This is a genomic window from Streptomyces sp. AC550_RSS872 (assembly GCF_019049285.1).
In the GTDB taxonomy this organism is placed as follows: domain Bacteria; phylum Actinomycetota; class Actinomycetes; order Streptomycetales; family Streptomycetaceae; genus Streptomyces.
In genome coordinates this window covers 1-57671 of record NZ_JAGMUL010000196.1, presented here as the reverse complement: position 1 = coordinate 57671, position 57671 = coordinate 1, and the positions used below count along the sequence as shown (strand labels likewise).

Sequence of the window (57671 nt, the reverse complement as noted above, 5' to 3'; positions counted from 1 at the left end):
TCGGCATGAGCCTCGAACGCCTGCACTGTGGCTTCGGCGAGATCATCGGCACTTGTGCACGCGGCCTCCAGCTGCCGAAGCAGCGCGAGCGCCTGCCGTCCCATGGCCTCCTCGACCAAGGGGAGATGCCGCATCTGCGGCACGCGGAGCGCGGTGTGCAGACGCTCGACCTCCCTGTCGATGGTGTTCTTGCGGCCGGCCTTCTTCAGCAGGGCTCGCAGCTGGGCTCGGGTGAGCTTGGCCGCCTGGCGAGGGGTGGGGGCGGAGGCCAGGAGAGCGCGGGCTATGGGGTGAAAGATGCCCTCACGTCGGTGACCGACGGCGGCCAGATAGCTGGGGAAGTGCTCGCGCAGGTGGGAGGTCAGCTTGTTGCCGGCCTGGGTTCGGTCCCAGACGGCGTCCTGCTGGGCGCGGGCGAGTACCCCGACGGCCTGGGCCAGTTCGGAGTCGGCGGGAAGTTTGCGCTGGGACTGCGGCATCGGTTCGGAGGATGTTCGCCAGCACCATGGCGTCCAGGTGGTCGGACTTCTTGCGGGAGACGGTGTGCCGGTCCCGGTAGCGGGCCGCAGCCATCGGATTAATGGCGTAGACGGGGCGGCCGGTTGCTCGCAGACAGGCGACCAGAAGGCCGCGGGAGGTCTCGATGGCTACCGGGAGGGGATCCTGCGGGGTATCGCCGTGCTCGGCGAGCATCCGAAGCAGCTGGTCGAGCCCTTCCGTGGTGTCATCGATACGAGCCCGGGCCAGCAGCGAGCCTGTCTCGTCGACGACGGCTATGTCGTGATGATCGCTGGCCCAGTCGATGCCGCAGAATGCTCTCACTCGCCTCACGCTTCCTCATCAGACCTGTGTTCTTCCTGGTCACAGCCGTGCAGGGCATGCGTCTCCCTAATGGAAGGGCTCGGCGGCCCGACATCCGATTAGCCGTTCATGACCCCAGCGACCTGCGGGGCCCTCGGTCTGGACTGGAGCTGGTGGCTCCCGAGCACGTGGGAGGTGATCCCCGCAGGGGGCTTGGACCACGATCATCATCGGTGATCAAGAATTGGCTCTCGTCGCCGACGGCGAGCGTCAGCACACGTCAGTCTTCTTTGAGGGCTCAAGGCCCGGATCAACGGAGGACGTTGTGCTGACGCCGGCGGCCGACAACGAGGAAGTGCCTTCAGTGGCTCCCGCTACTGCCCATTAGATCAAAGGGCGCAAACGCCATCTGATCACCGACACCCTCGGCCTGGTCCTGGCCGTCCTGGTGACCGCCGCGAACGTCCACGACACCGTCGGCGGAAAGTATCTGCTCGACGACCTGGCGGCGCGTCATCCCAGCGTGGTCAAGGTCTGGGCCGACGGCGGCTACCAGAGCAGCATCTTCAAGACCTTGCGCTCGCTTGAGTGGGCAGCGGGCAACACGCCCGGCCCCGATCCGGGCAGGCGCATACGGCGACCGGCCGGCCCGCGCCCGGGAATATGCCGTGTGACCTGGTGGCTGTACCGTAGGAGAACGACCGTTTTCGAGAATGGGTGAGCGAAGTGGAACCCGAGACGACTGAGCAGCGGATCCTTGACGCTGCTGAGGAGCTGTTCTACGGCCGAGGCATTCAGTCGGTGGGAATGGATGCGATCCGCACCGCCTCCGGCGTGCCCCTCAAGCGCCTGTACCAGACCTTCACTTCCAAGGACACCCTCGTCGAGGCGTACCTGAGGCGGCGGGACGCGAGGTGGCTCCGCGATCTTGCCCAGCACGTGGATACCTACGACTCACCCGAGCAGCGGATTCTGGCGGTCTTCGACTGGCTGTTCCTCTGGTTCAGCGAGCAGGGGTTCCGCGGCTGCGGCTTCATCAACTCCTTCGGGGAGCTGGGGGGGACGTCCCAGACCGTGGCCGACATCGCGAAGGCCCACAAGGATGCCTTCCGGCGATATCTTGCCGATCTCGTGGCCGCCGCGGACGCGCCCGCGTGGCTGACCGACCAGCTCGTCCTCCTCGCCGAGGGCGCGATGACCACAGCGGCCATCTCCGGGTCTCCAGAGCCCGCCCGTCACGCCAAGGACGCCGCCCGCACCCTGCTGCGGGCCGCTCACGCAGACGTGGTCACCGCTGCCTGAGCACGCCGTCGCCTTCACTCACAGCCCCGCTTCCGTTCCCTCCGGGGTGCCACCCAGTGAGCAGGGCGCACGTGAGGCTGGTCCTCGGTAGGGGCTTCTGGTCCTGCCCGCGCCGGTCGTCCACCGAGCAGGACCCGCAGCTACCGGCCGGCGCGCGGATGACCATGCGACTGCGGGTCGCGGCCGAACGCCGGATACGCGACGCAGGGTTCCACCGTCGTCCAGGCCGCCCGGGATCTGCGCCTGTCCTGGCCGACCGGACGCATGCCTTCCGCGACCCGGCCCGTGAGGTCGTCGACGCACCTTTGCCCGAGGTCGACGTGCTGGGCATCGGTGAGACCCGCCGGGGCAAGCCGCGCTGGGAACAAGACCCTGACACCGGCAGACGGGCGGGGCACGCGATCGGTGGCACACCGGCTTCATCGACGCCCTCGGGGCGGGTGGGCTGCTGGGCCAGGTCGAGGACCGCAGCGTCGCCGACGTGCTGGCCTGGCTCGCCACCGCCCCGCTGACCTGGAGAAAGAGCATCACACACGTCGCCATCGACGTGTCCGCCACCTACCGCGCCGCGATCCGCACCGGCCTGCCGCACACCAGGGTCGTGATCGACCGCTTCCACGTGGTGCAGCTGGCGAACAAGATGCTCTCGGCGGCCCGGCGCCGCACCACTGCCGAGGTCCGCGGCCGACGCGGACGAGCCACCGATGGGGAGTGGTCGGCCCGCCGGCGCCTGCTGCGCAGCCGTGAGGACCTCACCGACGAGCAGTTCGCGACGATGTGGAACGCGCTCCGCGAGGGGCAATCGGGTAGACCCTGCTGAGGACGTGGATCGCCAAGGAGAACCTGCGCAGCCTCCTCGCTCTGGCCAGAACTGGCGCCGACCGGAACCAAGTCGGCCAACCCCGCTGGAAGTTCCTCACATGGTGCGCGGATTCCGTCCCCGAGTTGCGGCCGCTCGCCGTCACCGTCGACCGCTGATGGCCCGAGACCGCCGCATTCGTCGACACCGGACAGCAAACGCCAGGGGCGAAGGCATCAACCGTGTGATCAAGCGTGTGCCCGCGCGGCGTTCGGCTTTCGCAATGCCGACCAACGGCTACGGACACGCTGCGTCACCGCTCGCCGGGCCCGCGGACACCTCCGCACCGCTCAACTCTGAGGAGCCGGTATGGGACCCCTCGTAGCAGTCGCCGATCGTGCCCGTCCAGGCAACCAGGGCCGAGGCCCGGGCCTGTTCAGTGCAGGCCCAGGACGAGAACTGGGCTGGACATCGTGCGGATCGGAATCACGCAATCGAATTCAGCAGCTTGCGCGAGAACCAACGTTCTACTATCGTGGAGGGCACGGAGAACGCTCGTTCTCTGCCTGGTCGGTCGACTGCCGCGATGCGGTTGCCGTCGAGGGCGCCCACCTCCTTGCGTGGGCCCGAGTACAACCGAAGGAAGCGACATGAGTCACGACCCGCGCCCCCCGTTCCCGCCGTTCACCCGGGAGACCGCCATCCAGAAAGTCCGCCTGGCGGAAGACGGCTGGAACTCCCGCAACCCGGAAAAGGTCGCCCTCGCCTACACGGTGGACTCCTACTGGCGCAACCGCGCGGAGTTCGCCACCGGCTACGACGAGATCGTCGCCTTCCTCACCCGCAAGTGGAACCGGGAGCTGGACTACCGGCTCATCAAGGAACTGTGGGCCTTCGACGGCAACCGCATCGGCGTGCGCTTCGCCTACGAGTACCACGACGATTCGGGCAACTGGTTCCGCGCCTACGGCAACGAGAACTGGGAGTTCGACGACAACGGCCTGATGCACCACCGCTACGCCTGCATCAACGAACTTCCCATCAAGGAATCGGAGCGCAAGTTCCACTGGCCCCTCGGGCGCCGCCCCGACGACCACCCCGGCCTGAGCGACCTGGGCCTGTGACCCTCGCCGCTGCGACAGGTCCCAGGCCGGCCACCCGGTTGAGAGCCTGCCGGGTGGCTGTCGATCGGAGAGCGGACGCGGCGTGGTGCGTGCGCCCGACAGGGGACAGGCCTGAGGGAGTGGGGCGAGACCGTCCCCGTCCCTTCAGGCCCGCTCTCTGGCTCTCGCGGCGAAGCCTGTGGCCTCGGCCAACAGCGGGCCGTCGAGGCACGACGGCCCGGGCGGGCCAGTCGGTCGAAGCGCCTGAACCGCGCGGCCACTGAGCGCGTTGTTGCAGGGCTGCACGAGCAGGCAGCGGGAACCGAACCCACGATCAACCTCCGGGGCCCAAGTAACCGACCCTCGAGCGGCGAGAGCTGCTGTCTGCGTGCAGCGCCAGGAGCATCTGCCGCGCTGCTGCGACTAGCCTGCCCTGTGCGGCGCTTCGGAGGCCGGCGCGGACTCAGTACTCGCCGTGAGGCTCGAACGGCGACGGCGTCATGAGCGCCATCGACTTCCGCCTCCCTTTTTTGCACTCATACTGCTGCGGGCCGCTCGCACGCAGGCCGATATCCCGGCCTGATGAGCGCCACCCAGGCAGGCCCGGAGACACCGCAACGGTGGCGGCATCTTGTTCGGCCCGCCCCGCACCCGCCGCAGGCCATCACCTTCAACGGCCTGGTCGTCCCGGCCGCCACCGGCCGGTTCCACCCGGCCTGGGCAATGGCCGCCGTGGCCCTGTCGGTCACCACCGTCTTCGCCAACTTCATCGGCGCCCGCCCCACACCCTGCTGTTCGCCGCCGTCGGCAGCTACGCCGTCGCCCGCGGTCACGGCCGTGTCGACGACGGCGCCCTTGCAGGCCGAGCGCGACGCGGGTGCCTCGGACGCCGAGATCGGCGAGGTCGTCGGCCACCTGGCCCTGAACGTCCTGACGAACCGCTTCAACCTCGCCAAGGTCGACAACGACTGGCCCGTGGTCACGCCGCGCTCCGCGGTCTGACCCGCACCCGCCCCGCCGGCCCGGCCCCACCCCCCGACCGGGGCCAGGCCGGCGGCCCCCTCGCCCGCCGGTCGGCGGCATCCCCGACCGCCCGTGGAAGGAAGGACGATGACAGACCCGGCGCGTAGCACCCCGGTGGGCTTCCACGAGGGCGAGCTGGCCGTCCAGCGTCAGGCAGGGGTAACCAGGGACGCGGCACGGCTCTCCGGCATGCTGGCCCCCGCCCAGCTGCGCGGCGGCGTGGCCCGATTCCTGGCCGAGCGGACCTTCGCCGCGATCACCGCCCGCGCCATGGACGGCACGCTGTGGGTCTCCCCGCTCACCGGCCCGCCCGGGTTCCTCCACGTCGCCTCGTCGGCAGCTCTCGCCGTGCGGGCACTGCCCGCCGAAGGCGACCCACTGCATCACCTACCGGCGGCCCAGCAGGTCGGGCTGATCGTGGTCGAGTTCGCCACCCGCAGACGCCTGCGGATCAACGGCACCCTCTCAGCCACCGGGAGCGACGGCCTGCGCATCGACGTGGAGCAGGCATACGGCAACTGCCCCCAGTACATCCAGAGCCGGCAACTCCACGCCACGCCCGCGGGTATCCCTCGCGGGGAGCCGGTCCGGAGCGCCGACACCCTCGCCGCCAGCGACATCGGCCTGATCCGCCGGTCCGACACCTTCCTGATCGGCACCACCCACCCCGCCCGCGGCAACGACGCCTCACACCGCGGCGGTCCTCCCGGATTCGTCCGCGTCGAGGACGGACGACTGTGGTGGCCCGACTATTGGGGCAACAACATGTTCAACACCCTCGGTAATCTTCAGGCCGACCCCACCGCCGCCCTGCTCTTCTGCGACTTCACCACCGGCCGCACCCTGCACCTGTCCGGTCGGGCCGCCCTGGAATGGACCCGCACGGGCATCCCCGGCGACGACGACCGCACCGGCCGCCGCGTCCACTTCACCCCCCGCCATCTCGTGGCCGGCCGCCTGCTGCCGCTCCAGGCCGACACAGTTACCGCAGCCCCCGACAACCCGCCGCTGACCGACCAGCCCACCGCACAATGAAGGACCGCCCCGCCATGACCGACAGCCGCCCGCTCTTCCCTCCGTTCGACATCGACAGCGCCCTCGCCCAGGTCCAAGCCGCCGAAGACGCCTGGAACACCCGCGACCCGCGTCAGGTCGCCCTCGCCTGCACCGAGGACTCCGCCTGGCGTAGCCGCGATGCCCTCGTCACCGGCCGCGAAGAGATCACCGAGTTCCTCACCGCCAAGTGGGAACACGAACTCGACTACGTCCTGCGCAAGAGCCTGTGGGGCTTCCGTGGCAACCGGATGGCCGTCCGCTTCCAGTACGAATGGCACAACGCCGAAGGCCAGTGGTTCCGTTCCTACGGCAACGAACTGTGGGAGTTCGCCGACAACGGTCTGATGCGCCGCCGCGAGGCCAGCATCAACGACCTGCCCATCAACGAGGAAGACCGCCGCTACTTCGGCCCCCGACCCGACAGCGAGCGCGGCCCCGGGCACGACCTCCCCCTCGCCTGAAACCACCGCACGTCCCAAGATGTCCATGGCGGCGCCTGAGCAGGGCACAGCAATGAGTGAATGGCCATGCCCCTCAGCTTTCGCACCATCGACGTAACTGGATACCCGGTGTCCTACCGGGAAACCGGTGAGCTTGGCGCACCGAAGCTGGCCCTCCTGGGCGGTTTCCCGTCCTCGTCGCACCAGTGACCAGGGATAAGCCCACCTCACCCCGCTTCGCTTCAGCGATCAGCCCCTCCATCTGGCTTCTAGGACGTCGGCGTCTCTCCATTGCCGGAATCGGTTGTGGACGGTCGGCCAGGCACCGAACTCGCCCGGCATCTCCCGCCTGCCGCCCCACCGCCGGACCAACCCCTCGAACCGCCGCGGTGACCGCTTGAGGTACGGGGGCGAACCTGCCGATCGGCAGGCAGCGCTCGATGAACTCCCATTTCAGATCCGTACGGCGGCGACGGGAAGCCCGGCGTGGTGCCGCTTGTGCCACAACGTACCCACCTCGGCGACGAGTTCGGCGATCCCATCGGCCAGGCGAACAGGGACACCCCGCCTGCCCAGGCGGTCCGCGAGCACGCCACCGACGACCGCGCCACGGCGCCGCCGACGCCGCAGACCGTTGTGACGAAACCGGCGAAAGATGCCGAACAGCCCCGTTCCAGCGTCAGATAGAGCGACAGGAGGACCGCTACGAAGCCGCCGAGTCGGTTTGACGAGCATGGTGGTCCACAGCCACCAGAGCGCAGGCAGCGCCGGCCTCGCATCGGCCACCTCGCGCGCCATGCTCTAGGCGCCGGTGATCACGGTGTGACGGACTTGGAGTGCCCCCGGCCAGCCGACGCGGTCCCCCAGGCGACTGCGGTGGGTCCGGCCCCGGAGGGAGGCGTAGCTTGGATGTGGACCCCGGCAAGGAAGGCGTGCCATGACCGGGCCCAGCGAATTCTCGGACCGAGATCGGCACAGCGCAGCGAAACTGCTGGTCCGCTGCCTGGAGAACGAAGGTGTCCGCGTCGTCTTCGGTCTTCCCGGCGAGGAGAACCTTCACTGACCTTAGCCCTGGCGCGCTCCGGCATCCGATACATCCTGACGCGCCACGAACAGGCCGCCTCGTTCATGGCCGAGATGTACGGCCGGGTCACCGGTACGGCCGGGGTCGTCTCGGCCACGCTCGGCCCGGGAGCCATCAACCTTCAGCTCGGTGTCGCCGACGCCATGACTAACAGCACCCCCTTGGTTGCCCTGTCAGCGCAGGTCGGCCACAACCGCAACTACAAGGAAACCCACCAGTTCGTTGACCTGGTCAACATGTTCGCTCCGATCACCAAGTGGTCGGCCAGCGTCCCCAGCGCCGGGGCGATCCCCGAAATGCTGCGCCGCGCGTTCAAGACCGCCGAAACCGAGCGGCCTGGCGCGGTGTACCTGGCGGTACCCGAGGACGTCGACGCCGCGCCCGCCGCCGTCGAGCTGCAACCTCTGCCTCGCTACGTGGTGCGCGCGGAGGCGCCGTCGCCGGGGCAGATCGCCCGCGCCGCAGCACTCCTGCGCAACGCTCGCCACCCCATCGTGCTGGCCGGCCACGGCGCCGCCCGCAACGCCGCGGCCACATCGCTCACCGCTTTCGCCGGCTCCCTCGGACTGCCGGTGGCAACCACCTTCCATGGCAAGGGAGTCATTGCCGACGACCTCATCAACTCCATGGGCTCGATCGGCTTCATGCGCCGCGACTACACCAACTTCGGTTTCGACGCGGCCGACCTGATCATCGCCGTCGGCTATGAACTGCAGGAGTTCGACCCCGCCCGGATCAACCCCCAACGCGACAAGAAAATCATCCACGTGCACCGCTTCCCCGCTGAGGTCGACGCGCACTACTCGATCGACCTTGGCATCATCGGCGACATCTCGCAGTCCCTGGACGCGCTGTCGGCCGCCGTCTCCGACCGCTTCCGCGGGCCGGCCCCGGCCAGGTGCCGCGAAATGGTGCAAGCCGAGCTGGATCGCGGACGTGCCGACGGCCGGTACCCGCTCGCACCGCAGCGCATCGTTGCCGACACGCGCGCTGCTCTGGGTCGCGACGATGTCGTACTCGTCGACACCGGCGCCCTGAAGATGTGGATGGCGCGGCTGTACCCCACATACGCGCCCAACACTTGCCTGATCTCCAACGGCCTGTCCGCCATGGGCTTCGCACTGCCCGGAGCGCTCGCCGTGGCTCTGGCCGAACCGGACGTCAAGGTGCTGGCCGCGGTCGGCGACGGTTCGTTCCTCATGCATTCCCAGGAGATCGAAACTGCCGTCCGCGAAGCCATCCCGCTTACCGTGCTGATCTGGGAGGACAACGGCTACGGGCTCATCGAGTGGAAGATGGACCTGACGCTCGGCGAACACGACGCCACCGCCTTCGGCAATCCCGACATCGTCCGCTACGCGGAGAGCTTCGGAGCCACGGGATATCGGATTGCCGACGCGGAGGAACTGCTGCCCACGCTGCGAACAGCACTGGACGACCCCGGAGTCTCCGTCATCGCCTGCCCCGTCGACTACAGCGAGAACCTCAGGCTCACCGCCCGCCTCGGCCAACTGGACGCCGCACTCTGACGTCGTTCTGACTGATCCCGTGGCCCAAGTGAGCGCAAGGCCCCGCCGCCTCACCGCGACCCCATGTCGTGCTGGGGGCGCGGGAAGCGGCGGGGGAGCCCTGTAATGGTGGCCCTGGTCGCCCGAAGCGAATCGGCGTGCCGGCCCAGGCGCCTTATCGGCAGCGGTCGCCGGCACGGCGGACGGCTGGGTCAGAAGGGCTTGGTGGGCAGGTACTTGCCGTCCAGGGTGATCACCGCGCGCTCGCCGCCCTCGGGGTCGGCGACCTTCTTGACGTCGAGCTTGAAGTTGATCGCGCTGATGATGCCGTCGCCGAACTGCTCGTGGACCAGGGCCTTGAGCGTGGTGCCGTAGATCTGGACGATCTCGTAGAAGCGATAGATCGTCGGGTCGGTCGGGACGCCGCCGGGAATGGATCCCCGGGTCGGGATGGCCTGAAGCAGTACGGCCGCCTCATCGTCCAGTTCCAGCAGTTCGGCGACCGCCCTGGCGGCGGCCTCCGGCAGGGGATGCTGACCCAGAAGCGCGGCGGTGGTGAAGGCGACCGACAGGCCGCTGGCGTCGGCGAGCTGCTGCCAGGTCAGGTCCTTGCGCGTCTTGGCCTCGACAACCACAGCGGCCAGGGCCTGCCGGGCGGCAGGGTCGAACTGAGCGTGCACCATGAGGGTGTTCCTTTCCAACATGCCGGCCCGCCCTACAGCGAGCTCAGCGGAGTCATACGGTCAGGGGATCAGGCCGCCGGACGGCGGCCTGGACGAAAGAGCCAGGGCAGCTCAGGCCGCGAGGGCGGCGGAGCAACCCGTGACCGGGTCGAGCTGGTCGACCGCGCCGGTGGGGATGTCGTAGACCCAGCCGCGCAGCGTGACGGTCTTCGCCGCCAGTGCCCGGACGACGCTGGGGTGCGTTGCCAGGTTCGCCAGCTGAGCGATCACGTTGTTCCGTACCAGGACGCTCACCTTGTCCTCGCCGGGCTCGGCACAGGCCGTGCGGACCCGGGAGGCCTCCGCGTGCCGCAGCCAGTGGGCGACGGCCGGCAGGGCGGCGAGGTCGTGCTCGTCCGCCAGGGCGGTCATCGCGCCACAGGCGGAATGCCCGCAGACGACGATGTCGGACACGCCCAGGACGGCGACGGCGTACTCGATGCTCGCCGCGATCCCATCAGCGTTCGGGGTGTAGGCGGGCACCAGGTTTCCGGCCGTTCGGATGACGAACAGCTCGCCCGGCTCGCTCTGTGTGATCAGCTCCGGTATGACGCGGGCGTCGGAGCAGCTGATGAACAGGGTGCTGGGCCGGTGCGTGGTGGCCAGGTGCTGAAAGTGCGCCGCCTGGGCGGGGAAGACGCCCCGCTGGAAATGTGCGACTCCCTCGGCGAGGTCTTGCATGATCACTCCTTTCGGCCAGTGCCCGACTGGTGCGGGTTGACGAAATCAACCATGCATGAACTGTGCTTATAGAGTCCAAGACGCCCTGAATATAAGATCTATTGGTCTCATCTATAGTGATGTCATGGGCTTCGAACTACGTCATCTGCGCTATCTGCTCGCCGTCGCTGAACATGGCAGCTTCACCCGCGCCGCCGAAGTCCTGCACATCTCCCAGCCGACCCTGTCCCAGCAGATCAGACAGATGGAACGCCTGATGGGCACGCAGTTGCTTGACCGTACGGGTCGTGCCGTGCGCCTCACCGACGCCGGTGAGACCTACGTCCACTACGCCCGTCGCGCCCTGCAGGAACTCGCCGCTGCTGAACGCGCCGTTCACGACGTGGCCGACCTCTCCCGCGGCAGTCTGCGCCTGGCGGTCACCCCCACCTTCACCGCCTACCTCGTCGGCCCCCTCACCGGACAGTTCCACGTCCGTCATCCCGACATCTCCCTGAGCATCAGGGAGATGACGCAGGACCGCATCGAGTCCGCCCTCCTAGCCGATGACCTCGACCTCGGGATCGCCTTTCGCGGTGCCCACCTGCCCGGCATCACCACGGACGACTTGTTCACCGAAGCCCTCAGCCTCGTCGTCGGCACCCACCACCCCTACGCCGACCGGACCGACCCGCTACCCGTGCGAGAACTGGAAGGCCGCCCCCTGGCCCTGCTCAGCAGCGACTTCGCCACCCGCAGGCACATCGACACCTACTTCGCTCAGCACCGCACCACACCGCGCATCGCGATGGAAGCCAACTCGGTCAATGCCGTCGCCGAAATGATCCAGCGCACCCCTCTGGCATCTGTGCTGCCCGAGACCATCGCCCGGGATCACCCGCATCTGCGTGCCGTACCCCTCGACCCGCCCCTGCCCGAGCGCATTGTCACTCTGCTCTGCCGCTCGGGCTCCTACCAAAGCGCTGCCGCCCGGGCTTTCACCCACCTCACCCGACAATGGGTCGCCTCCAGCGGATACTCCTCCTCCCCGTGAGGTCGCGGAGGCAGCGGGCGATGGCCCATGGCGCAGGGACGCCGTCTGTCGAGCGGACAGGTCGAGCCGTGGAACTCTCCCTTCGTACGGCACGCCCTCTGATCGACTGGCAAGGCCCGCACGGCTCGCTCAGCTCTCGCGGTCGGTCACGGACGCCGCTGTCACCGTCGCGGGCAGCAGCCGGCAGGACACAGGCCTGGAGTTCGGGAGTACCGGCTCCGGAGCGATTTGTTGCGGCTTGAGGGCGGGCCGTGGATACGTGTGGCCACCGGGACATCTGATAGGCGAATGCCGCCGCGCCCTTCCCTGATCCGCTAAGTAGCGGGTCCGGGAAGGGCGCGGCGGCATCTCTGATGCTTCTCTGGGTCTTTGGGCCCGCGGGCGGGCTGCGGACCACGTTCCACTGGCTCTGCAGTCCGGCTGCGGCTGGGCGAAGGCCGCGTCCGTGGCGGCGCCGTCCCGTGCGCCGGCGGGGGTCGGGCTGGTCCTCACGTTCCCCGCGGGGCCGGGCTCGGCGGCGCTGCCGGAGCCGGTCCGCTCTGGAGCGGGGGTCAGGAGCCGCTGTGAAGGCCGGTGTAGAGGAAGTGGTTGGCCTGGTCGACGGCTGTCTTGGCGGCGTTGGTGTGGGCGAGGGCGTTGAGCATGGCGAAGTCGTGGATGGTGCCCTGGTAGCGGACGGTGGTGATGTCGTTGCCGGCGGCGCGGAGCTTGGCGGCGTACGCCTCGCCCTCGTCGCGCAGGACGTCGGCCTCGTCGGTGATGACCAGGGCCTTGGGCAGGCCTTCGAGCTGGTTGAGGCTCGCACGCAGTGGCGAGGCGAGGATCTGCTTGCGGTCCTTGGCGTTGGGGGCGTAGGCGTCCCAGAACCACTTCATGGCCTTGCGGGTCAGCCAGGGTCCGTCGGCGAACTCCCGGTAGGAGGCCGTGTTGAAGTTGGCATCGGTGACCGGGTAGAAGAGCACCTGCTCGCGCAGGGCAGGGCCGCGGCGCTGCTTGGCCATGAGGGTGACGGCGGCGGTCATGTTGCCGCCGACACTGTCGCCGGCGACGGCGATCCGGGAGCCGTCGACGTTGATCTCGTCATCGTGCTCGGCGACCCACTTGGTGGCCGCGTACGCCTGCTCGATGGCGATGGGGTAGCGCGCCTCGGGCGAGGGCGTGTAGTCGACGAAGACGACCGCAGCGCGGGCGCCGTTGGCGATCTGCCGCACCAGCCGGTCGTGGGTGTTCTCGTTGCCGAGGACCCAGCCGCCGCCGTGGAAGTACATGACGGCCGGGAGCTTGCCGCTCACTCCGGCGGGGCGGACGATCCGGATGGTCACCTCGCCGGTGGGTCCCACCTTGAGGGTGCGGTGGCTGATGTCCGCCGGGAGCTTGTCCACGGGGCCGGCCTGTGCGCTGTCGAGTGCCTTGCGGGCGTCGCCGTAGGACAGGGTGTAGATGGGCGGGTTCTTCGCGGCCGCGTCGGCGAACGCCTGGGCGTCCTTTTCCAGCACCGGGACGGTTGTGGCGGCGGACGGTGCAGTGGGTGAGGCCGACGCGTGGGCGGTGATGGTCACCCCGGCGATGAGGGCGGCTGCTGCGGCGACGGCGATCTTGCGGTTGATTCGGACAGGTGCGGTGCGCATGGGGAACTCCTGGTGCGTGGCGCAGGACGCACGCCACGTGGGGACGGAGGCGGGACCCGGGCGGTCCGGCCGGGTGTAGTGCGGGGGTGTTACGGGCGCCGGATGTGGCTGAGCGCGCTCAGGCGGTGCCGAGTGCGGTGCGCAGTGTGTCGATGGCCTGGTTGATGGCGGCTTCGGCGGCGTGGGTCTCGCGCAGGGCGTTGAGCATGACGAAGTCGTGGATGACGCCCTGGTAGCGGGCGGCCGTGACGGGGACGCCGGCCTGGCGGAGCTTGTTGGCGTACGCCTCACCCTCGTCGCGCAGCACGTCGGCCTCGCCGGTGATGACCAGGGCCGGGGGCAGACCGGTGAGTTGCTCGGTCGTGGCGCGCAGCGGGGACGCGGTGATCTGGGCGCGCTCGGCCTCGTCGGTCGTGTACTGGTCCCAGAACCACTGCATGGCGTCGCGGCGCAGGAAGTAGCCCTCGGCGAACTGGTGGTAGGAGCCGGTGTCGAACGCGGCGTCGGTGACGGGGTAGAACAGCACCTGCTGGACGAGCGGCACGTCCCCGCGCTCCTTGGCCATCAGGGTCAGTGCGGCGGCCATGTTGCCGCCGACCGAGTCACCGGCCACCGCGATCCGGGTGGCGTCCAGGCCCTTTGAAGCGCCGTCAGTGACGACCCAGCGGGCGACGGCGTAATTCTGCTCGATCGCGACGGGGTAGCGGGCCTCGGGCGAGAGGTCGTACTCGGGGAAGACGACGGCGGCGTTCGCGCCGACGGCGAGTTCGCGGACCAGGCGGTCGTGGGTGTGGGCGTTGCCGAAGACCCAGCCCGCACCGTGGATGTAGATGACAACGGGCAGCGGACCGGCGGCACCGACGGGACGGACGATGCGCGCCCGGACGGTGCCGGTGGGCCCGCCCTGCACGGTCACCCACTCCTCGGCGATCTCGGGCTTGGCGATCTCGCCGGACTGGACCTCATCGACCACCTTGCGGCCCTCGACCGGACCGAGGTCGAACAGATACGGCGGGTTGGCGGTGGCCTCGGCGAATGCGGCGGCGGCCGGTTCCAGTTCGGGGCCGGTGATGTTCTCGGGCATGGGGACTCCTTGGACTGATGCCGGGGCGGCGGCCTCGGCGAGGGATGTGTCCGGCCGTTCGGCGGTCACGAGAACACCGTAGCGCTCGATTCAGTCGTGTACAACTTAATCGAGCTAGACATAGTCGAGGGCGCTTGGAATGGGTAGGATGTACCTGGCCGATCATCAGAGGTAAGGACGGCGCTCATGGGCCAGAACACGCGCGACGACGCCGCAGTGGGTTCGCTGCTGCTTCAGGACCAGCTCTGCTTCGCCCTGTACGCGGCCTCGCGGTCGGTCACGACCCGCTACCGTCCACTGCTGGACGAGCTGGGGCTGACCTACCCGCAGTACCTCGTCATGCTGGTGCTGTGGGAGCAGGGCTCGGTCTCCGTACGGGAGCTGGGCACGGCGCTCCAGCTGGAATCCAGCACCCTTTCGCCGCTCCTCAAGCGCCTTGAGACCGGCGGCCTGATTCGCCGCGAACGACGCGCCGAGGACGAACGCTCCGTCGCCGTACGCCTCACCCCGGCCGGCTCGGACCTTCAGGAGAAGGCCCGCGCCGTCCCGCTGGCCATCGGCGAGGCCATGGGTCTGACCCCCGAGCAGGACGCCACCGCGAAGCACTTGCTCCGCCTGCTCACCGAGAACGTCACCCACGACTGAGGCACCGGGCGCGGCGCGCGCACTCCGGTTCACGAATTGCTCGTGCCAGACGCTCGCGCGACACCTCGACGGGGGGATGGCGGAACACCCTCGCCGAGACGGATGGCCTTCCGCCAGTTCTGCGCGGCGAACGAGATGTCGATGCCGTCCGCGTCGCGGTCGGGGATGTAGTTGGCCACAGACCGGTAGCTCGGCTGACTCGGCGTCCGTGTCCCGAACCTTGCTGCGGCAGTTTCCTCGTCGGCCATTCGTCCGTTGAACGGAATGTCGGATGTTGCGGCTGCTCTCGGGGGTCTTGTGCGGTTGTTCTTCGCGGACCAGCGCCGAGTCTGGAAGGTGGGTGCGGTCGCGGGGCGGAGCTATGCAGAGCTGAGCGAGCTCTTCGAGCGAGCTGGCGCTGCTGACGGGCATGCGCCTTCAGCCCGGTCCATCTGCACGTGCAGGACCTCCAGCCGGGCGGGGTCGAGGACCAGGGGCATGGACCGAAGAGACCTTCCATGTTTGAGGGGCGGCCTATCACCCGGATCAGTGGACTGTGCCCGCATCTGTAGCAATCCGCACGGGGTTGTTCCTAGCGTTCCCGATGGTCACGGTGCGCTGATCAAGCGTGTCGGCCACGTACAGAGGGAACACAGATGACCAGTGCTGTGAAGAACCAGAAGTTCAACGTCCTCTTCGACTGGTTCGACCAGGGCAAGGACGGCCAGCTCACGCAGGATGATCTTCAGGGCATGGCCGGGCTGTTCGCGAAGCTGGCCAAGGACGACCGCGCGAACGCGACGGCGATGCGGAACGCGTTCGACCAGTGGTGGCAGCTGCTCCTCAAGCACGGTGACAGCAACAACGACGGGCAGGTCTCCCGCGACGAGTTCATCACCGTCATGGAGGCCAACATCACCTCCCCCGAGCACTTCCAGAGCGCGATCCTCGCGATCGCCGACGCGCTGATGCAGGCTCTGGACACCGACGGCGACGGGGTGCTGAACCGCGCCGAGTACGTGCGCCTGTACGACGAGCTGGGCGTCCCGCCGGTGCACTCGGAGGCGGCGTTCGAGCGACTCGACCGGGACGGGAACGGCGTGATCACCCACGACGAGTGGCGCACCGCGATCTCCGAGTTCTACCTCAGCACCGACCCGGACGCCCCCGGCAACTGGCTGCTCGGCCCGGTCGACGCAGCCGGCTGACGCGCGTGCCGACAGCGGGCGGTATGAAGGCGCTGCTGCGGGCGCCGGGCGGAGGTCCGGGGCTGGAGCTGGGCAGGGTCCCGGTCCCGGTACCGGCGGCGGGTGAGGTCCTCGTCCGTGTGCTGCGTACCGGGATCTGCGCCACCGACCTGCTGACCGAGGCTGGGGAGCCGTTCGGGTATCCGGTATACCGACGGCGAGTCGCGGGGCACGAGTTCGCCGGGATCGTCGAGGCAACCCCGCCGGGGGGCCCCGCAGTCGGGACACTCGTCAGTGGTGACGGGTACGTGGCCTGCGCGGCCTGCCGTCCGTGCCGGGCGGGCGACTGGCCGCTTTGTGCGCGCGCCGGCCGGCTCGGGTGGGAGCGGGACGGGGCCTTCGCCGAGTACGTGTCCCTGCCCGTACGGAACGTGTGGGCGCACCCGCCCGGCTCGGATGCGGACACGATCGTCCTCTTCGACCTGATGGGCAGCGCCGTGCGCGCCCTGACGGCCTCGCCGGTGGTGGCGCAGGACGTGCTGGTCACCGGCGCCGGGCCGACCGGGCTCCTGACGGTCGCGGTGGCCCGCCGCATCGGTGCCCGCCGGGTCGTGGTCATCGATCCTGATCCCGGCCGGCGAAAGCTCGCGGATCTCCTCGGCGCCCACTACGCCGTCGCTCCGTGCGACCGTCTGCCCGCCGATGCGCTCGCCTCGCATGGTGTCAGGGAGGGCTTCGCGTGCGTCGTGGAGACCTCCGGCGACCCCGCGATGATCCGGCTCGGCCTGGAGCAGGTGCGGCCGGGCGGCCGCGTCGCCGCCATCGGCATCGCTACCGGCCCGGTCGACATCGACTGGAACAGGGCCCTGCGACGCCCGGTCACGCTCCACAGTGTCGGCGGCCCTCGGACCGTCGACACATGGCGCATCGTTTCGTCACTGCTCGACGGCGGGCTGGACCCCACCCCCGCCATCACCCACCACTTCGGATACGAGGACTACGAGGCCGCGCTCGAAACCGCCCGCATGGGCGGGGCGGGCAAGGTCGTCCTGGAATGGAGCACCCCGTGCGCATCGCGGTCGTAGGAGCCGGCATCGCCGGGCTCACCACCGCCTGGCTGCTGGAACCCTCGCACGACGTCACGCTCTACGAGGCGGCCGAGCGGGTGGGCGGGCACGCGGACACCGTCACCGTGCCCACGGGCCACGGCGAGGTGCGGGTCGACCTCGGGGCGCAGTATGTGTCTCCGGCCGGGTTCCCCGTCCACGGCAGGCTGCTGGCCGCACTGGGAGTGGGGCCGGCGGACCTGGCCGATGCACCGGTGACGTTCACGATGTCGTCCTCCGGGGCGGCGGCTGCGACGCGCCGCAAAAGAATGCCTCTGATCGTCTCCCCGCACGCGCCCGACGAACTCGGGGGCAGCCGCACCCCGGTCACCGGACCTGCCTGGGACTCCCTGGGTACCTTCCTGGCCGCCGCAGCCGACTTCGCGGCGGCCGATGGCGACTGGACTGTCCCACTCGCCGACTTCCTCGACCCCCTGGCCCTGCCCGAGGAACACGTGCGGCAGATCATCTACCCGCTGATGGCCTACATCTCCAGTTGCGCGGACGCCCAGGCACCCGGGCTGTCGGTGCGCGCCGCGACGGCGTTCTTCCTCGCGCTCGCCCCGCAGGCCCCCGGCCATGCCCCGGTCTGGGCCAATGCCACCCGCGGCCTGGGCGAGACCGCCTCGCTGATCGCCGGGCAGTTGCGGCGCACGGAGATCCGGACCGGCTCCGGCGTCACCGCCCTCCGCCGCCTCGAAGGCGGTTACGAGGTCACCGACGCCGTCGGCGATGCGCGGACGGTGGACCGAGTGGTCCTCGCCCTGCCCGCATACGCCGCCTCACACCTGTTGGAACCGCTGGCCGGCCACGACGACGTCCGGCGGGCGATGAACGCCTTCCCCTACGCCCCTGTCACCGTTGCCGTGCACCGCGACGCCGCGTACATGCCCGCCGACCGGGCCCACTGGTCGACGGTCAACCTCGACAGCCACGACGGCCACACCGAGGCGTCCAACTGGTACGGCCCGGCCCTTGGACCGCCCGGCCAGCAGGTCTTCAAGAGCTGGACCACTCACCGCGGCCGACCCGAGGAGACGATCGCCGCCAGGGACTTCCTCCACCTCGTCCTGACCACCGATGCCGTCCGCGCCCGCGCCGTCCTGGACCTCCGTCAAGGGGAGGACGGCCTCTACTTCGCCGGCAGCCACCTCACCTACATCGACAGCCAGGAAGGCGCGGTCCGCTCCGCCGTGACCGTCGCGGAGCACCTCGGCTGCGACAGCCCGCGCCTCGCCGCACTCGCCACCCCCGTCGGAGACCTTGCTGCTGCCCCGGCAGGAACCCTGTGAAGGAAGCCATGACCAGCCAGTTCGACACCCTCCCCAGTACCTACGAGGACTTCACAGGCACCGCCTTCCGCACCCACCTGGAAACCCCGAGCGTCCTGACCGCCCTCGGCGACCTCCACGGCATGCGGGTCCTGGACCTGGGCTGCGGCTCCGGTGTCTACACCCGCCTGCTCAAACAGCATGGCGCCGCGCAGGCCACCGGACTGGACATCTCCGCCGGCATGATCAGCCACGCCCGCGCGCAGGAAGCCGCCGACTCAATCGGCGTCGACTACCTCGACGGCCCCCTCCCCGACCACCTGGCCGGCACCTTCGACCTCGTACTGGGCGTCTACGTCCTGCCCTACGCCACCACCCCCACCGAGCTCCGCGAACTGTGCGGCACCGTGGCCACGGCCCTGCGCCCCGGCGGCCGCTTCGTCACGCTGCCCGTCCACCCCGGCTTCCGCCCCGACGCCGTCTCCTACGCCCGCTACGGCTTCACCCTCGCCGCCGCCGAACCCCTCGCCGACGCGTCACCCGTCACCCTGCACCTACGCTTCGACGGCCACGACGACACCGTCACCGCCCGCTACTGGACCCGCGCCACGCTGGACGCCACGCTGCGCCGGACGGGCTTCGCCCCTCCCCGGTGGAGCGACCCCACCGTCACAGGCCAAGGCATCACGGCACACGGGGCGGACTACTGGCACGACTACCTCAGCCACCCCCACACCGCGATCATCGACTGCACCAAGGAAGGCGGTGACCTGTAGATGCTTCCCGCGCTCCAGACCCTCCAGTCCATCGCCGCCCCCGTCGACGTCCCCCTCACGATCGACGCCGTCACCGGCTGGGACGAGGCCGTGGCGGCGGCCCCCGTCTTCTACCAACGCCCCTTCCTCAAAGCCTTCGAGGACACCCCGCTGCATCCAGTCCTGCGCCACGCCTACCTCCACACCCCGCGGACGCACATCGCGGTGCCCGTCACCCTCCAGCACGGCATCGACCCCATGGGAGTCCTGGCCACCCACTTTCCCTCGGCCCGCGAGCAGCCCGTCCTGCTCAGCCATGTCTGGCACTGCTACGAAACCGTCCTGCCGGGAGCCGAGGCCCACCCCGAGGCCGCCGCGGCTGTACTCCGGAGCATGCGCGAGCTCGCCGACCACTGGGGCGCAGGCCACTTCGGCTTCGTCAACGTCCCCGCCGACAGCCCCACCGCCGCCGCCCTCGAACGACTCGGCATGACCCCCGTCCCGGCCGAGAACGGCCACGGCCTCACCCTCGCCCCGTTCCACGGACTGGACGACTACCTCGCCACCCTGGCGAGCAAGCCCCGCCGCAATCTCACCCACGACCTGCGCCGCGCTCAGGAAGCCGGGGTCGAGACCGAGATCCTGCCGCCGGCCAAGGCCGACCTCGACGGGTTCGTCGCACTCGCCCGCGCCACGGCAGCCAAGTACGGAAACGCGGACTACTACCGCCCAGGCATCTTCCAGGACTTCGTCCTGGCCCTGGGCGAGTGCGCCCGCATCATCGAGCTCCGCCGCGCGGGCCACCTGATCGCCTCGGCCATCACCCTCCTCGACCAGCACCGCTACCACTTCTGGTGCGTGGGCGTGGACTACGCGGCGGCACCAGGCTTCAGCCCCTTCTACACCGTGTTCGCCGACGTCATGCGGGACGCCATCGCCTCCGGACGGGGCCGCCTCGAACTGGGGCGGCGCAATCCCGACTTCAAACGCCGCTACGGCTTCCAGGCCACACCCCTCTGCGCGTACATCGCAGCTGTCTGACCCGACCTGAGCACGCCGAAGCCGGGGCATGCGCCGTTCGCCCTGGTCACGACGTTGCTGAGGTGCTTGTCGGTCGGGGTGGACTTACGGGCTGCCACGCGATTGATCTTGGTCACGTCTGGCGACATACGGAAGGCCGCGCGAGTTGTCTGGGTTGTGAAGATCAAATTGGATCCGACGATTCCGGCCAGTAGCGCCGTGAGTGGGAGTGCGATGTCGACCCAAGGGTCGCGGATCGGCTTGTAGATGGCGACGCCGTCCTTGATCTCAATGAAGCCGAGGGGCCTGGCCTCGGCTCCGCCACCTCCGCCTTCGCCCGTTGGGGCAGGTGTTAGACGCGGCCGAGGGGATGGTCCGAGCCGCCTTCCAGGAGGAGGCTGGGGGCCTGGGCTCCATCCGCCCTAGACTTCGCCGCTGCGGCGTTCATGGTGCTCCGCCCCTGCACCGCGCCCGATACACAGACTCCCGAACCGGCAGTGGAGGGTGTGGCCGGGTCGGCAACCAGAAGACCCGTACCCGACGTCGCTGGTGGGCGGCTGGGTCGTTGATCTCAGGTGAGGTGCCGGGCCGGGAGGGATCTGGCCCGACGGCAGCGCGAAGATCGGTTCGCGGGCCGATGGGGAGCGGTGCGCGGGTCACCGGCGGTTGGCCTGGTTTCCAGGGCATCCGCAACCAGGCCAACCGCCAACGCCATCTCCACGGCGGCCGGTGGTCGATAGCAACGCCGACGAGTCCCTCGTTCTGGTGGCGTTGCGCGTTTCCTGCTGCCGGATCACAGCACCGGACGTTCGCCATGGTGCGATGAAAGATATGGCCGCGCCGATGGCGCAACAGACTGCTGCTCCTTTCGAAGGGCGCACTCGCCGGTGGCGCTTCCTGGCCGCTGCGGCTCCGACTGCTGCGGCCGCGGTGGCATTGGTGATGAGCGGTGGCTCGGGGGCGATCGCGGTCGCCTTCGCGGGCAGGCTGCCCCTGGCGATCAGTGTGGAAAAGGCCGAGCTGGCGGGCGTGTCGGCCAGCCCTGGTGCCACGGAGGGCGCGGGGGTCGAGCCCGCGCTGCTCACCGATGCGGGACATGCGGTGCTCAAGCATGCCTGCGCCAAGTCCACCGTGTCGCTGCCGGTGCTCGGAGAGATGACGTTGACCATCGGCATCCGGCGAGTCACCGCCTCCTCCCTGAAAGTGCAAGCGGGCGCTGTGACCGTGGACAAGCTGTCCATCGACAAGGCCAGGCTGCGGGTGCCGGTGTCTGCTGGTGAAGGCGGCCTGTTCCAGTTGGCCATCGACAAGGCTTCCGGGGAGCGGCTCGTGGTACGCCCGCGGGCGTTCGCCGTGGGCACGATCATCACCGAAGGCGTCGTCGTCGACGCCAGGCGCGGTGAGCACGACTGCACCTTCCCTGGCTCCTCGTCATGAGGATCCCGTACCCCCGCTGCGCCCACGTCAGGGGCCGGTGGCGCCGGTGGCGTCGTACGCGGCCGTTCTACGCCGGGCTGCTGATGCTGGCGGGGAGCATCACGCTGGTTGCCTTGTCCTGGTCCGGTATCGGCTTGCTGCCGTTCACCGGCCCGTCCGGGGCCGCGGCCTGGATCATCAGCTCCATGCTCGCCGTGGCGGGCCTGACAACCTGGGCCGATGGCGCGCGCCGCTACTTCACCGGAACCCTGGCCATCGTGCTGGCACTGTGCAGCCTGGTCGCCGTCAACCTGGGCGGACTGCTGTTGGGCTTTCTCCTTGCTGCCACGGGTGGCTGCCTCGCGCTCTCCTGGGCCCCGCACAGGCGCTGACAGCGCCCGTGCACGACCCCAGCCGCGCCCCGGAACACCGTTTCAGCGCATCCGGTGGTTTGAAGTGCAGCGGCCGTGCCTGGGCCTCTTTGGGCATTTAGCGTTTCCGTTCTGCATAGCGGGACGTCGAACAACCTCACTCGGTCCAACCTCACTCGGTCGCAGGGAGTTGTCAGTGTCAGTGGCTGTCACAGGTGCCACAGGCTTTCTCGGGCTCCACCTAGTGCGGGAGTTGCTCCGGCACCACAACCGAGTTCTGCTGCTGTCCCGCAGAAACACCGTCCCCGCGGAAGAGCGAGTGACCCGGTTCCTCCAGGCGTCAGGAGTGACGGACACGCGGCTCCTAGAGCTGACCCCGCGCTTGACGTCCGTCGACATCGATGTGCGGGTGCCGCAACTCGGGCTCGGCGATGCGGCGTTCCAGCAGCTTGCCGACCGTATCGACGTGCTGTGGCACTGCGCCGGGAACATCTCCTTCTCCGACTGTGACGAGGATGTATGGCGCACCAACGTCGACGGCATGCGGCATGTCCTCGCCCTCGTCTCTGCCGGAAGGCGCGAACCCCTGGTGTGCCATGTGAGCACCGTCGCTGTCGCGGGCGGACGCCGCCACGGCACGGTCCGCGAAGAGGAGCTGGACGCGTCGCACGGCTTTCAGACGCTGTACGAACGCTCCAAGTACGAGGCCGAGGTCCTGCTGCGCCGCTGGGTGCGCTTGCACGGCGGCCGGGCCGCGGTCTTCCGGCCCAGTGGATTGATCACTCATCATCCCACTTATCCGGGACGGCCCCGGCACCTGCTGCAGATGGCTGCGGAAGCATGCGCCGCCGGACTGCGGATGTTCCCGGAGCTGGCCGCTCCAGACGGCAGTCTGCGTGTCCCGGCCGCTGAGGGGGCGCAGACCAACATGCTGCCGGTGGAGCACGCGGCGTTCGCCATGGTGGAGGCCGTGCGTCGCCGTCCTCCCCGGGACATCGACACCTATCACGTGGTCAACTCCCGCAACACACCGATGACCGAGGTGGCGGCTGCGATCGCCGGGCATCTCGATACCCCCGAGGTGCATCTGGACCCGCGGCCCGGACCACCTGTATCGCCCGCCGTCCAAGCCGTCAGCCGGGAGTTCGGCATGTACACGCGCTGGCTCCAGGTGACGCGACGGTACGACGACACCAACCTGGCCGCTCTGGGCCTTTCCTACCCCGGGCGCCCGACAGTCGACAGGGATTACCTCCGGGACTGTCTGCGCTAGTCCCCCCGCACGCCACGCCCACGCCCCCACCTGTCCGATGCAAGGAGCACCGCTATGTCCGAGCGCCCTTCCGCGTCCCACGACATGCCCATCGCTCTCATCGGTGCGGCCTGTCGCCTGCCCGGCGGGATCTCCTCTCCGGCCGCGCTGTGGACCGCGCTGGCCGAGCAGCGGGATCTCGTCACCGAGATCCCACCCGACCGTTTCGACAGCTCCCGATACGTCGAGCCCGGCCGTGAACGAGCGGGCAGGTCCTACACCGCTGCCGGTGCCTTCCTCACCGACTTCAGCGGCTTCGACGCCGACTACTTCGGTATCGCGCCACGGGAGGCGAGCCGGATGGATCCTCAGCAGCGCCTGCTGCTGGAGATGGCCGTCGAGGCGCTCGACGACGCCGGTGTGGCCCCGTCCACGCTCGCCGGCTCGGACGCGGCGGTCTACGTCGGCTGTGCGGGCTCGCCGTACACCGGCCTCGTGACGAAGCTCCCGCTCCGCGAGATCGACGCCTACACCATGTCCGGCTTGGCAGCGGGCAACACCGCCAACCGGCTGTCCCACTTCTTCGACCTGCGCGGCCCCAGCGCCATGATCGATACGGCCTGTTCCTCCGCCCTGGTCGCGCTGCACCATGCCTGCGAGACCTTGCGGAGCGGCCGCAGCCGACTGGCGATGGCCGCGGGCATCAGCCTCCTGCTCAACCCCGAGCCGTACGTCGGCTTCTCCAAGGCGTCGATGCTCTCTCCCACCGGCCGCTGCCGGGCCTTCTCCGCCGAGGCGGACGGCTTCGTACGGGCTGAAGGCGGCGGGCTGGTGGTACTCAAGCCTCTGGTGGACGCGGTGGCGGACGGAGACCGCGTCCACGCGGTGATCCTCGCCAGCGCCACCAACACCGACGGCCGCACCGCCGGACTGGCGCTGCCCAGCGCCCAGGCCCAGGAGGCTCTGCTGCGCCAGGTGTACGCGGACGCGGGTATCAGGGCCGAGGAGCTGGCCTACTTCGAGGCTCACGGCACCGGCACGCCCGTGGGCGACCCCACGGAATGCGAGGCCATCGGCCGGGCCCTGACCGCGTCCCGCCCGCACACGCCCCTGGCCATCGGATCCGTCAAGAGCAACCTGGGACACCTGGAGGCGGCCTCGGGCATCGCGGGCCTGCTGAAGGCATGCCTGGTGCTGCGGCACCGGAGGATCCCCGCCACCTTGCACGCGGAGCCGCTCAACACACGGATCGACTTCGCCGGCCTGGGCCTGGAGCCATCGGTGCGCCCCCGGCCGCTGCCGCGGACCGGCGGCCGGGACGTGGTGGGGGTCAACTGCTTCGGCTTCGGCGGTGTCAACGCCCACGTGATCCTCGGCCCGCCGCCGGCTCCCCCCGCACCCCCGCAACGCGCCACCAGGACGCTGCCGCTGATGGTCTCGGCACGCTCGGAGGAGGCACTGAGCGCCGCGGTCCGGCGCACGGCGGACCATCTCGACACCGTCGACGCCGAAGACTTCTACGACACCGCCTACACGTCGTGCCTGCGCCGCGGCCACCACCCGCACCGCGTCGCCGTACTCGCCGAGACGCCCGCCAACGCCGCCGCAGAACTCCGTCAGTGGTCGCCGGCCCCGGTACCCGAGCCCACCACACCGTCGCCGTCCACGAACGGCAGGGCGGTATTCGCGTTCTCCGGCAACGGCTCGCCGTGGCCTGGCATGGGCGCCGACCTGCTGGAGTCCGAGCCCGTCTTCCGGGAGGCCGTCGAGGAGGCCGACGCCGCGCTTGCCCCGCAGCTCGGCTGGTCGGTCACCGGAGAACTGGCCACGCCGGGCGGGCCCGGACGGTGGTCGCTGACGGAGGTGGCGCAGCCGGTTCTCTTCGCCGTGCAGGTGGCACTGGTCGCGCTGCTGGCCGACCGGGGAGTGCGTCCGGCCGCGGTACTGGGACACAGCGTCGGCGAGATCGCCGCCGCCCATGCGGCCGGCGCACTCGACCTGGCCTCCGCCGCCCGGATCGTGGTCGCCCGCAGCCGGGTTCAAGCCACGACGGCCGGCACCGGTGCCATGGCGGCAGTGGGCCTGCCGGAGGCCGACGTCCGCGAGGCCCTGACTCCGTACGGAGATCTCCTTGAGATCGCGGCCGTCAACAGCGCACGGGACGTCACGGTCAGTGGCGACCGCACCGCTCTGGAAAAGCTGGGCCGCGAACTGGAAGCCCGCGACGTCTTCTTCCGTCTGCTCGACATCGACTATCCCTTCCACAGCCGGGCCATGGATCCGCTCGCCGCACCCCTGCACGAGGCCCTGACCGGCCTGCGGACCGCCATGCCACGCCTGCCCTTCGCCTCCACGGTCACCGGACAGCTGCTGGGACCCGCCCAAGTCCGCGAAACGGAAGCAGCCCTGGACGCCGCGTACTGGTGGCGCAACGTCCGCGAGCCGGTTCTCTTCTCCAGGGCGGCCGAACTCCTCCTGGCCGACGGCTACGACGCGGTGGTGGAGATCGGACCGCACCCGGTCCTGCGCGGCTATCTCCGGCAGCTGGCCAAAGCGGCGAAGAAGCCGGCGTCCGTCATCCCCACCCTCATCCGCGACCGCCCCGGTACCGCCGCCGTGAACACCGCGGTCACGGCCGTGATCGCCGCCGGCGCCTGGGACCCAGCCGTCTTCTTCCCCGCCCCGGGCCAGGTGACCGACCTCCCGGCCTACCCGTGGCAGCGCGAGCCCTACACCTTGGGCTCCTCCCACACCTGGTCGCGCACCTGCGGTGACGGCACTCTCGAGCACCCGCTGCTCGGCGAGCGCGCCGCCGCCCTCGAGCCGAGCTGGCACCACCAGCTGGACCCGGCACGCCTGCCCTGGCTCGCCGACCACAAGGTGGACGGCACTGTCCTCATGCCCGCCGCCGGTTACACCGAAATGGCCCTGGCCGCCGGGCGATGCGTCTTCAACGCACCGGTGGAGGTCACCGCGCTGTCCTTCCAGGCACTCGCGCTGCCCTGGGAGGACAAGGACATGAACATCTGGCTGCAGACGTCCCTGTCGGACGAGGACGGTGTGCTGCGCGTCGCCGCCCGTACCGGCGACACCAGGCCATGGCAGGCCCACGCCCGCGCTCAGGTCCGCCGCCTGCTGCGCCGCCGCCCGGAACCGCTCGACATCGACGGGCTACGTGCGGGCCGGCCCAAGCGCATCGAGGCACGCGAGCTGTACACGGGCGCGGCGCGGCAGGGACTGGCCTATGGTCCGGCCTTCCGGGTGCTGGACCACATCCTTGCCGGCGACGGAGAGGCGGTTGCCCGCTACTGCGCCGAGGGTCTGGCCCTCGACGGCTATCAGGCGCATCCCGTTCTTCTGGACGCCGCCCTTCAGGCGGGAGCACCATTGATCGCCTCGGCCGCCGGCAGCCGCCGGTTCCTGCCCGCCGGTATCGACACCGTGCGCTCCTGGGGCCCCCTGACGGCCACCGGCCATGTGCATGTACGCACACGCGAGGCCGATGCCCATGAAGTCGTCTGGGACATCACGATGACCGACGACGCGGGCGTGGTCACCATGGAGCTCACCGGATGCCGTCTACGGCCGTTCGATGCCGCCAACCGTCCTGCCCTGTCCACGCACGTGACGGAGTTGCGGGCCGCCCTCCGCTCCGGCTCGGTTACCGGGCACTTCACCCCACCCAGCCCGGCTGAGCTGCCCGCCCCCGACTTCCGCCTGTCCGAACAGGAGGCCGAGCGCCTGGCCTTGAGCTCCAGGAACATCGGCGAGCTGACGGCCCACTTCGCGGCCAAGGCCATCGCCGACATCACTGCGCCGGATGAGCCATACACCGTCGAGAGCCTGCGGGCGGCAGGCGTCCGTCCCGTCTACGGCAGACTCCTCGCTCACCTGCTTGTCCTGGCCGAGGAATACGGGCTTGCCCGGGGCGAGGGCGACTTCCTCACCGGCAGCCCATGGATGCTGACGGGGCAGGCCCGCCCGGAGGACGTGTTCCGGCGCCTGGCGGAGGCGGAGCCGCGGAGCGCCACGGACCTTGCCGCCTACGGCATGTGCGGGCGCCATTTGGCCGATGTACTCCGAGGGCGCCACGATCCGCAGGAGCTGCTCTTCTCCGAATCGGGCCGCCACATCACCGAGGAGATGTACGCCAACGCGCCCGTCACCCGCGCCTCCAACCGGGCCACCGGCACCTGGGTGCGCGCCCTGTGCGACGCGTGGCCCGCCGACCGTCCGCTGCGTGTTCTGGAAGTGGGCGCCGGCACCGGCGGGACGACCAGGTCCGTCCTGCCCGTGCTGCCACGTGAGCGCACCCAGTACGTGTTCACCGACGTCTCACCCGCGTTCTTCCCCCGGGCCCAGGCACGCTTCGCCGACCACAACTTCGTCGAGTACCGGACACTGGACCTGAACCGCTCACCGGAGGAACAAGGACTGTGCGAGGCGTCCTTCGACCTCGTCATCGCGGCCAACGTCCTGCACGCGACCGAGGACGTGCGGCAGTCCCTGGAGCGGATCGCGTATCTGCTCGCGGACGGTGGACACCTCCTGGCCCAGGAGGCGCACGACATCAATGCCACGGCACTGGTCTTCGGTCTGCTGGACAGCTTCTGGAAGAACACGGACACACAGGAGCGTCCCATGGGACCGTTCCTGACACCCGGGCGCTGGGACGCATTGCTGGGGCGATGCGGACTGTCCCGTACGGCATGGCACGTCCTCGACGGCGACCGCGGACCCGGAATCTCCGTCTTCGCCGCGCAGCGCGAGGCCAGGACCCAGGCGATCCCCGGACCGCCCGAACCGTCCGCCGGCCACGGCCGCTCATGGATCATCGTCGCGGAGCCCTCCTGCCGCCTCGCGCCCGCCCTGGGCGACTCCCTCACCAAGGCCGGCGCCTCAAGCGTGCGCACCACCGGACTGGACGTCACCCCCGACACCTGGACCCACCTGCTGTCCGACGCTCCGGCCGGGATCGTCCTCCTCGCCGACACCCTCACCACCGGCACGGAGCACCAAGCACCAAGGCCAAGCGCCCGGTCGGTCATGGCGCGCACCATGCGGTACGGGGCGGTACTGCGCTCCCTTGACACTGCCTGCGCCCAGCTCCCCACCACGGCAGCCCCCTCCCTGTGGGTCGTCGCCCCCGGCAACGGCACCCCGGAGCCCGCCACCCTGCCGGCCGCGGCGGTGTGGGGCATGACGCGCTCACTCGCCAACGACCGGCCTCAACTGTCGGTGCGCCGCCTGGCAGCGGACTGGGCGGAGGGCGCGTACGGCAGCACTGCCGACTGCCTCGTACGCGAACTGCTCGACCCGTGCGACGAGGACGAGATCGTCCTCACCCGCAGCGGCCGCTTCGTCCCCCGTGTCATGGAACGACGGCCGGTGACCAAGGACCCCGGACAGTCCCCCTACGCCTTGCGCGTCAGCACGCCCGGCCCCGCCTACCGCCTGGCATGGCGACCGGTTCCCCCAGCACCCGCCCCGGGGCCCGACGAGGTGACCATCGAGGTACGCGCCGGCGCGCTCAACTACCGCGATGTCATGCAGGCACAGGCCCTGCTGCCGCCCCAGCCGTCCCTCGACGGCGAGGACGAGCACCCCTCCGGCTACGAGTGCGCCGGCGTCGTGACCGCTGTCGGCGACGGCGTCACCTCGGTCGCGCCGGGCGATCACGTGTACGCCGTCGCCCCTGGGGCGTTCGGATCCCACACGACTACGCACCAAGCACTCGTCGGCCCGATGCCTGCCGACATGGACTTCGCCCAGGCGGCGACGCTGCCCATCGCCTTCCTGACCGTCCACCACAGCCTCGGCCACCTCGCTCGGCTGGCGCCCGGAGAGACGCTGCTGGTGCACGGCGCGGCCGGCGGCGTCGGCCTGGCAGCCCTGCGGTACGCCCGCCTCCGCGGCGCCGAGGTCATCGCCACAGCCGGCACCGAGCACAAGCGCAACCTGCTGCGCCTGCTGGGGGTCCGGCACGTCGCGGACTCGCGCAGCCTCCACTTCGCCGAGGAGGTCCTCGACGCCACCTCGGGCCGCGGCGTCGATGTCGTGCTCAACTCCCTGAGTGGAGAGGCCATGGCCCGCAGCATGGAAGTGCTGCGCACCGGCGGACGCTTCGTCGAGCTGGGCAAGCGCGACTTCCACGCCAATGAACGCCTGCTGCTACGCCCCTTCCTGCGCGGCTTGAGTCTTTTCGCCGTCGACATCAAAGAGACCTTCATGGCCAACCCCCAGGAGGCGGCCGAGCGATTCCGCGAAGTGACAGAACTCATCTCCGCCGGCGACTTCCGCCCGCTGCTCCACCAGGTCCGGCCTGCCGAGGAGGCCGAAGAGGCCTTCCACTCGATGCGGCACTCACGCCACATCGGCAAGATCATCCTTGCCTTCGGCGAACGCCCCAGGGTCGAACCGCACCCCGAAGTTGCCCCGCTCAGCCCGGACGGCACCTACCTCGTCACCGGAGGGCTCAGCGGCCTGGGCGCGGCTACCGCCTGCCGGCTCGTCGACCACGGAGCCCGCCGCCTCGCTCTGGTCGGCCGCCGTGGCGTGAACACCCCAGGAGCTCCGGAACTGCTGGAGGGCCTCCGCGCGACCGGTGCCGAGGTCACCGTCCACGCGGCCGACGTCAGCGACGCCGGCGCCATGCGCGCCGTGTTCGACGCCGCGGACGCCGCCGGACACCCGGTGCGCGGCGTCGTGCACGCCGCCATGCACCTGGACGACGCCGCGCTGGCCGACCTCGACGAGGCCCGGATCAGGGCCGTCCTGGCTCCCAAGGTGCAGGGCGCCCTGAATCTGGACGCACTGACCCGCGATCGTCCGCTGGACCTGTTCGTGCTCTGCTCCTCTGCGTCCGCACTCGTCGGGAACGCGCTCCAAGCCCCGTACGCAGCCGCCAACCTGGCCCTCGAGTCATTGGCCCGTACGCGACGACAGCAAGGTGTTCGTGCCCTTGCGGTCGCGTGGTCCGCCATCGGTGACACCGGATACGTCGCGCGTCTACAGGCACAGGAGGTCATGGAACGCCGGGGCTTGGCCACCATGACCGTGAGGGAGGCATGCAGCCTCCTGGACAGCCTCCTCATGGCCGACGTGCCGGTCGCCGTGGCCGGCCGCACCGACTGGGACCGGCTGGTCACCACGCTGCCGGCCGCCCGGAAGCCGCGCTTCACATTCCTGCTGCACCCGTCCGAGGACGTCGCCGGCTACGGCGCGGAGGAGTTCCGCCGCCTGCTGGCCGCCGCGTCACCGGAGGAGGCCCATGCACTCACCGTCCAGGCACTGACCGAGCTGATCGCGACCGTCCTGCAGACCGCACCCGACCGGATTTCCGCCGAACGGGGCCTCGACGAACTGGGCATGGACTCCCTCATGGCCACCGAGCTGATGGTGGCCGTGCGCAAGCACTTCGGCTGCGACATCTCCGCCGTGGAGGTGTCCTCCAGGCCCACGATCACCGACCTGGCGGATCTGATCCTCACCCGGGCCGACCGCCGACAGGAGCCGGCGCCCTCCCGGCCCGAGGCCCTCCCTCCGGTGGTGTCGCCATGACGGACCCGCACAGCCTGGCGGCACGGGCGGTCACCGCCCTGGAACGCACCACCGGAGTCCTCCCGGAATTCGGCCTGTGTCTGTGGGACGGCAGCTCGGCCGGGCCCCGAACCCCGGCGGTGGTCCTGCCCTCTCCACGAGCCTGGCGCCGGCTCCTGCACCGCCCCGGACGCCTGGCAGCCGCACGGGCGTTCATCGCCGGAGAGATGGCCATCGAAGGAGACCTGACAGAACTCCTGCACAGCGCCGTCCCCTTGGCACTCGCCGCGACACCTGGCGCTTTGGCCCGCCGGCTTCCGCGTGCCGTCGCCGGAGCAGCGGAGCTCCTGAGCCTGGCCGTGCGCGCGGGTGCCTTGGGCCGGACCCCGCCCCGCCCTCGTCGCGAGGTACGCCGCCACCTGCGTGGACTCGACGCCGTACGCCACCACTACGACGCCGGTAACGGCCTCTATGAGGTGATCCTCGGCCCGACCATGGCCTACTCGTGCGCCTACTGGCCCGTATCCACAGGAGGGACGGCGACTCTGGACCGGGCTCAGCGGGAGAAACTCGACCTGATCTGCCGCAGACTGCGACTGCGGCCGGGTATGCGCCTGCTGGACATCGGCTGCGGCTGGGGCGCCCTGCTCTCACACGCCACAGAGCACTACGGAGTCCGCGCGGTCGGCGTGACCCCGGCTCGCGAACAGGCTGCCTACGTGGCTGCCCGCCTCACCCGCGAGGGCCTGTCCGACCGAGCCGAAGTACGGTGCTGCGGCTACCAGGACGTAGCCGACGGTCCCTACGACGCGATTGCCAGTGTGGAGGTGACTCAGCACCTGGGCCGCCGGGAGTTCAGCGCATACGGCAGCCGTCTGCATCACCTCCTGGCCCCCGGCGGCAGGGTGCTGGCCCACGACGTCCATGTCACCCCCGAGGGCCTGCCCTGGCGGCGCGACCCGGTGATCCTGCGTTATGTCTTCCCCGAGCTCAACCTCCGGCTCCTCAGCGAGAACGTCCGGTGCCTGGAGACCGCCGGCCTGGAAGTGGAGCAAGTCCACGACCTGCGTCCGCACTTCGCCCATACCTTTCGCGCCTGGCTGGCCAACCTCGAAGCCGGCTGGGACAACGCGGTGGAACACGTCGGCGAAGAACGCGCTCGCTCCTGGCGCCTGTTTCTGGCACTGGGCGCCGTTGGATGGGAAAGAGGCTGGATTGGGGCGACCCACACCGTGGCCACTCGTCGCGACCACCCTCAAAAACGATGACAAGGAACGGCCACAGCCATCCGGCCAGCGGAACCTATGGCTGAACTCCTTTCGTGTCGTCTCGACCTCGGCGTTCGCGCGCGCAGCCTTAACCGATCATGTCACTTGGGGTATTCGATAGCTTGCCGTAGTGGAGCGTTGCACGGCTAGTGCCGGATGAGCTGGGGGTTGTTCCAGCGGGTGGTGCCGAAGGCGTCGACCGCCCTCAGAGGGCGGAATGAGAGTGCATGGGGGTTTTGTCGTCACCTGAACGTGTGGCGGTGCGGCACCCTGGCCGGTCGGCGGCCATGGGCATGTTGGGCTGGCCGTCGTGAGCGAGCGCAAACCTACAAGACCGACGTGAGCGACGAGCAGTGGGCGCTGGTGGAGCCGGTGATCACCGCATGGAAGGCCGGGCACCCCTCGGTCAGCGGCCATCAGGGCCGGTACGCGATGCGGGAGATCGTCAATGCGCTGCTCTACCAGGGCCGCACCGGCTGCCAGTGGAACCTGCTCCCGCACGACTTTCCGCCGCCCGGCGCGGTGAAGTACTACTTCTACACCTGGCGTGACGACGGCATCGACCAGACCATTCACGACCTGCTGCGCTGGCAGGTGCGGGAAATGGCGCGTCGGAAGGCGGACCCGAGCCTGGTGGTGCTCGACGCCCAGAGCGTGCACGCGGCGGCCGGAGTGCCCGCTGAGTCGACGGGGTGCGATGCGGCAAAAAAGTACCGGGCCGCAAGCGCGGCCTGGCCGTTGACGTTTTGGGGTTGGTGATCGCGGTAGTCGTGGCGGCCGCGTCTGCGCAGGAGAACACCGTCGGCATCGCGCTGCTGGACAAGGTCGCCGCCGACACCGACACCGTGCAGAAGGCCCTGGTCGACCCGGGCTTCAAGAACGCCGTCGTCGCGCACGGGGAGAAGGTGGGCATCGAGGTGGAGGTCGTGGAGCGCGATCCCGCGCAGACCGGGTTCGTTCCCCAGGCCAAGCGGTGGGTCGTCGAACGCGCCTATGGGATCTTGATGCTGCACCGCAGGCTGGCGCGCGACTACGAGCATCTGCCCCGCAGTTCGGAGTCGCGGGTGTACTGGGCGATGACCGCGGTGATACTGCGCCGGCTGATCGGAGCCACCGCTGCGGCCCGGTGCAGCACCTGACCGGCGGGGAGCTGACCCTCGGGGCGGTGCTGGCGCGGCTGGAGGAGCGGGAACGGGAGATCGGCCGAGACGACGAGGGAGCAGATCGCGCAGCTGACCGCACGGCTGGACGAACTCGGCCGGGCCGCGGAGGAGGTCCGGATCACCCGCAAGACGCTGCTGGAGCTGCCCGATCCGCAGCCGCCCGCGCCGCCGGCCCCGAAGCTGCCGGACCATCCGGCCTACCAGCAGATCATGGCGGTGTTCGCCACGGCCGACGCCCCGCTACGGGCGCGGCAGGTGTGCGAGGCGATGGACCTGGAGATCGCGCCCAACAACATCAACAACACCCGCCTGAAACTCAAGCGGCTGACCGAGCGAGGCATCCTGGTCGAGACCGAGCAGGGCTTGTTCACCCAGCCGCGGCCGTAGCCTCCCGGCGGCCCCCGACCAGCCTGCCTACCCCAGTCGACAAGGCAATACGGGCATCAACTCACGTACCACCCCTGAGGACTGGTCGCTTCGGGAGGGGTCCCGAAGCCTGAACGCTAGCCTCCGGTGCATGGGAAGCATCAGTACCTGGTGGATCTACGTGGCCTTCGGAGCTGGCCTGCTGTGGCCGATGCACACATGGAAGGGAGTGTCATCGTTCATAGTCATGGTGACCGCCGTGTCCCACTGGTCGTGGCCGGGGGTGACGAATCCGATTCTTCCATTTGGACTCCTATTTGCGGCCCTCTTTTTCACCTTTTGGTCGCATTCCCTTGCGTGGAACGCGCCGTGGAGTGTTTGGGAGCATCAGCAGCACGACTACCGCGCCATCGTTTTGGGGTTGTTCAGCTTTCTTCTTTTTGGCAATCTCGGCTCGCCACATTGAGGCACTCGGTGGCTACGGCGACTTCTTCCGCGCCCAGCAACGTCAACAACGTCCGGCTGAAGTTAAAGCCTCTGGTCGAGCGCGGGATCCTGGTCGAGACCGAGCAGGGGTTGTTCACCCAGCCGCGGCCGTAACCGCCAGGCGACGTCGCGGTCGGCCCGCACGCTCCTCCCGCAAGCGCGAAACGGACATCAATTCACGTACCGCCCTCTGAAGCAGTGCGGGCTCAGCCCGGTGAACGGGGCTATCCAGGACGGCTTCGATGCCGTGATCATTCCAGTCACGGCGTGATCATTTCACCTGGTCATGGGTGTGCCGGGTGCGGAGGTTCTCGGCCTGCGCACCCGGATTCCCTGGGCCGTTTCACGGAGCCGCGAGACACGGGCCGAGCCCGGCGATCCGGCCGACACCGGCAGCACGTCGGCCAAGGGTCTTGATCCATTCGGTGATGACGTCGACGTACTGCTGCGCCATCGGTTCAGGGCGGGAGAGCTCGGATCGTCCTCCGCAACGTAGTTCATGCGGATCTCGCCAAGGTCCACCAGTTGCTCGGTGAAACGGTGCGGGACGAAGGTGTCGGCGCGGTCGGCCGCCTCGGACATGCCCATGCTCGTATTCCTTGCACACGTGACGGTAGCCCAGAGTCATGCACGGCTACCTGCTGTCATCGTCGGTGGGAGACGCCGGATCGGCGACCCGAGAACCGAACCTAGACCGGCTTGCCGACAGAAACGGTCCGCAAGCCCGGTCGAGCGACCACTCAAGCTCAGCGTGAATCGCGCGCAGGGGCGGCATGGGCCCGTAACAACGCTTTCACCTGCGCGCGTCCCACAACCAGGCTGTTTGCTACGCATACCCAAATAGCCACCTGCAATACGTGCGGCTCGGCTCCTTGCCGCTCCCACCCGCGCTTCCGCAATGGCTGCGAGAAGACAGGGGCGAATAGGTGTGTTATTCCGAAGTCTTGCAAGTCACTGCCGGATGTTGCAGGTCGACCAAGGCCTTCACATATCAAGATGGCGATACGAGGCCGGGGCCAGTGACCGGGAGGTGGCCCGGCGGTTCAGGGGTGACCGTTTACCAGCTGCCGCCGTACGCCTCCCGAGCTCAACCCCGTCGAGGGCGTGTGGTCGCACCTGAAGAGGTAGCTGGCCAACCTCACGACACAGCCTCGGCCAGCTCACTGCGCTGGTGAAGACACGGCTGAAACGGATGCAGTACCGCCCCCGCCTCATCGAGGGACTCATCTCCAGAACCGGGCTCGACCTCCAACGGCCGTACCTCCAGCCATTAAAGATCTCGAGAGCTGACACGACGATGACCTCGCCGGTGGCGAACAGGCGTCGGCGGCGTCGGGCCGCGGAGCGGGCCCGCGGACGCCTGCCACCCCCGCCATCTGGCTGAGCACCGGGTGCCGTACCCCATCGTGAGAGATCCAATGTGAACATGAGCATGGACGAGGAAGACGGACTGGGCCGGACCGGTCACCTTCGGTCCGAGCTGCGCCTGGCAGCCACGTTCACCGGCGGGGTGAGCCTGGCGGTGTGGATGGGCGGCGTTGCGCGCGAGATGAATCTCCTGGCCGGGGCGGGCCGGACCGATGTGAAAGAACCAACCGCATCTCACGACCAACAAGTAAGAGCGAGGTACCAGTGCCGGTGGCATCAATGCGGCCGTCCTGGGCCCGGCGACCGTCCGGGGCTGTGATGTCGGCATGCTGCGCGACCTCTGGCTTACCGAGGGTTCGCTGGACGGTCTGCTGCGCGATCCCCGCGATTACGCCCCGCCGTCGCTGTTGCGCGGTGATGAGGTGCTGCTCGGGGGCCTCCGCGGTGCGCTGCAGAAACTGGTCGACGATGCGCCGGTTGGTGCCCGGAGTGCCGAGGAGGACCCCACACGTGTCTTCATCACCACCACCCTCCTCAAGGGCCGGGAGCACATATACGGCGACGACTACGACAGCCCGATTCGGGACACCAACCATCAGGGCCTGTTCACCTTCGACGCCCGGCAGCTCAGTGACGACGCCATTGTGGCTCCGCTCGCCCTCGCAGCCCGTAGCAGCGCGTCGTTCCCCGCCGCCTTCGAGCCGTCGTTCGTATCCGTCAACACGGCAGGCGGAACAGGCACGGACGACGACCGGCCGGACATGGCTCCCTACCTGCACTTCGATACCCGAACCCAGTTCTGTGCGGACGGCGGACTGCTGGCCAATCGTCCGCTGGGCCCCGCGCTACAGGCCGTGTTCGACCGGCCTGCGGAGCTGGAAGTCCGCAGGGTCCTGGCGTATGTCGTCCCGTCCCCAGGGCTGGCCGCGCCTTCGGTGACGGAACCTCCCAGCTCGGACCAAATCCCGGCCATGGGCCCGGCACTGATCTCCGTCCTCAACGCGCTTCAGTCGCAGTCCATCTCCGCCGAACTCACCGCTCTCGAGGCACATAACGAGCGTGCTCGGCAGCGCGCCGAGAGTCATCTGGCGTACCTCGCCGGGCCTGATTCGCCTGGTCATGAGGCTGCCCGTGCCACCGGCCGGGACACCGAAGGTGCTCGGAGTGGACGAGTTCGCACTGCGGCGCGGGCGCGTTTACGGCACCCTCCTGGTCGATGGTGAGACGCACCGGCCCATCGATGTGTTGCCCGACCGGGAGGCGGACACGCTCGCTGCATGGCTCGCCGAGCGGGACGGCATCGAGGTGATCTGCCGGGACCGTGCGGTCTTCTACGCCGAGGGCGCAAGCCGCGGCGCCCCGAAGGCAGTCCAGTGCGGATCGCTGGCATTTGTGGCACAACCTGAGCGAAGCCACGGAACGTTGCGTCACACGTCATCGCACCTGCCTGCGCCCCGTTGATGGCGGGCTCGCCGATGAGAGGGCCCCGGAGATCAGCGAGGTGGTCGAAGACGAACGGTCTTCGACACCGTGGCGGGCAGGGCACCGCTTTGCCGAGCGCACTCGACAGAAGCACGCCCGTATCCACGAGCTGCTGAACCAGGGCTACAGCCAGCGGGGAGCCGCACGGGCGCTGGGCATGACGCCGCGCACTGTGGCCCGCTTCCAAAAGGCCGCCCGGCCCGAGGATCTCTTCCGTGGCCAGTGGCAGGACCGCGCCAGCAAACTCGACCCGTTCAAGCCGTTCCTCCAGCAGCAGTGGAACGAGGGCTGTACCAACGCCTGGAAACTCTACGAAGACATCAAAGCCGTTGGCTATCAGGGCAGTTACGGCACCGTCAGGGACTATCTCAAGCCTTTCCGCAAGGTCCCCGGACCTATCGGCCCCAGGCCGCTGTCCGCACGATCCGTGGCCGGCTGGATCCTCAGCCGTCCCGACACCCTCAACGAACTGCAACACCGCCAGCTCAAGACCATCCTGGACGGCTGCCCCGAACTGGCCGCGCTGACCGGCCATGTCCGTGCCTTCGCGACCATGCTCACCCAGCGCCGAGGAGAGCGGCTACCGGCCTGGATCGCCGCCGTCCATGACGACGATCTGCCCAGCCTGCACAGGTTCGCCTCGCACCTCGAACGCGATCTCGACGCCGTCATTGCCGGGCTCACCCTCCCCTGGAACTCCGGCGTCGTCGAGGGACACGTCAACCGGATCAAGATGCTCAAGCGCCAGATGTATGGCCGCGCCGGCTTCCAGCTCCTACGGAAACGGGTCCTGCTCACTCCGTGACTGTGTTTCGGCGCTCAACCGGATGCCAAACGGATCGGTCAAGAACACGAGAAGCTGGAGCCATGAACACGGGAAGGGACGAAGTGCCACTGTCCGGCGGGCGGATCACTCAGGGCGTCGTCCGGGTCGGCGACACCGTCCGGCGGCCCGTCACAGCCAGGTCGGCCTTCGTCGCTGAATTGCTGAATCATCTCCAACAACGCGGGTTCAACGGCGCCCCGCGATATCTCGGGCTTGACGACACCGGCCGTGACACGTTCACCTACGTGCCTGGCCGAGTGCCAGCCAGATTCCAGCTCTGGAGCGACGATCAGGTGGTGGCTGCCGGTACCCTTCTGCGCTCGTTGCATGAGGCCACCCGCGGGAGCCGCCTTGCCGCGGCTCATCCGGTCGTCTGTCACCACGATCCCGGCCCAAACAACGCTGTCTTCCACCAGGACCGGCCGGTGGCCTTCATCGACTTCGATACAGCCGCCCCCGGCGACCCCCTCGAAGACCTCGGATACATGGCCTGGACCTGGTGCATCTCCTCCAAGCCACAAGCCCCACACGCCCAGGAACAGGCAACCCAGGTACGGATCCTCGCCGACGCCTACGGGCTCGACATCCCAGCACGCAGCAGCCTCGTCGACGCCATCCTTGACCGCCAAATCCGCAATGCCCTCTGGTGGCGTCAGCACCTCAACGCCCCACAGCCACGCGTGGCCGACAACGAACAAGTCCTTGCCCGGATCGCCTGGTCCAGGCGGGAGCACGACTACACAACCGACAACCGCACCGTCTTCGCGAGCGCTCTACGCTGACTGCCCTCGGCTTCGCCATAAGGGGAGCGAATACGCAGCGTCACGCTCCACACAACGAGAGCCAGTGCCTGGGAGCGGGCAACGTTTGTCGACGGTTTTGAGCAGCACTTGGCGATCACAGGACCCGAGAATGTCGATGAGAAGCGGCAACGCTGGTGCTCCATATGCCTGGCTGCTCGTCTCGCTCGGTCATTCCTCCACGGCTGTGTCGCCGTAGCGCCGCGCGACCTCGTGGAACGCCTCCTTGGGTCTGCACGCACCGTCGCCGGTCACCGCTACGACCCCGAAGCCGGCCTTGTCGAGGTCGAGACGAGGATCGTCGTGATGCGGGAAGTCGGGCATGGCGAAGGTGAACACGAAGCAGCCGTGCACGCCCTCCGCGTCGTACTGGTCGATGAGTTCACCGAGGTAGCGGGCCTGAACGGCCTCGTCGCGGGGGTGGTCGCCGCGGATGCGCGGGGGTACGGCGAACCAGTTGACGATCCAGAAGGAACCGGCTCCCCGCTGGTCGGCCCCGGTGAAGGCGCCGCACCCGAACTCGGTGATGACGACGGGCTTGTCGTGATCGCGAACCAGGGTACGCAGGCGGTCTGCGTAGGTGGTCTGGTTGCGACCGGAGCGGTAGAAGCTGACGCCTACCAGGTCGAACAACGACCAGTCGACGTGTTCCCACCCGGCCGCGGAGTAGGTGACCGGCCCGCCAAAGCGACGCCGCGCAGTGGTCACGGCGATGGTGAGCAGCCGGTGGAGCCGCCTGTCGATCCTTCGCCGCAGCACGCGGTGGAAACGCACAATGAGCTTCAAGCGCAGGAAGGACCGAGGTCCGGGGACGATGCCGGGCACGGTGTGGGAGAACTCGCTGCCGACCAGAAGCGTCACCCGATCCGGGTGTTCCCGGCGAAGTTCTTCGGCCGCCTCGGCGACGGCGTCCAGGTGCTCCAGCAGCTTCGGCTGAGGCAGCTCGGGAACGCTGGGCCGGATGTAGACACCGAGACCGATCTCGAGGGCGGTGCGGGCCGCATCGATCAACCGCTTGCCGTCCCCGATGAGCATCACCGTGGTGCAGTGCAGATCCCGGGCGATGACCTCCACGTCCCGCCGCACGTCACGGGAGCTTCCCTCGCCGACCAGGTAGGAGATGCCTCGGACGGTCAGCATGCGCTCGGCTCCCCTCGACGCAGACGGTGGGCGGCCATGAGGAGAAGGGCGGCGACACCACCGAGCATCGCGGCGTTGACCGCGTACTTCACCGCGAAATCCACGTTGTCGCCGAGCGGTTCGACCAGGAAGGACAACCCGGCGCGAACGACGAGGGCACTTCCCGCGGCGGCCAGTACGTGCCGCCGGCCCCAGCCCCGGCGGCGCGACCAGCGCAGCAGCAGCCAGCCCAGCACGACCATCGCGACGACGTTCACCGTCACCCCCGCCCAGGTCGCCGGCAGCAGCTGACTGGCACACCATGCGACTCCTGTGACACCGCCGACCAGCCACCACGACGGCGCCTTCGCAGACGACTTGGTCGTCGCAGGCCGGACGTTGAACGCGGCGGCGATCAAGGCAACGGCGACCACTGCGGCGCCGATCAGCTGCGCCGGGCGAGCGGTGGAGTCCGCTGCCGTGTCGTTGTAGACCAGCGCGGCGCTCAGCGCCCACAGCAGCACCATGACGCCGCCGCCGACCGGGCCCAGCCACCGCCGGTCCGCGACGCGCGGGGCACAGGATTCGACCACCGCGATCGGAGCGGCGAAACTCCAGATCACATGCCCCCCGACATAGTTGAGCAAGCTCGCCGCATCGACCCCCAGGCCCGGGATGAGGGTGACCAGCGCCTGAGTCGCCCAGTCGGGGCCATCAGCGTCGACCTCATTATCGAACAGGCTCTGATCGATCAAGCCGGCCTGGATCACCCCGAAGGCCGCGCTCAACAGCAGGATCGTCGGCCAGCCGCGTCCCGTGCGCCGAGTGATCTCGCGGATGAGCACCGCAACGGTTCCGTAGAGCGGCGCAAGGATGAGCAGACCCGCCAACAGCTCCAGCGGCCGACCAGTGCTTTCGCCGTAGCCGATGAGGTACTCCGCGCTGATCGGGGACAGCACCAGCAGGCCGGCCACGGCCGCCCAGCGGTGCCGAAACCGCGGCAGTGCGGCAGGGGTGGACAGTGGGGACATGGGAATCCTCTGCGTGGTGGTTCAGGGAGGCCGGGTCGTCATCGGTCCGGTCGACACTAGAGAGACCGCCGACGGCCGGGCATCCGCCTTTCGTCCACGAGCGCATGACTTCCGTCCAGAAGGGCACGGCCCTCCGGCCACACCCACTCCAACGCCGCTTTGCCGTGCGGAATCTGACACCGTGCTCGCGGATCAAGGCGTGACCTTGGACGTCGGTGACGCCATCGCACCTTCGTCCCGCAGAGCATCCCCAGGCTTCCACCGCAAGACCCCGGGCGTTGCCAGAACTCGGTTCTGTCACAGATCTTGGGGAGCGGTCGCGGACGGGCACATCCTCTTGGGCGTGCTGCTCGGGCTGGTCCGTCACCTCGTCGAGGTAAAGCGGCATGGGACCGCGGGCATCCGTGACGCCACTTCAGCCCTGGTCTAATGTCGCCGCGTGGACGCTGGTGTTGCGGGGCTGGTCGGGGCGCTTGGTGGGGGAGTCATAGGTGCTACAGGTGCATGGGTGGCTGCTCTTAAGAGGGCATTTGATCTAGGCGTATTGCCCTGTATGCACTAGTAGGTTCCTCGCCAGGTTGGCGTGGTCTCGTCCGTTATGCGTTTGGCGAGGTTGTCGATCGAGGCGATGCGGATCATGGCTTTGGAACTGGCAGTGAGGGTCTCGTAGTCGCGGGCGAGACGGCGGTGCATCATGATCCAACCGATACTCCGCTCCACCACCCATCGCCTTTTCACGACCTGAAAGCCGCGGGCCTCCGGATTCCGGTTCACGACTTCGACGTCGATTCCAAGGCTGGCGCCGTGCTCAACGACGGCATTCTTGAAGCCGGTGTCGACCCAGCTCTTGGAGATGGTCGGGTACGTCTCTTTCGCCTGGTCGAGGAGGCGGATTCCCAGGGCGTTCTCCGACAGGCCGGCGGCGGTGACGGTCACGGCGAGGATGAGCCCGATCGTGTCGGTGAGGATGCCGCGCTTCCTGCCGACGATCTTCTTCGCGGCGTCCGTACCCTGGCTGGTCACGGGCACGTTGGTGGAAGTCTTCACGCTCTGGGTGTCGATTACGGATGCGGCCGGCTCGGGCTTGCGCCCCTCCTTCACGCGCGCCAGTCCGGTCAGGTCGTAGTTGAGCTGGGCAAAGATTCCCTCGTCGCGCCAGGCGGCGTAGTAGGCATAGACGGTGCCGTGGTTCGGAAAGTCGTGCGGGAGGTATTTCCAGGGGATTCCGGTGCGGTTCACGTAGAGGATCGCGTTGAAGACGTCCCGTAAATCGACCTTGGCCGGCTGTCCGGTTGGTCTGCGGTCGAGTCGGGCCTTCCTCCAGGCCGTCAACGTCGGCTCGATCAGGGCCCATCGGGCGTCGGACAGGTCGCTGGGGTACGGCTTGCGCTCGCTCGCGGCGTAGCGTGATCATGAACGAGGCGGAGGGCTCGGTTCCGCCGTTCATTGGGTGATTCCACGGCAACTTCAAACCAGACGGACTCCCAGGCACAGATGCGAACGAGACGGATGGGAGAGCATCCGCCCTGGAGAGCATTATTCGCCGCCTATGGGATGAAGGCCCTCAAAGCAGGGCAGGGGCGAGAGCCACATATGGGGTTTTACCTGTATAAACGCCCTCTTAGAGGGTGTTCTGTGAGCTTTCGGGGGTTTAGAGCATTTAGTCCGATGCTCGGGCTTCCCGGTCGACCGGGGTGCGGTCCGCTGGGAAGCGTGGCCGAGCGCCAGCCGTACCCGAGTGAGCTGCCGATCGCGGGCCACGCTTGAGCTGGAGGTGTACCGGGACATCGACGACGCGATCAGCGTGCGCCGTCAGTACGCCCGCCTTTGAGGTCGTGTCAGTAGCCGCACGCCACCGGAACGCGTTCAGTCCCGGCGTCTCCTCCAGGTCCAGAGGCGTTGGAGCCAGGTGGCCTGTTCGGTCCCTGGCGGGCGTCGCCGCCCGTGGACATGAACATGGACGTCTCCCATGCGCCCCGCCTGTACGGCGGGGCCGTGGACGCCCCCCCGACAAGTCATTGTCTGTTCTGGCCGTGATGCCCGCACCCGCGTACCTGTCCGCGTCCTTGGATGCGGGCTCCGGGCCTGTAGGGCGAATTGCCTGGATGCGCTCGGCGGAATAGCCCCTTCCAAGGCCGATGTACTCGGAGAGTTCCAGCGATTCGACGGCGCACGGGCCGATCTCGTCCAGAGCTGCCTGCCTGTAGGCTTCTGCCAGCCCCGGCCTGCTGTCCAGCCATCGTTCCGTCTGGGCTAACTCCGCCTGCAGAGCGGCGAACTCTGCCTCTCGCTCTGCCTTCTCCTCTTGACTCTCCGGGACATATTGGAACTTCTCGGGTGGATCGGCGGCCTTCCGCAAAGCGAGCTGGACCTTCCTGACCTTGTGGTCCAGCCTGCGCCAGTCGACCTTCCTGGGGTGCCCGCGGACCTCACGGGCGATCTCCGACAGGCGGGCCTGCGCCGTCTCTTCGGCGGCGTCGGTGCGGATCAGCTCCTCAAGGCTCTGCGACCAGGCGCGATGCGCGTTGGGGTCGATGTGCACGACCTGGGTCATATGGTGTCGCAGCCCGTCGATCTGCTTGCGCACAGCCTCAACATCCAGCAGCCGCGCCATACTTCTTGGGGCGTCGTCGACCTTCTGCCACTCGTACCGCCCGCGCCGGTGCAGAGGGAAGCGTTCCACGAGGTCGGTGAGGCGGGCCCGTTCCTGCGCAGTTGGATGGCGTCCTCGGGCGAGTAGCCGGGGTGCGACGCGATCTTCTTGCACAGCTGGTAGAGGCTGGTCTCCGGGCGAAGCTGGATCAGTACGTCTGCTCGCTCCCGGAGACAAAGAACGAGAACGGCGGGAAGGCGCATCTCTGCGATACCGAAGAACGCGGCGCAACGGGACACCGCCTCGGTCCACGCAGCATGCTGCACATCCTTTGGGTACGACGGACGCGCGACCGGGACGCCGCCCCAGACGCTATTGGGGGTCAGGACGTTGGTGTGTGCGAAGTCGACGCAATCGTCGAGCGTCAGGTTCTGGAGGGATCAGCGGCGGCCGAACAACCTGGCGCGGAGCTCGATCAGTGGTTGTCCCCTGACCCGGGCACGTCCGCGAGGCCGACGGTCGTCGCGGCGTGGTCGAGGCCATGTGCCAGGTGTGCCGTCCAGGGCAGCCCGATCAGGAATGGCCGCGACAGGGTGCGCCCGAAGGGCCACGTCTCGGGCTCGCCGCGGCCCGGAAGCAGCCGGGCCGCGGCGAGCAAGTGACCTGCGGGAGCGGCTCAGCTGCCGGTGAGGGAGATGGCCAGGTCCGTGATGTTCAAGGGGAACTTGGACGTGAGGGCGTCGGACACGAGCGTGGCCTCGCCGGTGAAGATGTTGATGCTGTAGAGGGAGGGCCTGTTGGCGCCGGAGGCGGTGAGAGTGGCGAAGGCGGCGTTGCTGACCGTTTTGCCGCTCGACAGGGTGCTGAAGATGTCCATGCCCGCGTTGATCTGCGCGTCGATGCCGAGGCCGCCGGTCGGTGCGAGCGTGCCGTTGTTGGCCGGGGACTGGATGACGACCTGGTCGCCGGCCGTGTTGATGTCGAACAGCGTGGTCGCGGTGGCCCCGTTGAGGTCGTTGTTCGTGTAGGCGGCGGCGGAGACGCCCTTGGTCGTGCCCTCGATCGGCGGGGTGGTGAGGTTCAGGTCCTGGATGGTTGTGTGGTCGTTGAGGTTGTGCCGCAGGTTCTGGCCGTTGTCGCTGATCACACGCAGCCGGTCGGCGGCCGGGTTGAAGTCGACGCCGAAGTTCGTGCCGTGCAGCGAGTACTGGAGCTGGGACACTTTGGTGATCACGACGTCCGCGGTGGCCGGCGGGGTCTTGATCGTGTAGATGCCGCCCTTGTTGCCGACGCCGTACATCAGGCCGTTCTGCACCCGGAAGTCGATGCCGATCAGAGCCGTGTCGCCACTGAGCCCGATGACGTCCCTGACCCAGTCGAGCACGTTCGGCCGGTCGGTGGTGAACGTGGCCATCTGGGTGCCGTCACCTGTGATCCCGAACGCGCGCAGGCTGGGCGTGGCGGCGGGAGCGGCCGAGCCACTGCCCGGTGCGCTCAGCATGAGCGCTGCCGACGTGGCCATGACCGCTGCCGCCGTCGCGATTCTCTTTCGCGTTCCTGCATTCATCGGTGTTTCCCTCCCGTTTGGACAAGCACCAGTGAGTGGCGCGCAGATGAGAGATTCCCGTACCGATTCCCACGCTGATCCGGAGCGATGGCCGGAATGATTGCTGTGGTGTTCCCCCACGGGCTGGTACGCGGTTCCCATTAAGGCCAGTTCACAGTGTCTCCACAAGTGGAACAGGCGATGGGAATGTCCTGATCCAGGGATTTTGCGCACTGTGACAAAGCGCCCCAGACGCGGTCGTCTCCGATGTGCGCAGAGTGATAAATGCCGTCCGGATTCCCCCTGTCGGCTGCTTCGGCCGAAATGGCATGCTCGCGCCCATGGGGAGCTTCTTCGCCGAGTTGGCCCGGCGGGCGCCGGCCAACGCGCGCCGGGAGGTCGAGGCGTACGCACGCGAGATTCCGGAGTTCGGGTTCCTGGACACGAACTCGCGGGCACGGGCCGAGACGCTGGAGTACGCGTTGTGGCTGCGGCGCCGTACGGTCGAACTGTCCCCGGACAACAGCGAACTGAGCGACGACGACCTCGGCTACATCGCGGCGATCGGCGAGGTGCGGGCCGCAGCGGGGATGCCGCTCGATGCACGGCAGCGGGTCCTGCGACTGCACACCTCACTCATGCTGCGCGAGATCAACGAAGCGACCGAAGCTCAGCGCGGCGTCGGCGTCGACGAACTCATGCGGATGATGAGCTGGTTCGCCCCGCAGGGAGAACGCGGTATCCGTGCCTACAGCCAGGGATTCGTGACGGCGCTGCGACACCGTCTGCCGTACGTCGAGCAGGCCGCCCTGCTGGCCAGGTCGCTGCTGAACCAAGACCCCATATCGGCGGAACTCGCTTCGGCACTGGGAATGGAACTTCCCGAGCGCTGCGCAGTGACGGTGATCCGGGTGCCGGACCGTCCCGCCGGCGATCGCGATCTGGAAAGCGAGATCGAGGCGCTGGTGAAAACCCACCACGCGCCGATCACGTGGTGCCCGGGCAGTGGAAGCAGGAGCGGTGAGCTGATTGCCCTGATTCCCTTGCATCTCCCCACACCCCAGGCGTCTTTGGGGCCCAGTACATCTGAGACCGTACAGCCGCACTCCGTACCCGACCTTGCACCGGACCTCGTATCCGATCTCGTACGGGACTTCGCCCAGGTTCTCGGTCGCCCCTGCGCCGCCGGCACCGCCACCTCACCGCTGTCCGAGGTTGCCGACGCCCTCGACCTGGCCCGGCGGATCAGCAGGGCGGCGCCGCTGCGACGGGCGTCCGCCCGGCTGCGGCCGCACACCGTGTCGGACGTGTTCGTCGAACTCGCCGTTGCAGACGCGCCGTTCGTCGACGAATGGCTCCACGCTGTGGGCCGGAGCCTGCAGCCCGGTCCGGACCTCCTTGTCACGCTTGACGCGTACTATCGCCACGACATGCACCGGGGCGCCACGGCCGCAGCCCTCAACGTCCACCCCCGCACCCTGGACTATCGCCTCCGCCGGGTGCGGGAGCTCACCGGCATCGATCCCGGCTCGACGCGCGGCGTGCGCATTTTCAGCTCGGTCGTCACGCGGCGCCTGTCGGAAGCGTGGCACTGAACCGGGCGATCATCCAGAGCCGAGATGCGTGCCGGGACGGGCAGCTGGAGGGTGCGTGGGCTGCCGATCGGTTACGCCGCGAAGTCGGGCTCGTCGCGTGCCGCGGGAAGAGACAGGACGCGCCTGATGGAGGCGGGCATGGCATCCGGCTGTCGCTTCGCCACTGCCGGCTCAGGTTGGCCGCTCGCGGCGACGGGGGCTGAGTCGGCGGCCCGCCGCACGGCGGCCGCACACACCGGTCGAGGTGGTCACCCAGGTTCGTTGTGTGACTTCATCGCTCAAGGAAGGGTGCTTCCCCCTTCGCCCATGTCCAGCCGGTGTCGCACCAGTCCCTCTACGGCCAGTGCGGCCTCCGCTGCACAGCCATCCGCTTCGAGCTCACCCCCGCCGCCACGCATGAGGAACTCGTGGTCATCATCCCTGGCCGCGGCGTGGGGGAACTGCCGCGACGGCCACGCGCGACTGCCGAGAAGCGATCTGGCACGAATCTGGCACGCGGCGCGCGATCACAGCAGACAGGAGGGGCGCCCTCTTGCGCGGGGCGAGGGCCGACGCCGACCGTGCGACCTTGATCGATTTCGGCGCTGGGCGTCGTCCGGCCGGACCCGGGCCGAAGGGGGCATCCGGAGCCGATGACTACCCGTGCAGAATCCCTGCCACGCGCACCGCGCCGACCGGTTCGCCGTGTCCGAGGACGGGGGCGGTGGCCAGTTCGGCGAGGGCCGCGTCGGTGTCTGTGGTGACGCCGAGCCGCTGTAGTGCGGCGATCATGACGACGGGGCGGGCCCGGTTGGAGCCGTCGGCGATCTTCAGGGCGACCGACGAGCCGTCGGGCAGTGCCATCGCGTAGACGCCTTCCGCGCCGTCCTTGGCGACCGACCCGGGCAGCGCGCCCATGAGCCGGGTCACGTCCCGGCCGGTTCCGCCGACGTATTCGGCGTGGGTGTTCATGGCCTGGGCGACCCGCTGCTCCAGCGATCCTTCATGGCCCGTGGCCAACTTGGCGAACGCCCGTGCCAGGCCCCGGTAGCCGATGGCGAACAGCGGGGCGCCGCAGCCGTCGACGCCGGTCGCGGCGACCTTTTCGCCGGCCAGGTCCTCGATCGTCTCGCGCAACGCGCGCTGCAGCGGGTGGTGCGGATCCAGGTACGTCGCCGTGTCCCAGTCGTTGGCGACGCAGGTGGCGAGCATCGCGGCGTGCTTGCCCGAGCAGTTCATCGTCAGAGGAGTGGGTACGCCGCCGTCTGCGAGGTAGGTGCGCAGCGCGGCTTCGCCTATGGGCAGGGCGGCCGTGCACTGCAGTGCCCCGGTGTCGAGGCCGGCGTCCTTGAGGATCCTGCGTACGCCGTCGAGGTGGAAGTTCTCGCCGGAGTGGCTCGCGCAGGCCAGGGCCAGCAGCTCGCCGTCCAGGTCGAGTCCGGCGCGCAGCATGCCGAGCGCCTGGAGGGGCTTGTTGGCCGACCGGGGATACATCGGGCGGTCCGGCTCACCGACGCTCAGCACGGTCTGCCCGTCCGGTCCGGCCGCGTGGACCGTTCCGTGATGCACCGACTCGAGGAAGTCTCCTCGCCAGACCTCCGCCACCACCGCGTGCATACCGCGCTCCCTAGCTCTTCGGCCGGACCGGCCGGGCGACTCAAACTGTCAACAGTTATCACTTTGGGGATCCTCGCGTCGATCCCGCCCGGACCTATTGACAGACTCCGATCCGCCCCTGTCCACTGTCATCTGTCAACAGTTCGCCGCTGCGGTCGCCGACGCCGGACACACTCCTGGCCTCGCGATTCACCAGCGGTCAGCCTTGAACGGACGGGAGGCACACATGCCTGAGACCCTTCAGCGCGGCCTTGCCGTCCAGATGGTCGAGACGCTTCGCGAACGCCTCCTCAGCGGCCAGATCGCCTCCGGCACCCGGATCAACGAGGTCGAGCTCGCCCGCGAGCTGAACATCAGCAGGGGACCCCTGCGCGAGGCGATCCGGCAGCTCGTCAGTGAGGGCCTCCTGGTGCACCGCCCCAACAAGGGCGCTGTCGTGTTCGAGGCCGAGCCGGACGAGGTCGAGGCGCTCTTCGAGCTTCGATCAGCGCTCGAGACCGCTGCCGCGCGTCTGGCCGCCGTACGGCGTGATCGCAAGGACATCACCGCGCTGCGCCGCGCCTGCGAACGGTCGAGGAAACTCCTCGCCCAGGGCCGCCAGTTCGCCCACCGCACCGACCTCGACTTCCATCGCGCGCTGCTCGACGCGGCCCGCAGCCCCCGTATCACCGAGCAGGTGTGGCGGGTGCAGCAGCAGATCATCGTGATGCGCAGCCGGCAGGACGTGGCCGCGTCGCACACCGACGCCTCGCTCGCCGACCACGAGGAGCTCGCGGAGGCCATCGCCGACGGGCAGGCAGACCGTGCTGCCGAGTTGATGGAACGTCATCTCGACCGTGTACGGCTGCAGATGATCACCAGCATGACGGGCGCCGGCGCCTGAGCACCTGAACGCCTGACGGTCCAAGTCCGGCGCCGCTGCTGTCCTTCACAGCTCTACTGCTCTACCGCTCCCCACACCCACCCTCCTTTCTCACACCCCCCTTCTCGCATCCTCACACCCTCGCACCCGTCTGCCGGCATGCCCGGCTCCGAGGAGCACCGCCCCCATGTCTGAAATGCCCGTTGTCGACGCCGCGCAGGCGTCACCACGCCGCCGCCCGCGCCGCACACCGACGCTGTTCCAGGCGGCTCTGCCCATCGTGCTCCTGCTGGCGCTCGTCATCCCCGGTTCGATCTGGCTCAGGCTCAACCCGGTCGTCCTGCTCATAGCGGCCGGCTCATGCGCCGGGGTCATCGCCTGGCGACTGGGGGTGACGTGGGACGAGATGCTCCAGGGCATCCGCGAGAAGATCGACTCGGCGATGCCGGCGCTGCTCATCCTCGTCGCCATCGGCATGCTCATCGGCACCTGGACGCTCTGCGGCACCATCCCGATGATCGTGGACTTCGGACTGCGGGTCATCCAGCCGACCTGGATCGTCCTGGTGGCGTTCCTGATCACCATGGTGGTCTCCACCATGACCGGCACCTCGTGGGGCTCGGTCGGCACGGTCGGCGTCGCACTCATGGGCGTCGCCGCCGGACTCGGGGCCTCCCTTCCGATGACCGCGGGCGCGATCGTGAGCGGCGCCTACTTCGGCGACAAGATGTCACCCCTGTCCGACACCACCAACCTCGCGCCGGCGGTGGCAGGTGCGACCCTCTTCGAGCACATCCGCCATCTCTTCTACACCACGCTCCCGGCTGCCGGGGTCTCGGCGGCCCTCTACTTCGCCCTCGGCCTGACCCAGCACACCGACGCGCACGCCGCTTCCCGCTCGGATGCCCTGCTGACGGTGCTCAACCACGCCTTCGACTTCAACGTCCTGCTCCTGCTGCCGCCCGTCGTGGTGCTGGCGGGCGCGATGCTGAAGAAGCCTCCGGTGCCGACGATCGTGCTGTCCTCGGTGGTCGCGGCCGTCCTGGGCATGGTCATCCAGGGCTTCACGATCCACGACGTCAGCGACGCCGCATCGACGGGCTTCAATGTGACGATGCTGGCCGGGCACGGCGTCGACCCCGCCCAACTGCCCGCCGCTGCCGAGACGTTGCTCAACCGTGGCGGCATGACCTCCATGGCGCAGACCATCCTCATCGGCCTGGTCGGCTTCGCGCTCGCCGGGATCCTCACCGAGGCCGGCTGCATGGACGTACTCATGCATCGCCTGCTGCGACGCGTGCGCCGCACCGGCGGCATCATCCTCGCCACCTCCATCTCCTCGCTCGGTACAGCGATGGCCATGGGCGTGTCCTACCTGTCGATCCTGATCCCCGGCCAGGCGTTCAAGGACGTCTACCGAGAGCGCGGCCTCGCCGCCAAGAACCTCTCGCGGACGCTGGAGGACTCCGGGACGGTGTTCGTCCCGCTGGTGCCGTGGACCGAGGCAGGGATGTACATGTCCACGACGCTGGGCGTGGCGACGATCGCCTACGCGCCGTACGCCTTCCTCAACTACCTCGGCGCGGTGTTCGCGATCATCTGCGGCTTCACCGGATTCGGCATCGCCAGGATCAAGACGCCCGACATCACGGCGAAGCAGCCATCGAAGGCCCTCGTGTGACCCGTCCCGTCGGTGCACCGAGTGGCTGCGGGCCGGAGGGCACGGCGGCCCGTCCCCGCGCCAGGTGCTCATGAAACCAATGAAACCAACACAACCGATCCGAAGCAGCGAACCAGAGAGGTACACCCATATGCGACCTGTGAAGCTGATTCTTCCCGCCCTGGCAGCATCCGTAGCGGTGGCCGCAGTGGTCGCCGCCCCCCAGGGCGGGACCTCCGCCTCGGCCACCGAGCGGACTCTGCCCGCCGCCGAGCAGACGGGAGGCAAGGTCGGCACGAAGCCCGAGCCGGACGCCAAGGGCGTGGTGCTCGCGGTGCATGGCGGCGCCGGAACGGCACTCGACCGTGCCACGACCTCGCCGGAACTCGCCAAGGCGTACCGGGAAGGACTCACCGAGGCCCTGCGAGCGGGGCAGAAGGTACTCGACCGAGGCGGCAACAGCACCGACGCCGTGCAGGCGGCAGTGGAGCGACTCGAGGACAACCCTCTGTTCAACGCGGGAAAGGGGGCGGTGTTCAACGCCGACGCCGGGCACGAGCTGGACGCCTCCATCATGCGCGGCTCCGACCTGAAGGCAGGCGCCGTCGCCGGGGTGCGCAACGTGCGCAATCCCGTCCAGGCGGCCCGCCTCGTGATGGACGAGTCGAACCACGTCATGCTGGCCGGGGAAGGAGCGGACGACTTCGGCGCGCAGCACGGCCTGAAGATGGTGACCCAGGACTACTACTTCACCCAGGCCCGGTGGGACGCCCTGATGAAGGCGAAGGCCGCCGCAGCGGGTGACAAGAACGCCGCCAAGTCCAAGGAGCTGCTGGCCGACGAGCAGTCCAAGGGCACAGTGGGCTCGGTGGCGATCGACCACGACAAGGATCTGGCCGCAGCGACGTCGACCGGCGGGCTGACGAACAAGCTGCCCGGCCGAGTGGGCGATTCACCGATCATCGGAGCCGGTACGTACGCGAAGAACGATGTCGTGGCAGCGAGTGCGACCGGCGCGGGCGAGGTGTTCATCCGGGGAGCGGCGACGTCGACGATCGCGAACCTGATCGAGTTCGGCAAGAGGAACGTGGCCCAGGCGGCGTACCAGGTGATCGTCGAGCGACTGCCGCAGCTCGGCGGGACCGGCGGGGTGATCGCGCTCGGTGCCGACGGCACGTTCGACGCGCCGCACAGCAGCAGCGGGATGCTCTACGGCTACCTCACGAACGACGGCACGATCACGACCAAGATCTTTCCGGACGAATCCCCCGCCAACTCCTGACGGGGCGGCCAGGGCGCTTCTGGCGGTCTTTAAGCCGCCTCGTGGCTGAGGTCAGTTGTCTGAATCCGAGATCGCCGGACGCGCGCGCAGAGCAGTGGATGCAAGAATTTCGCTCGCCAGGACCATGACCTGGCGCGAGCCGCTTCCGGGGCTCAGGACGCCCGGTTCAGCGACCGTGCTTCGGCGGTCGACAACGCGCGCGGCCGGTCTGGCCGTCACTGACCGATCCGGCTAGAGCTACGGACCAGAAGGTTGCGGCTGTGGTGTACTCCCACGGCCGCACCACAAGCGCATCGGGCCGACTGATGCGAGGAAGTCCTTGGCATCTCGGGCCCGCAGCGTGAGTGTGCTCTTCGGGTATGACGACATGCCTGCGGTCGACGAACGGGTCATGGGTCTGTTGTCTCATGTCCTTCAGCTCTTCCGTTCCTTGGTGCTTTCGCCGTCGTAGGTATGTCGTGCTGGTCCAGACGATCGACGACAGCATGAGTGAGCGACCAGCGTCGGGCCGCCGGGCGGGCTGGCGAACAGCATTTCAGGGCCGGGCACTGGTGCGGGCCAGCATCCTCGTCCCCTGGGCGGTCCCCACCGCCATGTCCGCGCTGCTGTGGCGGTGGATCTTCAACAGCGACGGCGTCGCCAACGCCCTGATCGGCCACCAGATCCTGTGGACCACCGAGGGCTTCCACGCCAAGGTCGCGGTCATCATCGCCGAAGTGTGGAAGACCGCCCCCTTCATCGGACTGCTGGTCCTGGCCGGCCTGCAGGTCATCCCGGCGGAGGTGTACGAGGCCGCCCGGATGGACGGGGCGAGCGCGTTGCGCCGGTTCTGGCACATCACCCTGCCCCTGGTGAAGCCCGCACTGCTCGTGGCAGTCCTCTTCCGCTGCCTGGACGCCCTGCGGATGTTCGATCTGCCCTACATCCTCATCGGCGCCCAGAAACACTCGGTGGAAACCCTCTCCATGCTCGCCCAGAACGAGGCGTCCAACGTCCGCTTCGGACCGGCCGCCGCCTACGCCGTCCTGCTCTTCCTCTACGTCCTGCTCATCGCGCTCGGCTTCGTCCGGCTGCTGGGCGCCGACGTCGTCGGCGACACCGGCGGCCCACGCAAGTCTGCCGGCAAACGCCGGTGGTTCACGAGCACCCGCCGGGCGGAGGCGACGTCATGACGATCTCAACGAAATGGCGCACGTGGCTGGTGTACGCAGGAGTCGCCGCAGTTGTGGCGTATTGCCTGGCCCCGTTCTACTGGATGGTCGTCTCCAGCCTGCGGAGCACCTCCGACATCTTCGACACCTCACTCATCCCGTCGTCGGTGTCGTTGGAGAACTACCGGGCGGTGTTCGATCCCTCCCAGGGCTTCGGCCGCGCTCTGCTCAACAGCCTGATCGTCGCCGGCATCACCACTGTCCTGGCGCTGCTGCTGGCCACGTTCACGGCCTACGCGATGGCCCGGCTGGAGTTCCGTTTCAAGCGGCTGGTCCTCACACTGATCATCTCCATCTCGATGTTCCCGGTGGTGTCGATCGTGGTGCCGCTGCTGAAGCTGTTCACGGACATCGGCTGGATCAACACCTACCAGGCGATGATCGTGCCGAGCATGTCCTTCGCGCTGCCGCTGGCGGTGTGGAACCTGACCACGTTCTTCCGGCAGATGCCCGACGAACTGGAGCAGGCCGCGATGATCGACGGCTGCACCCGCGGGCAGGCGTTCCGCAAGGTCATCATCCCGCTTGCCGCACCGGGCATCTTCACCACCGCGATCATCACCTTCATCGCCGCCTGGAACGAGTTCCTCATCGCCTTGTCGATGACCAACAAGCCGAACATGCAGACCGCGCCGGTCGCCATCTCCAAGTTCTCCGGAGCCACCCAGTTCGAGACCCCCTTCGGCAGCCAGATGGCGGCAGGGGTCCTGGTCACCATCCCCCTGGTGGTCATGGTGCTGCTCTTCCAGCGCCGCATCGTCGCCGGACTCACCGCCGGCGCAGCGAAGTAGGGCACCGTGCCCTGTCCCGCACTCCGAAGGAGCACCGCACCACATGTCCCCGAGCACACCCTGGTGGCGCAGCGCCGTCATCTACCAGGTCTACATCCGCAGCTTCGCCGACGGGAACGGCGACGGCGTCGGCGACATCGCCGGCATCCGCTCCCGCCTGCCCTACCTCAAGTCCCTCGGCGTCGACGCCCTGTGGATCAACCCCTGGTACACGTCCCCGATGGCCGACCACGGCTACGACGTGGCCGATTTCCGGGCCATCGACCCGCTGTTCGGCACCGTGGCCGAGGCCGAACAGCTCATCGAGGAAGCCCACCGGCACGGAATCCGGATCATCCCCGACATCGTGCCCAACCACACCTCCGACCAGCACGCCTGGTTCCAGGCCGCCCTCGCGGCCGGCCCCGGCAGCCCGGAACGCGACCGCTACACCTTCCGGCCCGGCCACGGCGCCGACGGCGCTCAGCCGCCCAGCGACTGGGTCTCCGTCTTCGGCGGCCCCGCCTGGACACGGCTGCCCGACGGCGAGTGGTACCTCCACCTCTTCGCCCCCGAGCAGCCCGACCTCAACTGGCAACACCCCGACGTGCACGCCGAGTTCGAGTCCATCCTGCGCTTCTGGTTCGCCCGGGGCGTCGACGGCTTCCGCATCGACGTCGCCCACGGCCTCGTCAAGGACCCCGAACTGCCCGATCTCCCACCCCGCCCCGCCACGGCCGGCGGGCAGCCCCGGCAGTACGCCCGGCACCCGCACTGGGACCGCGACGAGGTCCACGCCATCTACCGCACCTGGCGCAAGGTGGCCGACGAGTTCGACGGCGACCGCGCCTTCGTCGCCGAAGCCTGGGCGGACACCCCCGAACGCCTCGCCTCCTACGTACGCCCCGGCGGACTGCACACCGCCTTCAACTTCGACTTCCTCATGGCCAGCTGGACCGCCAAGGACCTGCGTATGGTCATCGACGACTCGCTGGCCATGCTCAGCGGCGTGGGCGCCCCGGCCACCCTGGGTCCTGTCCAACCACGACGTCATGCGCCACACCAGCCGCTACGCCCGCAAAACCGTCGCACGCTGGGCACCCAACGAGCGGTACGAGCCCGAAGGCGACGTCGACCTGGACCTCGGCATCCGGCGTGCCCGGGCCGCCGCCCTCCTGATGCTCGCCCTGCCCGGCGGCGCCTACATCTACCAGGGCGACGAACTCGGTCTCCCAGAGGTCGAGGACCTCCCCGAGTCCGTCCTCCAGGACCCCATCTGGGAACGCTCCGGCCGCACCGACCGCGGCCGCGACGCCTGCCGCGTCCCCATCCCCTGGTCCGGGGGCACCGCGCCCTTCGGCTTCAGCCCCGCCGACGCCATCGCCGCGCCCTGGCTGCCGCAGCCCACGAACTGGGGCGAGCGCAGCGTGGAGACTCAGACGGGCGACGAGACCTCAATGCTGGAGCTGTACCGCACCGCCCTGCGCCTGCGCCGTGAACACCCCGCCCTCGGCGACGGCACTCTGACCTGGCTGGACACGCCGGGCGGTGTCCTTGCCTTCCGCCGCGAACCCAGCTTCGTCTGCGTGGTCAACCTTTCCGACGAGGCATACCAGTTGCCCAACCACACCACGATCTTGCTGACCAGCGGCCCCATAGAGGACGACCGGCTGGCACCGGACCAGGCGGCCTGGCTCACGGTGTAACGGCCCCGCTCCCATCCCGTCCGTCAGGGCCTGTCCGGTCTCTCACTCCCCGCTGTCCGGGCAGGCCCCTGGCCCCATCCACGTAAGGCGAGCTGACCGTCGGGGACTGTAAGACGTTCGGTGTAACTCCCGATCATGGAAGATGCATCGATGACCAGTGAGAACGTGTCCGAGTCCGAGACCGTCGAGCCCACGAAAGCTGCGTCGACGAAGGCCGTGGACGACCAGTTGATTGACGAGCTGGTCGGCCGCGCCCAGGCCGAGGGCCTGCAACTGACCGGCGAGGGCGGGCTGCTGCAGCAACTGACCAAGCGGCTGCTCGAGTCCGCCCTGGAGGGCGAGATCACCGACCACCTCGGCTATGACAAGCACGATGCGGCCGGCAGGAACGGCGGCAACTCCCGCAACGGCAGACGCTCCAAGACCGTGCTGACCGGCGTCGGCCCGGTGGAGGTAACCGTGCCCCGCGACCGCGACGGCTCCTTCGAACCGAGGATCGTCAAGAAGCGGCAGAAGCGCCTGACCGGCGTCGACGAGATGGTCATCTCGCTGGCCGCGAAGGGCCTGACCACCGGCAAGGGGCAGGCCCACCTGGCCGAGGTCTACGGTGCCGAGGTCTCCCGCCAGACCATCTCCACCATCACCGACAAGGTGCTCGAGGGCATGGCCGAATGGCAGAGCCGCCCGCTCGACGCCGTCTATCCGGTCGTCTTCATTGACGCCATCCATGTGAAGATCCGTGACGGCGCGGTCGCCAACCGGCCTGTCTATGTGGCTCTGGCCGTCACCGCCGAGGGCCGGCGGGAGATCCTTGGGCTGTGGGCCGGCGACGGCGGCGAGGGCGCCAAGCACTGGCTGAACATCCTCACCGAGATCAAGAACCGCGGCGTCAGCGACGTCCTCATGCTGGTCTGCGACGGGCTCAAGGGCCTGCCCGAAGCGGTCGAGACCGTCTGGCCCAGGACGATCGTGCAGACCTGCGTCGTGCATCTACTGCAAAACTCCTTCCGCTATGCCGCCCGCCAGGACTGGGACAAGATCGCCAAGCTTCTCAAGCCCGTCTACACCGCTCCCACCGAAAAGGCCGCCCTGGAGCGGTTCGCCGAGTTCGCCGAGGTCTGGGGCCGGAAGTATCCGGCAATCGTGAAACTGTGGGAGAACGCCTGGGAGGAGTTCACCCCGTTCCTGCGGTTCGACACCGAGATCCGCCGCATCGTCTGCACGACGAACGCGATCGAGTCGGTGAACGCCCGTATCCGCCGGGCGGTGAAAGCCCGTGGCCACTTCCCCAACGAGCAGGCCGCCCTGAAGTGTGTCTACATGGCGATCATGTCCCTCGGCCCCACCGGCGAGGGGCAGGCCCGCTGGACCATGCGCTGGAAGACCGCCCTGAACGCTTTCGACATCACCTTCGACGGCCGCCTGTCGGCGGCCCGTCAGTAACCCTCAACTACTGCAGTTACACCACTCGTTTGACAGCCCCCCCCATCCACGGAAGGCGAGCTGACCGTCGACGCGGGGCGTCGGCGGTGGCCAGTTCATCTGGGTCAGCGGATCCTTGGTCGGTCAGCAGACGCACGTTGCTCGGCCCCGGATAAAGGGCGCGGGCGCGGCAGTTTCCGTCCGCCCTGCTGGCCGAGTCCCGCTACGTACAGGTGCAGCTGGGTCGGCGCCGGGAAACAGCCTCGATCCCGAACTGGTTCTCCTCCTGTACCGCGATCACGTACGGGCGGCACAGGACATCGCCATCCACCTGCCGGATCCGACGGCAGCGGGCACAAACCCTCTGGCCAGGGCGCTGTTTGAGCCAGTTGAAACAGCTCCAGCACAGTCCCACGAGTAGTCGGGGCACGCCCCAGTCCAGACACAGCTAGGACCGCGGGCGAGCCGGGCCGCCGTTGTAGTGCCTGTGTCAGGACTGCTGATCAGGGTGCTGTCATGTCGGAGGGGTGGTGTTTCGTGGGTTGGTGTGTCGTGAGGGTAAGGGTGGGGTTCGGTGTGGGGGGAGGGTCTTGTTGCGGGCTTGTGTGGAAGGTGAGGGGTTTGGCTGTTCGGAGTTGTTTTGCGGGGGGCTTTGAACCTCCTTGTGCTGTGTTGGCTGCGTCGTTTCGGGGTGGTGTTGGGGTGGTTGTTGTG

Annotated in this window: 43 protein-coding genes and 6 pseudogenes (1 of these 49 running past the window's edge); 36 read left to right on the top strand and 13 right to left on the bottom strand. The window is 68.7% G+C overall.

Annotated features, from left to right (window positions below; genetic code table 11):
* Nucleotides 1-822 (bottom strand): annotated as a pseudogene (locus tag KUM44_RS41255) (IS110 family transposase); it reaches 421 nt to the left of the window's first position.
* Nucleotides 823-1189: 367 nt separating this feature from the next.
* On the opposite strand from KUM44_RS41255, the pseudogene KUM44_RS47830 reads away from it, so the two are divergent.
* From KUM44_RS47830 to KUM44_RS41220, 7 genes and pseudogenes are all read left to right on the top strand, one after another.
* Nucleotides 1190-1366, top strand: a pseudogene (locus tag KUM44_RS47830) (transposase); the annotation flags it as partial.
* Nucleotides 1367-1527: 161 nt separating this feature from the next.
* The gene (locus KUM44_RS41245) at nt 1528-2103 is read left to right on the top strand and encodes a TetR/AcrR family transcriptional regulator (RefSeq protein WP_217214973.1); all 576 of its coding nucleotides are present in this window, start codon (nt 1528-1530) and stop codon (nt 2101-2103) included.
* 421 nt (nt 2104-2524) lie between these two features.
* Complete coding sequence (locus KUM44_RS41240) at nt 2525-2923, top strand: transposase (RefSeq protein ID WP_217214972.1); 399 nt, start codon at nt 2525-2527, stop codon at nt 2921-2923.
* A gap of 629 nt (nt 2924-3552) precedes the next feature.
* Nucleotides 3553-4026, top strand: coding sequence for a nuclear transport factor 2 family protein (locus KUM44_RS41235; RefSeq protein ID WP_217214898.1), 474 nt, complete (start codon nt 3553-3555; stop codon nt 4024-4026).
* A gap of 561 nt (nt 4027-4587) precedes the next feature.
* Complete coding sequence (locus tag KUM44_RS41230; protein WP_217214897.1) at nt 4588-5007, top strand: hypothetical protein; 420 nt, start codon at nt 4588-4590, stop codon at nt 5005-5007.
* Between the two features lie 108 nt (nt 5008-5115).
* Nucleotides 5116-6063, top strand: a complete 948-nt coding sequence (locus KUM44_RS41225; RefSeq protein WP_217214896.1) for a pyridoxamine 5'-phosphate oxidase family protein — start codon at nt 5116-5118, stop codon at nt 6061-6063.
* 14 nt (nt 6064-6077) lie between these two features.
* Nucleotides 6078-6545: a nuclear transport factor 2 family protein gene (locus KUM44_RS41220; RefSeq protein WP_217214895.1), complete on the top strand. Its 468-nt coding sequence runs from the start codon at nt 6078-6080 to the stop codon at nt 6543-6545.
* Nucleotides 6546-6977: 432 nt separating this feature from the next.
* Here the strand turns inward: KUM44_RS41220 and KUM44_RS41215 are convergent, their stop codons facing one another.
* Nucleotides 6978-7115, bottom strand: coding sequence for a hypothetical protein (locus tag KUM44_RS41215; protein ID WP_217214894.1), 138 nt, complete (start codon nt 7113-7115; stop codon nt 6978-6980).
* Nucleotides 7116-7461: 346 nt separating this feature from the next.
* Here KUM44_RS41215 and KUM44_RS41210 point away from each other — a divergent pair.
* Nucleotides 7462-9137: pseudogene (locus tag KUM44_RS41210) on the top strand (acetolactate synthase large subunit).
* A 191-nt stretch (nt 9138-9328) separates the two neighbouring features.
* Here KUM44_RS41210 and cynS read toward each other — a convergent pair.
* Together cynS and KUM44_RS41200 are read right to left on the bottom strand one after the other, a co-directional pair.
* Entirely contained in the window at nt 9329-9799 is a 471-nt protein-coding gene (cynS, locus tag KUM44_RS41205) for a cyanase (protein WP_217214893.1), read from the bottom strand.
* 111 nt (nt 9800-9910) lie between these two features.
* Nucleotides 9911-10519: a carbonic anhydrase gene (locus KUM44_RS41200; protein WP_217214892.1), complete on the bottom strand. Its 609-nt coding sequence runs from the start codon at nt 10517-10519 to the stop codon at nt 9911-9913.
* A gap of 124 nt (nt 10520-10643) precedes the next feature.
* Between KUM44_RS41200 and cynR the strand changes: the two genes are divergently transcribed.
* On the top strand, nt 10644-11552 hold the full coding sequence (gene cynR, locus KUM44_RS41195) for a transcriptional regulator CynR (RefSeq protein ID WP_217214891.1): 909 nt from the start codon (nt 10644-10646) through the stop codon (nt 11550-11552).
* Between the two features lie 551 nt (nt 11553-12103).
* On the opposite strand, the gene KUM44_RS41190 is transcribed toward cynR, so the two are convergent.
* On the bottom strand, nt 12104-13180 hold the full coding sequence (locus KUM44_RS41190; protein WP_217214890.1) for an alpha/beta hydrolase: 1077 nt from the start codon (nt 13178-13180) through the stop codon (nt 12104-12106).
* 118 nt (nt 13181-13298) lie between these two features.
* A complete protein-coding gene (locus tag KUM44_RS41185; RefSeq protein WP_217214889.1) occupies nt 13299-14264 on the bottom strand; it encodes an alpha/beta hydrolase in 966 nt (321 codons plus the stop codon).
* Between the two features lie 186 nt (nt 14265-14450).
* Between KUM44_RS41185 and KUM44_RS41180 the strand changes: the two genes are divergently transcribed.
* The 14 genes and pseudogenes from KUM44_RS41180 to KUM44_RS41115 all read left to right on the top strand — a co-directional run bounded on the left by KUM44_RS41180 (nt 14451) and on the right by KUM44_RS41115 (nt 34068).
* Nucleotides 14451-14909: a MarR family winged helix-turn-helix transcriptional regulator gene (locus KUM44_RS41180; RefSeq protein WP_217214888.1), complete on the top strand. Its 459-nt coding sequence runs from the start codon at nt 14451-14453 to the stop codon at nt 14907-14909.
* Between the two features lie 635 nt (nt 14910-15544).
* On the top strand, nt 15545-16096 hold the full coding sequence (locus tag KUM44_RS41175) for an EF-hand domain-containing protein (protein ID WP_217214887.1): 552 nt from the start codon (nt 15545-15547) through the stop codon (nt 16094-16096).
* Nucleotides 16097-16119: 23 nt separating this feature from the next.
* Nucleotides 16120-17160, top strand: coding sequence for a zinc-binding dehydrogenase (locus KUM44_RS41170; protein ID WP_217214886.1), 1041 nt, complete (start codon nt 16120-16122; stop codon nt 17158-17160).
* Nucleotides 17130-18473 carry an FAD-dependent oxidoreductase gene (locus tag KUM44_RS41165; protein WP_217214885.1) on the top strand — a complete coding sequence of 448 codons (1344 nt, stop codon included), beginning with the start codon at nt 17130-17132 and terminating at the stop codon, nt 18471-18473. Before KUM44_RS41170 ends, KUM44_RS41165 begins: the two co-directional genes overlap by 31 nt.
* Before the next feature lie 8 nt (nt 18474-18481).
* Complete coding sequence (locus KUM44_RS41160; RefSeq protein ID WP_217214884.1) at nt 18482-19228, top strand: class I SAM-dependent methyltransferase; 747 nt, start codon at nt 18482-18484, stop codon at nt 19226-19228.
* The gene (locus KUM44_RS41155) at nt 19229-20248 is read left to right on the top strand and encodes a GNAT family N-acetyltransferase (protein ID WP_217214883.1); all 1020 of its coding nucleotides are present in this window, start codon (nt 19229-19231) and stop codon (nt 20246-20248) included.
* Between the two features lie 708 nt (nt 20249-20956).
* Nucleotides 20957-21664: a DUF6230 family protein gene (locus KUM44_RS41150; protein WP_217214882.1), complete on the top strand. Its 708-nt coding sequence runs from the start codon at nt 20957-20959 to the stop codon at nt 21662-21664.
* Nucleotides 21661-22035, top strand: coding sequence for a DUF6114 domain-containing protein (locus KUM44_RS41145; RefSeq protein WP_217214881.1), 375 nt, complete (start codon nt 21661-21663; stop codon nt 22033-22035). Before KUM44_RS41150 ends, KUM44_RS41145 begins: the two co-directional genes overlap by 4 nt.
* Complete coding sequence (locus KUM44_RS41140; protein WP_308402837.1) at nt 21995-23287, top strand: SDR family oxidoreductase; 1293 nt, start codon at nt 21995-21997, stop codon at nt 23285-23287. The genes KUM44_RS41145 and KUM44_RS41140 overlap by 41 nt, the downstream gene beginning before the upstream one ends.
* Before the next feature lie 54 nt (nt 23288-23341).
* Nucleotides 23342-30826 (top strand): type I polyketide synthase, encoded by a 7485-nt coding sequence (locus KUM44_RS41135; protein WP_254390853.1) that lies wholly within the window; start codon nt 23342-23344, stop codon nt 30824-30826.
* Nucleotides 30823-32073 (top strand): class I SAM-dependent methyltransferase, encoded by a 1251-nt coding sequence (locus tag KUM44_RS41130; protein WP_217214879.1) that lies wholly within the window; start codon nt 30823-30825, stop codon nt 32071-32073. Before KUM44_RS41135 ends, KUM44_RS41130 begins: the two co-directional genes overlap by 4 nt.
* Nucleotides 32074-32412: 339 nt before the next feature.
* Nucleotides 32413-33212: pseudogene (locus tag KUM44_RS41125) on the top strand (IS5 family transposase).
* A gap of 234 nt (nt 33213-33446) precedes the next feature.
* On the top strand, nt 33447-33623 hold the full coding sequence (locus KUM44_RS46385; protein ID WP_254390852.1) for a hypothetical protein: 177 nt from the start codon (nt 33447-33449) through the stop codon (nt 33621-33623).
* Between the two features lie 130 nt (nt 33624-33753).
* Nucleotides 33754-34068 (top strand): hypothetical protein, encoded by a 315-nt coding sequence (locus KUM44_RS41115; protein WP_217214878.1) that lies wholly within the window; start codon nt 33754-33756, stop codon nt 34066-34068.
* 296 nt (nt 34069-34364) lie between these two features.
* Here the strand turns inward: KUM44_RS41115 and KUM44_RS41110 are convergent, their stop codons facing one another.
* Nucleotides 34365-34676: a hypothetical protein gene (locus KUM44_RS41110; RefSeq protein ID WP_217214877.1), complete on the bottom strand. Its 312-nt coding sequence runs from the start codon at nt 34674-34676 to the stop codon at nt 34365-34367.
* Nucleotides 34677-35725: 1049 nt separating this feature from the next.
* Between KUM44_RS41110 and KUM44_RS41105 the strand changes: the two are divergent.
* The 4 genes and pseudogenes from KUM44_RS41105 to KUM44_RS41090 form a co-directional block, all read left to right on the top strand.
* Nucleotides 35726-36679, top strand: a pseudogene (locus KUM44_RS41105) (hypothetical protein); the annotation flags it as partial.
* Nucleotides 36576-36917, top strand: coding sequence for a transposase (locus KUM44_RS41100; RefSeq protein ID WP_254390851.1), 342 nt, complete (start codon nt 36576-36578; stop codon nt 36915-36917). The pseudogene KUM44_RS41105 and the gene KUM44_RS41100, both read left to right, overlap by 104 nt.
* Entirely contained in the window at nt 36847-37743 is an 897-nt protein-coding gene (locus KUM44_RS41095; RefSeq protein WP_254390850.1) for a transposase, read from the top strand. Before KUM44_RS41100 ends, KUM44_RS41095 begins: the two co-directional genes overlap by 71 nt.
* Before the next feature lie 62 nt (nt 37744-37805).
* Nucleotides 37806-38546 carry a phosphotransferase gene (locus KUM44_RS41090; protein ID WP_217214874.1) on the top strand — a complete coding sequence of 247 codons (741 nt, stop codon included), beginning with the start codon at nt 37806-37808 and terminating at the stop codon, nt 38544-38546.
* Between the two features lie 189 nt (nt 38547-38735).
* On the opposite strand, the gene KUM44_RS41085 is transcribed toward KUM44_RS41090, so the two are convergent.
* From KUM44_RS41085 to KUM44_RS41070, 4 genes are all read right to left on the bottom strand, one after another.
* A complete protein-coding gene (locus KUM44_RS41085; RefSeq protein ID WP_217214873.1) occupies nt 38736-39704 on the bottom strand; it encodes a hypothetical protein in 969 nt (322 codons plus the stop codon).
* Nucleotides 39698-40714: a hypothetical protein gene (locus KUM44_RS41080; RefSeq protein ID WP_217214872.1), complete on the bottom strand. Its 1017-nt coding sequence runs from the start codon at nt 40712-40714 to the stop codon at nt 39698-39700. Before KUM44_RS41080 ends, KUM44_RS41085 begins: the two co-directional genes overlap by 7 nt.
* Before the next feature lie 558 nt (nt 40715-41272).
* Nucleotides 41273-42082, bottom strand: coding sequence for an IS5 family transposase (locus KUM44_RS41075; RefSeq protein ID WP_217214969.1), 810 nt, complete (start codon nt 42080-42082; stop codon nt 41273-41275).
* Nucleotides 42083-42374: 292 nt separating this feature from the next.
* Nucleotides 42375-43256 (bottom strand): hypothetical protein, encoded by an 882-nt coding sequence (locus KUM44_RS41070; protein ID WP_217214871.1) that lies wholly within the window; start codon nt 43254-43256, stop codon nt 42375-42377.
* 12 nt (nt 43257-43268) lie between these two features.
* On the opposite strand from KUM44_RS41070, the gene KUM44_RS41065 reads away from it, so the two are divergent.
* On the top strand, nt 43269-43454 hold the full coding sequence (locus tag KUM44_RS41065) for a hypothetical protein (protein ID WP_217214870.1): 186 nt from the start codon (nt 43269-43271) through the stop codon (nt 43452-43454).
* A gap of 529 nt (nt 43455-43983) precedes the next feature.
* On the opposite strand, the gene KUM44_RS41060 is transcribed toward KUM44_RS41065, so the two are convergent.
* Nucleotides 43984-44829: a DUF4394 domain-containing protein gene (locus KUM44_RS41060; RefSeq protein WP_217214869.1), complete on the bottom strand. Its 846-nt coding sequence runs from the start codon at nt 44827-44829 to the stop codon at nt 43984-43986.
* 365 nt (nt 44830-45194) lie between these two features.
* Between KUM44_RS41060 and KUM44_RS41055 the strand changes: the two genes are divergently transcribed.
* The gene (locus KUM44_RS41055; RefSeq protein WP_217214868.1) at nt 45195-46448 is read left to right on the top strand and encodes a CdaR family transcriptional regulator; all 1254 of its coding nucleotides are present in this window, start codon (nt 45195-45197) and stop codon (nt 46446-46448) included.
* Between the two features lie 636 nt (nt 46449-47084).
* Here KUM44_RS41055 and KUM44_RS41050 read toward each other — a convergent pair.
* A complete protein-coding gene (locus KUM44_RS41050; protein ID WP_217214867.1) occupies nt 47085-48044 on the bottom strand; it encodes an asparaginase in 960 nt (319 codons plus the stop codon).
* 226 nt (nt 48045-48270) lie between these two features.
* Between KUM44_RS41050 and KUM44_RS41045 the strand changes: the two genes are divergently transcribed.
* The 7 genes and pseudogenes from KUM44_RS41045 (at nt 48271) to KUM44_RS41015 (ending at nt 56978) form a co-directional block, all read left to right on the top strand.
* Nucleotides 48271-48927, top strand: a complete 657-nt coding sequence (locus KUM44_RS41045; RefSeq protein ID WP_217214866.1) for a GntR family transcriptional regulator — start codon at nt 48271-48273, stop codon at nt 48925-48927.
* Nucleotides 48928-49093: 166 nt separating this feature from the next.
* A complete protein-coding gene (gene nhaC / locus KUM44_RS41040) occupies nt 49094-50587 on the top strand; it encodes a Na+/H+ antiporter NhaC (protein ID WP_254390849.1) in 1494 nt (497 codons plus the stop codon).
* 130 nt (nt 50588-50717) lie between these two features.
* Nucleotides 50718-51848, top strand: a complete 1131-nt coding sequence (locus KUM44_RS41035) for an isoaspartyl peptidase/L-asparaginase family protein (RefSeq protein ID WP_217214865.1) — start codon at nt 50718-50720, stop codon at nt 51846-51848.
* Nucleotides 51849-52333: 485 nt separating this feature from the next.
* Nucleotides 52334-53020, top strand: coding sequence for a carbohydrate ABC transporter permease (locus KUM44_RS41030; protein ID WP_254390848.1), 687 nt, complete (start codon nt 52334-52336; stop codon nt 53018-53020).
* The gene (locus KUM44_RS41025; RefSeq protein WP_217214864.1) at nt 53017-53850 is read left to right on the top strand and encodes a carbohydrate ABC transporter permease; all 834 of its coding nucleotides are present in this window, start codon (nt 53017-53019) and stop codon (nt 53848-53850) included. The genes KUM44_RS41030 and KUM44_RS41025 overlap by 4 nt, the downstream gene beginning before the upstream one ends.
* Nucleotides 53851-53893: 43 nt before the next feature.
* Nucleotides 53894-55535 (top strand): annotated as a pseudogene (locus tag KUM44_RS41020) (glycoside hydrolase family 13 protein).
* 150 nt (nt 55536-55685) lie between these two features.
* Complete coding sequence (locus KUM44_RS41015; RefSeq protein ID WP_254390847.1) at nt 55686-56978, top strand: IS256 family transposase; 1293 nt, start codon at nt 55686-55688, stop codon at nt 56976-56978.
* Nucleotides 56979-57671 lie beyond the last annotated feature (693 nt).

Bases quoted from the DNA above. Each gene is read 5' to 3' on its own strand.
- KUM44_RS41230 (WP_217214897.1), top strand. From the start codon at position 4,588: ATGAGCGCCACCCAGGCAGGCCCGGAGACACCGCAACGGTGGCGGCAT.
- KUM44_RS41185 (WP_217214889.1), bottom strand. From the start codon at position 14,264: ATGCCCGAGAACATCACCGGCCCCGAACTGGAACCGGCCGCCGCCGCA.
- KUM44_RS41180 (WP_217214888.1), top strand. From the start codon at position 14,451: ATGGGCCAGAACACGCGCGACGACGCCGCAGTGGGTTCGCTGCTGCTT.
- KUM44_RS41190 (WP_217214890.1), bottom strand. From the start codon at position 13,180: ATGCGCACCGCACCTGTCCGAATCAACCGCAAGATCGCCGTCGCCGCA.
- KUM44_RS41055 (WP_217214868.1), top strand. From the start codon at position 45,195: ATGGGGAGCTTCTTCGCCGAGTTGGCCCGGCGGGCGCCGGCCAACGCG.
- KUM44_RS41225 (WP_217214896.1), top strand. From the start codon at position 5,116: ATGACAGACCCGGCGCGTAGCACCCCGGTGGGCTTCCACGAGGGCGAG.
- KUM44_RS41060 (WP_217214869.1), bottom strand. From the start codon at position 44,829: ATGGCCACGTCGGCAGCGCTCATGCTGAGCGCACCGGGCAGTGGCTCG.
- KUM44_RS41235 (WP_217214898.1), top strand. From the start codon at position 3,553: ATGAGTCACGACCCGCGCCCCCCGTTCCCGCCGTTCACCCGGGAGACC.
- KUM44_RS41085 (WP_217214873.1), bottom strand. From the start codon at position 39,704: ATGCTGACCGTCCGAGGCATCTCCTACCTGGTCGGCGAGGGAAGCTCC.
- KUM44_RS41035 (WP_217214865.1), top strand. From the start codon at position 50,718: ATGCGACCTGTGAAGCTGATTCTTCCCGCCCTGGCAGCATCCGTAGCG.
- KUM44_RS41110 (WP_217214877.1), bottom strand. From the start codon at position 34,676: ATGGGCATGTCCGAGGCGGCCGACCGCGCCGACACCTTCGTCCCGCAC.
- KUM44_RS41130 (WP_217214879.1), top strand. From the start codon at position 30,823: ATGACGGACCCGCACAGCCTGGCGGCACGGGCGGTCACCGCCCTGGAA.
- KUM44_RS41090 (WP_217214874.1), top strand. From the start codon at position 37,806: ATGAACACGGGAAGGGACGAAGTGCCACTGTCCGGCGGGCGGATCACT.
- KUM44_RS46385 (WP_254390852.1), top strand. From the start codon at position 33,447: ATGGCGGTGTTCGCCACGGCCGACGCCCCGCTACGGGCGCGGCAGGTG.
- KUM44_RS41015 (WP_254390847.1), top strand. From the start codon at position 55,686: ATGACCAGTGAGAACGTGTCCGAGTCCGAGACCGTCGAGCCCACGAAA.
- KUM44_RS41065 (WP_217214870.1), top strand. From the start codon at position 43,269: ATGGTGTCGCAGCCCGTCGATCTGCTTGCGCACAGCCTCAACATCCAG.
- KUM44_RS41145 (WP_217214881.1), top strand. From the start codon at position 21,661: ATGAGGATCCCGTACCCCCGCTGCGCCCACGTCAGGGGCCGGTGGCGC.
- KUM44_RS41170 (WP_217214886.1), top strand. From the start codon at position 16,120: ATGAAGGCGCTGCTGCGGGCGCCGGGCGGAGGTCCGGGGCTGGAGCTG.
- KUM44_RS41080 (WP_217214872.1), bottom strand. From the start codon at position 40,714: ATGTCCCCACTGTCCACCCCTGCCGCACTGCCGCGGTTTCGGCACCGC.
- nhaC (WP_254390849.1), top strand. From the start codon at position 49,094: ATGTCTGAAATGCCCGTTGTCGACGCCGCGCAGGCGTCACCACGCCGC.
- KUM44_RS41175 (WP_217214887.1), top strand. From the start codon at position 15,545: ATGACCAGTGCTGTGAAGAACCAGAAGTTCAACGTCCTCTTCGACTGG.
- KUM44_RS41050 (WP_217214867.1), bottom strand. From the start codon at position 48,044: ATGCACGCGGTGGTGGCGGAGGTCTGGCGAGGAGACTTCCTCGAGTCG.
- KUM44_RS41115 (WP_217214878.1), top strand. From the start codon at position 33,754: ATGGGAAGCATCAGTACCTGGTGGATCTACGTGGCCTTCGGAGCTGGC.
- KUM44_RS41045 (WP_217214866.1), top strand. From the start codon at position 48,271: ATGCCTGAGACCCTTCAGCGCGGCCTTGCCGTCCAGATGGTCGAGACG.
- KUM44_RS41100 (WP_254390851.1), top strand. From the start codon at position 36,576: ATGAGGCTGCCCGTGCCACCGGCCGGGACACCGAAGGTGCTCGGAGTG.
- KUM44_RS41025 (WP_217214864.1), top strand. From the start codon at position 53,017: ATGACGATCTCAACGAAATGGCGCACGTGGCTGGTGTACGCAGGAGTC.
- KUM44_RS41165 (WP_217214885.1), top strand. From the start codon at position 17,130: ATGGAGCACCCCGTGCGCATCGCGGTCGTAGGAGCCGGCATCGCCGGG.
- KUM44_RS41160 (WP_217214884.1), top strand. From the start codon at position 18,482: ATGACCAGCCAGTTCGACACCCTCCCCAGTACCTACGAGGACTTCACA.
- cynS (WP_217214893.1), bottom strand. From the start codon at position 9,799: ATGGTGCACGCTCAGTTCGACCCTGCCGCCCGGCAGGCCCTGGCCGCT.
- KUM44_RS41200 (WP_217214892.1), bottom strand. From the start codon at position 10,519: ATGCAAGACCTCGCCGAGGGAGTCGCACATTTCCAGCGGGGCGTCTTC.
- KUM44_RS41220 (WP_217214895.1), top strand. From the start codon at position 6,078: ATGACCGACAGCCGCCCGCTCTTCCCTCCGTTCGACATCGACAGCGCC.
- cynR (WP_217214891.1), top strand. From the start codon at position 10,644: ATGGGCTTCGAACTACGTCATCTGCGCTATCTGCTCGCCGTCGCTGAA.
- KUM44_RS41155 (WP_217214883.1), top strand. From the start codon at position 19,229: ATGCTTCCCGCGCTCCAGACCCTCCAGTCCATCGCCGCCCCCGTCGAC.
- KUM44_RS41030 (WP_254390848.1), top strand. From the start codon at position 52,334: ATGAGTGAGCGACCAGCGTCGGGCCGCCGGGCGGGCTGGCGAACAGCA.
- KUM44_RS41135 (WP_254390853.1), top strand. From the start codon at position 23,342: ATGTCCGAGCGCCCTTCCGCGTCCCACGACATGCCCATCGCTCTCATC.